Here is a 57671-nt window from a genome sequence, read left to right as displayed (position 1 = left end):
TGGAGCTAGATTTAACTAAAATTTGGCGTAAATTTTGGGTAAATTTCACTTTTACCCAAAATTTAACCTTAATGAAATTTAACCAATCCTTTACTTACGATTTACAAAAACTCAGTAAAATCAGGCTTTAATTTAAAATCAAGGTAATTTATGTATAGAAATCGAAGCAGAATAAATCCTAAAATTTTCATTTTTTTAATACTAACTTTGGCGATAGCTTATGGAGTTTTTCATTTTTTAACCTCGCCTAAATTTGAACAAAATCCCCCTAAAATCGAAATTGCAGATGAAATTTACTGGAATTTAATCTCGCCTTTGAAGGTTAAAATTTCAGATGATACAGGCGTAAAATCAATAAAAGTAAGCCTAAATGACGGGGAAAATTTAACTCCGCTAAAAGATGAAGAGTATGGCATAAGCCAAAAAGAGCTAGAAATTGCAGTTGAATTTCCAAAAAATTTAATCCTAAATAAAGATAAAAAATACAAACTCCATATCGAAGCTGGCGATATTAGCGCGTGGAATTTCACCAAAGGCAACAAAACCGATAAAGTCGTAAATATAATCATCGACAACAAAAAACCTTTGATAAATTTGGTCGCAAATTCGTATAAAATCACCAAAGGCGGTTCGGCTGTGGTTGTTTTCAGTGCGACGGATGAAATGCTAGATGAGGTTTTTATCCGCACAAATTATGGCAAAATTTTCAAAGCTACGCCGTTTGTCAAAGAGGGCTATTACGCTTCGCTTGTAGCTTGGCCGGCAAACGAAGATGAATTTCGCGCAGAAATCGTAGCAACCGACAAGGCTGGAAATGTCAGCTCGTCGCAGATTCGCTACTTTTACAGCGATAAAAAATACAAGGTCTCGCAAATCAAACTTAGCGAAAATTTTCTTTCAGGCAAGGTCAGCGATCTAGCCAGCCAACATGCGCAAAATTTCAACTCCATGAGCGATTTGGATAAATTTAAATTTGTAAATGAGACTTTGCGGGAGCAAAACGCCAAGGATCTGCACGCATTTACGAGCAGGGTGCATGAGGATATGATAAGCGAGTTTTCGCTTCGTCCGTTTTATCCGCTTGCAAAGGGCGCTGCGGTAGCGAGTTTCGCCGATCACAGGCTGTTTTTCTTAAACAGCGAGCAAGTTAGCGAGAGCTGGCACATGGGGCTTGATCTTGCTAGCGTGGCAAATGCGGATATCAAAGAGAGTAATTACGGCGTGGTCGTGTTTTTGCAGGATAATGGAATTTATGGCCTAAATTTGGGCGTTTATTATGGATTTGGAGTTTATGGCGTGTATGCGCACTGCTCGAATTCAGCCCTTAGCGTGGGCGATCAGGTCAAACCAAACGATATCTTAGCTCAAACTGGCGCCACTGGCTTTGCCTTTGGCGATCATTTGCACTTTGGTATAGTGGTTCAGGGTGTGGAAGTAAGGCCGGAGGAGTGGATGGATCCGAAGTGGATCAAAGATAATGTGAGCGATGTGCTCGAAAGTGCGAAAAAAGTTATCGAAAAAGGAAAATAAATTTCAAATTTTTCGCTATAATGCAAAAATTAATGAAATGAGGGAAAAATGAGACAAAGAACAATAGCTAAAAAAGTCCATAGTGTCGGTATCGGATTGCATAAAGGTGAGCCAATCAGACTTACATTGGAGCCTTTGGAAGCAGGTAGCGGAATAGTATTTTATAGAAGCGACCTTGGAATTAGTTTTAAAGCAACGCCCGAAAATGTCGTAAATACCCAAATGGCCACTGTCGTTGGCAACGAAAAGGGCTATGTCTCTACGATAGAGCATTTAATGAGCGCGATTTCAAGCTATGGAATCGACAATATTCGCATTATCGTCGATGCGAACGAAATCCCTGTAATGGACGGAAGCTCGGCGAGTTTTTGTATGCTTTTGGACGAGGCTGGAATCAAAGAGCTAGATACGAATAAAAAAGTCATTATCATCAAACGCGATGTCGAGGTCAAAGAGGGCGATAAATTTGTTCGTTTAAGCCCAAGTGCAAGGCCTAAATTTGATTATACGATTAAATTTGCAAATCCGATTATCGGCACACAGCACCATGTCTTTGAATTTAGCAAAAAGGCTTATATTAAAGAAATTTCTAGGGCTAGAACTTTTGGATTTTTAAAAGATGTTCAAGCGCTTCGTTCTATGGGGCTAGCACTTGGTGGAAGCCTAGAAAATGCCGTCGTAATCGACGATAATAAAATTTTAAACCCAGAGGGTTTGCGCTATGAGAACGAATTTGTCCGCCATAAAATTTTAGACGCTATCGGCGATTTGGCACTTAGTGGAGCGCCTATTTTGGGCGATTACACATCATTTGCTGGAAGCCATGATTTAAATCACAAGCTCACCGAGGCTGTATTTAGCGACGCTAAAAATTATGAATTAGTCGAGCTAAACGCGCAAATCGTGAGAGAGTATCAAAAAGCTTTCGCGTAAGGTCAAATCATCAAAGAAATCAGCGTTTTAGTCGTAGCACTCACTTCGCCCGTGCTAGTCGGTATTTACGAGAAAAATGACAAAATTTTAGAATTTTCTAGCGCGCCAGGGCAAAAAGCCGATGAATTTTTGGTAGAAAAATTTTCTCAAATTTTAAAAGAGTATAAAATTTTAGAGCTTATCTATGCGAATACACCCGGCTCTTTTATGGGCATAAAAGTTAGCTTTGTAATGCTAAAAACACTTAGTATCGCCCTAAATTTGCCACTTTACGCGGTCAGTGGATTTGAGCTAAATGGATTTTTGCCGATCAGGGCAAACAAGGCATTTTCATACATTTACGAAAATGGCGAGATAAAAATGGCAAAATTAGAACCTGCTCCTATGAAATTACCGCAAAATTTATCAACTTTAAATAAAAGCAATGATATACTACCAAATTACATTATTGATGCAGTTTAGGAGAAAATTTGATTATAAAAATTCCCGCCACCAGCGCAAATTTGGGACCAGGCTTCGACGCACTAGGACTTAGTTTAGAGCTTTTTAACGAAGTAGAGATTTGCGAAAATAGCTTTCATTGTATTTCGCTCAACGGATATGGAAGCGAAAAGGCGTGGCTTAAAAAAAATAATGCGTTTTTAAACATTTTTCGCGAAATTTACACCAAACTAGGCGGAAATCCAAACCAAAATTTCAAAATTTCATTTCAAAACAATATCCCATTTTCGCGCGGTCTTGGAAGCTCGTCGGCTGTGATAGTCGGAGCAATCGCGGCAGCGTATTATATGCGCGGATTTAGCGTGGATAGGGGCAAAATTTTAAATCTCGCCCTAGAATACGAAAACCACCCTGACAATATCGCTCCGGCGACTTATGGCGGGTTTGTTTCGAGCATAACTTCTGGCAAAAATGTCTATTCGCAAAAATGCGAGATCGACGCTGATATCAAGGCTATCGTCGTTATCCCAGATACGCCAATGCCTACAAACGAATCTCGCGGGAAATTGCCTAAGAGCTTTACTATCAAAGATTGCGTGAGCAACCTTTCGCACGCTGCGTTTTTGACGGCGTGTTTTATGAAAAAAGATTATGATAGCCTAAGGCTAGCGTGCGTGGATAAAATGCACGAGGAGGTGCGTATGAGTGCGCTACCTGAGCTGTTTAGCGTGCGCGAAGTGGCTTACGCAAATGGCGCGATTATGAGTTCGCTCAGCGGTAGTGGCTCGACATTTTTAAATTTAGCCCATGCTAGCGACGCGCAAAAGATAAAAAATGCGCTGGCGGATAAATTTAAAAATTTCAAGGTAGAAATTTTAAATATAGATAATAACGGCTTTAATATTAGCTAAGAAAAAGTAAGATATAATTTTATGAATAAACCGATAAGAATGTGCGTTATTTGTAGAGGTAGATTTGCTAAGGCGGGGCTTAATGCCTTTGTGCAAAATTTCAAAAAAGAAAATTCAAAACGGCAATTTTATATTTGCAATCAATGTATAAATCAAAAAGAAAAAATTATTAAATATTTATCAAAATTTAGAAAATATGAAAATTTTGAGATTATTAAGGAGAGGGTTTTAAATGGCTGAGGGAGTTAAAATCAGTGACATCGCGGCTGAGCTTGGATACGCAAGCAAAGACATCATCGAAAAAGCGCAAGAAATGGGCTATACTAAGGTCAAAACCGCGTCAAATAAGGTAAGCAACGAAGAAGCAGCGGCTATATATGAGTATATTCAAACAGGAATTTTGCCAGAGTCTTTAAAGCCAAAATCCAGTGCTAAAAAAGCCCCTGCGAAACCAAAAAAGCAGAGCGAAACCAAAAAAGATGAGCCTAAAAAAACTCAGAGCAAAAAAACAGAGCCAAAGGCTGAAAATTCTCAAAGCAAAGAGCCAAAGTCTGAGCCAAAACCTGAGCCAAAAGAGGAAAAGCTGCACTCTCAACCAAAAAGCGAAACAAAAATCGAAGCAAAAGCCGAAGTTAAAACCGAGCCAAAATCCAAGCCCGAAGCGCAAACCCCTCAAATAAATAGTGGCGAGAGCCTAGCTAGCGAGAGTTTGCAAAAGCGCCGTGGTTTGGTGATAGTCAAAAAGAAAAAAGACACCGAGGCACCAAAGGTGGAAAAACCAAGCGAAAGTCGCGAAAAGGTAAGCGCTAGCTTGGAGGCGATTTTCTCAAACGCTGAGTTAAATTTGAAAAAGAAAAAGGCTGAAAAGAAAAAAATCGCCGTTTCTAAAAAAGAAGATACCCAAAAAATCGATTTGGTTAGCGACCACGAACTAGCCGACATAGTCATCGATGATGATGAAGATATGGTAGTTTTGCCGGATCTCACCGTTAAGCCTATCCAAGTCGAAAACAAAACAAAAACCAAAAATCAACCAAATATCTACAAAGGTTCGCAAACGCAGTTTTACGGGAACGATACGGGTATTAGCCGTGGAAGTCGCAAAAAACATAAAAAAGTCGTCAAAAAAGATGATGAGCAGAGCGTAACTTCTGTAAATATCCCAAAAGAAATTCGTGTTTATGAATTTGCCGAAAAAATCAAAAAACAGCCTAGTGAAATCATTTCAAAGCTATTTTTGCTTGGTATGATGACGACCAAAAACGACTTTTTGGACGAAGATGCGATTGAGATTTTGGCAGAAGAATTTGGCATTGAGGTAAATATCGTAAATGAAGCCGAAGAATTCGACTATGTCAAGGCTTACGAAGATGAGGTTGTAGAAGAAAATTTGACCACAAGAGCGCCAGTAATTACCATTATGGGGCATGTCGATCACGGAAAGACTAGTTTGCTTGATTTCATTAGAAATTCACGCGTCGTAAGTGGCGAAGCAGGCGGTATCACGCAACATGTGGGTGCGTATATGGTCGAGAAAAACGGACGAAATATTACATTTATCGATACCCCGGGACACGAAGCATTTACATCTATGCGTGCGCGCGGTGCAGAAGTTACCGACATTGTTATCATCGTGGTTGCGGCAGATGATGGCGTAAAACCACAAACAAAAGAAGCCGTAAATCACGCCAAAGCTGCCGGTGTGCCGATAATCATCGCTATCAATAAAATGGATAAAGAAAACGCAAATCCTGATTTGGTAAAAACAGGACTTGCGGAACTTGATATAATGCCGACCGAGTGGGGCGGAAGCTATGAATTTGTGCCGATTTCGGCAAAGACTGGCATGGGAATTGAAGATTTACTTGAAATCGTCTTGCTTCAAGCCGATTTGCTTGAATTAAAAGCCGACAAAACTCGCCAAGCAAAAGCAACCATTATAGAAAGTTCGCTTCAAAAGGGTCGTGGTCCTGTCGCTACCGTCATCGTGCAAAACGGCACACTAAAAGTCGGCGACACGGTAGTTGCGGGTGTGGCGTATGGAAAGGTTAGAGCTCTAAATGATGATAAAGGCAAAAAGCTAAGCTCGATTGCTCCGGGTGAGTGTGGTGTTATCATCGGTCTTAGCGAAGTCCCGGAAGCCGGTGAAACGCTAATTGGCGTTGGAAGCGATAAAGAAGCAAGAGAGTATGCGAGCCGAATTTACGAGCACCAACGCCAAAAAGAGCTATCAAAATCTACAAAAGTTACAATCGACGAACTAAGCGCAAAAATCGCAGAAGGCGAGTTAAAATCGCTTCCGGTTATCGTAAAAGCCGATGTGGTGGGCTCTCTTGAAGCCATTAAGGCAAGTTTAGAAAAACTTCGCAACGACGAAGTTAAGGTAAATATCATACACTCAGGCGTTGGCGGTATCACGCAAAATGATGTTGGTCTAGCAAGTGCGAGTGAAAACTGCGTGATTTTGGGCTTTAATATTCGCCCGACAGGCGAAGTCAAAGAAAAAGCCAAAGAGCGTGGTGTCGAGATAAAAACTTACAATGTCATTTATAACTTGCTTGACGATGTCAAGGCGATTTTAGGGGGATTAATGAGCCCGATTATCAGAGAAGAAGACCTTGGTCAGGCTGAAATTCGCCAAGTCATCAATGTGCCAAAAATCGGACAGATTGCAGGTTGTATGGTTACAGAAGGTTCTATCCAAAGGGGAGCTAAAATCCGCGTTATCCGCGACGGAGTGGTGGTTTTCGAAGGAAATATCAGCTCACTAAAACGCTTTAAAGATGACGCAAAAGAGGTCGCCAAGGGCTTCGAGTGTGGTGTCGGTATCGACGGATACAACGATATGCGCGTTGGGGATTTCATCGAAAGCTTCAAAGAAAAAGAAGAACAAGCCACGCTATAAAGGTGATTTATGAACGCTCACGAAGTTAGACGACTACGAACCGCAAGTGTCCTAAAAGAGCTGATTCCACAGGCTTTATCGCAGCTTGATGATGAGTTTTTGCACGGGCTTTGCGTAACCGATGTCGAGTGCAAAAGAGGACGCTATGATGCCTTTGTATATCTCGATAAAATGGGCTTAGACGAAAGGGAGCAAGAGCTAATCTTGGCAAAACTAAAAAAAGTAAGCCGTTTTATCCAAAACCACTGCATGGAAGCAGAAGGCTGGTTTCGCTCACCTGCGCTTCACTTCAAATTCGACGATAGGCTCGAATACCAAAACAAAATGGACGATTTGTTTGAAAAAATTAGTAAGGATTTAAATAAAAATGGTTGATTTAAACGCCCTTGCCAGCGAGTGTGGGCTGGAATTTTACGATTGCGAAACAGCTAGCGAAAACGGCAAAACGATTTATAGAGTTTTTGTGACTAAAACCGGTGGTGTGAGCTTAGAAGACTGCGAAAAACTAAGTCGCATTTTATCGCCGATTTTCGATGTCGAACCGCCTGTTTCGGGCGAGTATTTTTTAGAAGTATCAAGTCCTGGGTTAGAGCGCAAACTAAGCAAAATAGAGCATTTTAGCAAAAGCGTGGGTGAGTTAGTCAAAATAACCACGAGCGAAAAAGATAAAATTTGTGGAAAAATTCTTAAATTTGAAGATGAAAATTTATACTTAGACACCGACGACGGCGAAATTTGCATTAAATTTAGCGATATAAAAAAGGCGAAAACTTATATCGAGTGGTAAATTTGCCAAATTTTAAAATCAAAATTTAAGGTATTAAATGAAAAAAATTTTGTATCTTTTGGTTATTGTATTTTTTTTCTTTTTAAGCGATGAAAAACAAAGAGTTATTTTTTGTTTTCTAGGCGATAGTGGTGCATGTCATAATGTCGGTTATTATAACCAAACAGGTGATAAAAATACAGAAAAAAATTTAGAAAAAGCCAAAAAATACTACGAAAAAGCTTGTAAAAAAGATGTCCCGCAAAGTTGCCATAATTTAGGTTTATTAGCATTTACTGATAAAAATTTTCAAATAGCAAGAGAATATTATGGCAAAGCTTGTGATTTAGATTTTACTGATAGCTGTAACAATTTAGGAATATTAGAATTAATGGAAAAAAATATTGATTTATCCATTAAATATTTTGAAAAAGGTTGCAAATTTGACCAAAATTCAAGTTGCAATTATCTAGGCTCAATTTATTCTAATGAGAAAAAAGATTATCCAAAAGCTAATTTTTATTATAAAAAAGCTTGTGATTTAAATAATAGCAATGCTTGTAATTCGATTGGTTTTCACTACGAAAACGGATTTGGTTTAGAAATAAATTTAAAAGAAGCGCATAAATTTTACACAAAAGCGTGTGAAAATCTTAAAAATAATTATGGTTGTGGAAGTTTAGGATATTTATATTTGGTCGGAAATATGGCGAGTGATGTCCAAAATTCGCCCGAATTTTATGAAAAAAGTTGCAAATTTAACGACGGCGAAAATTGTGCAAATTTAGAAAATTTTCTTAAAAACTATGATTTTATTGATAGAGATTATAACAAAGCAAAAGAGCTTTTAGAGTATTCTTGCGATGAAAAAGTCGCGCAAAGTTGCGGTGTTTTGGGAACTATGTATGAATTTGGAAAAGGCGCTTCGCAAGATATTTTTGTGGCAAAGGAAAATTATAAAAAAGCGTGCGATTTGGGTTATAAGCTTGGTTGTGATGAGCTAAAAAGACTGGAAAATGACTAACGAATTTTATATGCGCTTGGCTCTGAAAGAAGCGTGGAAATATCAAATTTTAACCTTTCCAAATCCTGCTGTGGGGTGCGTGGTAGCCGATACGCACGGCAAAATTTTAAGTATAAATTCTCATAAAAAAGCTGGACTACTTCACGCCGAAGCAAACGCCGTTTTTGTGGCACTTTGTGAGATAAGCGATGAATTTTTAAATAAATTTTTGCAAATTTACGAAAACAAATTTGGCGTGGATTTGAGCGAAATTTGCAAAAATCCGCAAAATCTAATCTACGGCAATTTTTTCGAAAATTTCGGTGCAGTATCCGCAAAATCACGCTTTGCAAATCAAATTTTAGAGTTTAAAAATCTAAATGCAAATTTCGTTTATGAATTTATCACGCAAAATCACGGCAATTTGCTTAAAAACGCAACCGCTTTTGTTACGCTCGAACCCTGCGCCCATATCGGCAAAACGCCATCATGCGCCCTTTTGCTTAAAAATTTAGGCTTTAAAAAAGTCGTAATCGGTGTGGCGGATTTAAACGAAAAAGCTAGTGGCGGTGGCGAAATCTTAGCGCAAAGTGGCGTAGAAGTGGAATTTGGCGTTTTAAAAGACGAGTGCGGCGCGCTTTTAAAGCCGTTTTTGCAGTGGCAAAATGGCGGAAATTTTAGCTTTTTTAAACTCGCATTTTCTGCAAACGGCGTGATTACGGGCGAAATTTCAAACGCCAAATCTCGCACATTTTCGCACTATTTAAGAAGCGTTTGCGATAGCTTGATGATCGGCGGCGCTACCGTGCGCACAGATTGCCCGAAGCTCGATACTAGGCTGATTGCGAACGGAAAAAATCCAGATATTTTTATCTATTCTAGGCAAAGCGAGTTTGACAAAACTATCCCGCTTTTTAGCGTTGCGGGTCGCAAAGTAGCTATCACAAATGATTTGCAAACTGCCTTAAATTCAGGCTTAGTGATGATAGAAGGCGGGCAAAATTTGCTAAATGATATCGCAAAAAGTGTAAATTTATTTCTATTTTTCCGCTCAAATTCGCTCAAAACTGGCGAAAATTTCAGAAGCAATTTGAAATTTAAGCCACTTTTCACAGCCAAATTCGGTAGCGACGAATACGGCTGGTACGAGTTAGAAAAATAAAGATTATTTTACTACTTATTTTCAAAATATCTCTATTTTAGGGATTTTGAAGGCAAAATTTTCGTGTGCTGAAATTTGCCTTTTAGTGCTTTTTGTGCTAAAATCGCCCGTTTAATTTTTCAAAAAAAGGTCTTAAAATGCGTAAGCGAATTTTTATTTCGATTCCGCTTGTAATCGCCCTTAGCGGGTGCGCTGAGTTTTATAACAATCTAGGTAAAATCGGAGGCACAGCGGGGGGGGCTGCAATCGGGGCTGTGGTAGGCAAAGAAGTAGGTGGCGATAAGGGTCTAGTAATAGGCGCTGCTGTGGGCGCTGGAATAGGGTTTTTGATAGGTAAATTTATAGATGAAAGAAGAGCCGCTCAAAGACAAATCGCCAAGGAACACAACGCCGAAATTTCATTTGATGATATCAAAACCGCTGGCGAAAAGGGCGATAGAGTCACAATCGCTGATAATAATCAATTTGGCGTAGGCAAATCAAGCCTAAATTCTGATGCGAAAATTTTATATACAAAATTAGCCAAAACATATCAAAATTCTCAATCAAAAAGAAAAATTCTAATCGTAGGTCATACCGATGATAGTGGCGCAAGCAAAAATAATCAAAAGCTTTCAGAAGCCAGGGCTAAAACGGTCGGTCAAATTTTTGCAAAAAATGGAACGAACATTAAAGATATCTACTACTGGGGAGCTGGCGAGTCGCAACCAATCGCTGATAATAACACAAACGAAGGCAGGATGAAAAATCGCAGAGTAGAGATTATCGAGCTAGATAAAGAAGAAGATATCATAAAATACACTCAAAATATCGCCGTAAATCCTGCGTATTTCACAAAAATCGCTCACTCAAATGCGGTTATAGCAAAATCAGAAAAACAGACACAATCTAGCACTAAAAAAGCTGTTTCGCAAACTTCTAAAACCAAAAACGAAACTTCAAATGATAAAAAACCTGTGAAAATCGCTCAAAAATCTAAGCAGGAGCCGAAAACAAATACGCCACAAGTGCAAGAAAACGCGCAAGAAGATAGTTTTGAAATTTTGACCAAAAACCCGCAAGCTAGCAAAAGTGTAAAAGCTGGCGATGTTTTGGTGGATTTCGACGGTAGAGCGATTAGAGGTGATAGTTTTGCTCTTGGCAAAGAATACGGTGGAGAAAAATCAACATTTTCTATCATTACAAAAGCTTATGCAAGCACTGGTTTGCAAAACTGCTACTTTGATGTATATCACGAAGAAGGTGGCGTGAAGCACCTTTCAAACGGCAAAGCACTGCCAAAAACAACTGAATTTAGAAAATCTTTAAATGGCGGAAGTTGGCAGGGTATGGTAAATAATAATCTCGTTGGAATTGCCCCAATTAGCGTTTTAAGGGACGGTGGTAGAGCGACGGCAAATCCAAAAGTGCTGATTTTTAAAGATTATGTAAATTCAAGCAATGCAAAATCTGATTATAAAATCGGCTCGCTTGTAAATACCTATGAGGGCGAAAACGGGTTACTTTATCGTGTGTTTTCGACAGATAAAAAATCACCGATAAAGTGTATGGATATAGTCTTTGACAATGAAAATTCGTCAAATGCCAAGGGATATTTGTATTACACTGCTTCAAACGGAGCGATTTTAGAAAAAGATTTTGAAATCAAACCATTAAGGAAATAAAATGCAAGGACTTATAGATACGCTTATATTGTATAGAGTGTGGGTTTTGGCTGCGATATCGACGATTGTGTTGATTTTGCTAGTGATTAAATTTTGGGATAAGATTAAATTTTGGTGGCTATGTTCGTGGATGAGTTTTCCGCTTATCGGTGGTATTGCCAAGCTATCTAAATCAAAAACTATAAAAGATAAATGGTATGATAGCGAAAGAGTATTATGCTCTAAATTTTATAGATATTACATTTCGTTTGATAAAGACGGCAAAATGTATGATAACTCTGTTTCATACTTAAATAAAATCGATGAGATTGGTAGAAAACCACTTCCTATTTTTATGCTTATAATTATATTTGCATTGGTGATTTTAGAAGCACTTGGATTTGCCTATGTTTTGGCTGGTTATACCATACCTGGCGCTAGCGAATCGCTTCAACAAAAAGGCGCACTTGGAATCGCCTTTATCATTTCGATTATTTTGGTTATGCTTACACATTTTAGTGGCGATGAAATGTATAAAAATTCACTTGCTAAAAAGGTGCGGGAATTTTTTGTTGTTGAAAAAAATGATTACAAAAATAATACCGATAGTTCATTAAAATTAATTCCAAATTCAAAGGTAAATTTACAAGAAAATCACCTTGACGACAACGAGCCTAGATGTCTTCAAATTTTAAATAGATTAAAACATACAAATGCGCAAGTTACTAGGACTTGGTATATTAGTATCATTACGGCTGTGCTTATAGTTTTTATCGCTATTGGAGCGACTTATGTTCGTGGTCAGGTTTTAGAAAAACAGCTAAATCAAGAGATTTCAAATGTCGTTACAAATGTCTATGAAAGTGCGCCAAGCGAGTTGGCTGAAATTCAGACAGAAGCTGATAACAAAGCACTTCAAGAACAACAAGAAGCCGATAGAAAAGGTGGCTGGGCGACATTTATCGTTTTGGCTGTGCTTTTTGTGTTTATTCAAATTTTAGGCATTATAATCGGCTTTAAATGGGGTTTTGCAGGAAAACAGAGCAAGGAAGCTTATCTTTATAGCCACGGATTTGCAAGCAGGGATGAATTTGAAAGCTTTTATAATCTCAAAAAAGATAGAATTGCAAGTGTCGCAAACGAAAAATTATCTATTTTGCAATCAAAAATGTCAAATTTAATCCACTCTCACGCTATTAGTGGCGACGAGCTAGATATGGTAGATGAAAAATATAGAACTTTTGATAACTATATAAAAGAGCATAAAGAAAAAGATAGACAAAGAAGAATAGATAAAGAAGTCGGTAAAGTCAAAGAAGCAATGGAAATCAAAAAAGGCAAAGAAAAAGCTGAACAAGATAACAAAAATGATGAAATTTATGAAAGAAGTGAAAAAGTAGAGAAAATTCCAGCTCCAAAACAAAACGAAATTTCTAGTGAAAATTCGCCTAGCCTGCCACCGCAAAAATCCAAGAAAGAGATTTTGAAAGAATTTAAAGAGTTGCTTGATGAAGGGCTTATATCGCAAGAAAAATATGACGAAAAAGTAAAGGAAATTTTAGGATGAAAACGATTTTATTTTTATGTGCATTTTGTGTTTCTATGTTTGCAGTGCCAAACTGCTATGAGATAAATAAAATAGAAAAACCAAATACCACTCCAAAAGAAGCGGTTTTTGTTTTGATAGATGAAACCACACCATTTGGCGATTCGCTAAAAGAGCAAATTTTAAATAATGCCCTGAAATTTGCTGAATTTGGAAATCACATTTTTGTGGCAAAATACTCTGCATTTTTAGACGGCAGATATAACGAAGTTTTGTTTGAATTCACGCTAGATACGCCACTTGATGAAAAGGCAAGATATGAGTTAAATAAAAATAGCCTTGCTAAATTTGATAAATGTCTAAAAGATCAACTTGGCTATGTGCGAAAAAATATGGCACAAAAAATCAACGACGCCTTTTTAAAAGATGGCGAAAGTGTCGCTAAATCCGATATTTTTTATGCTTTGCAAGATTTTAGTAAAAATTCAATCGCCACTTTTGAAGCCGAGACAAAAGTCGTGCTTTTAGCTTCTGATATGTTAGAAAATTCTTCAATCGCAACCTTTTACGCCAAAGGCGCTCCAAGACAAATCAATCCAAAAAAAGAGCTTGAAATTTTAAGCAAAAATGAACTTTTTGGAGATTTTGGAGAGGCTAAAATTTATGTGGTCGGTGCAGGTTTAACCGAAACAAAAAAAGGCTCAAAAAGTGGCTATGTAACGCCACAAATTCTAAATTCATTGCGTGAATTTTGGAGCGATTATTTTAGTTCATCAAATGCAAATTTGGTAGAAATGGGAACACCTGCTTTAAAACGAAGCGTAAAGTAAGTATGCGCTTATAACTCTTTGTAAAAAGGAAATTTTTAAAATTTCCTTTTTGCTTTTGACAAAATTCTAAAACTTGCTTATAATTCAAGCCGCTTTTACGGCTAAATTTAACAACGATAAATCCAAAAAAGGAAATAAAATGAATGATATTGAAAAAACTCTTTGGTATTTTTTGTTTTGCGAATACCTAAATCCAAGCAAACTAAAAGAGCTAAGTAAAGAACAAGAAGATAAAAATAGAATAGTTTTTGAGACAAATTTCGAAAATCTATACTCACAAATCGATAAATATAAAGAAGAATTTATTAAGCTTCGAAACAAAGCAAAAAAAGAGTGCGAGAAAAACAAAGAAGAAAAAACAAGGGCGGATTATGAGCTTTCTATTAAAATTTATGGCGGATTTTTTTATATCGGGCAGATTTCTAAACAAATCGAAAAGGTCGTTGGCTCGCACGAAAAAAACGCCGAAAATTCCTATACAGAAAGCCCGATTGACGAGGAGATAGCAGCATCGTATCAGATTAAACTAAGCACAAATTTAAACCAAAGCAATATTTTTGATGTGGCAAAATTTGAGCAAATTTCAAAAGATAATATTTTTATCTCAAATACTCCGGCGGTAATGAAAAGATTTATCCAAACAAAGGGCTTGCCAAACGACACTTCCAAAAAGCTCGAAAAGGCTTTGGAAGATTTAAAATCTGTGGTTTTGGGGATTGGGCAAGAGGGCGAGCTTAGGGATTATCTCTCACAAATCGATAAGATGATTATGAGCGAAATTCGCTCCGAACTTACCGAGGATATGATAAGCGATTTTTTTGGCAACCAAAAACAAATCAGGGTTGAGATAAAATTTGCTAGAAAAAGCGAAAAAATGGATTTTATCAATAGCTTGCTAGCTAGCGATATCGAGCGTGTTTTGCGAAGTGGCAAATATTCTAAGCTTTTAAGCGATTTTTTAAGCACTGAATTTAAGGGCGAGAGGATTGATCTGCAAGATAGCAAAAACGATAGCTTTTTGCGCGATACACTCTCTTTGTCAAATTTCCCATACGGGGCGTTTGCGAGCGAATATACGCTGATGTTTTCTCAGCAGTTTGCCGTAAATCAAATCCTAAAACGATTTAATGAGCGTTATGGATTTTACTCTGTCAATGGACCTCCTGGCACTGGCAAAACGACGCTTTTAAAGGATATCATCGCGGCGCTTATAGTGCAAAGGGCTGAGGTTTTAGCATCGCTTGGGGCGGATGAAATTTTGATAGAATCAGATAAGGCAGATAAATATGGTCCGCTTTTTTATAGCTTAAATCCGAAGCTTACTGGATATGAGATTGTTGTGGCTTCCAGCAATAACGGCGCAGTGGAAAATATCAGCAAGGAAATCCCTGTGAAAGGAAGTATTGATAAAAAATATTTGCCAAAAGCAATGGAGGTTGATTATTTTTCGCATACGGCTAGCGCGCTTTTAAGAAAAACAGCAAATGAGGAAGAAACAGAGGCTTGGGGGCTAATGTGCGCTACTCTTGGGAAATCGAGTAATATTTATAATTTCACTCAAAATTTTATATGGGGCAAAGATACAAAACTCATACAAGAAGATGATGAGATAAAGAATTTGAAATTAGAAAGAACAAAGGTATGGAAAGAATACGAAAATGGTAACAAAAGCGATAAGGGACTTTACGTAAAATATATGGAACTTAAAAAATCAATTGAAAACCATGAAGAAAAAATATACCTAAAAAACAAAAAAGAATTTGAAAAAGTCAAGGCTGAATTTAAAGATGCAAAAAACCGATATGCTGGTATCTTGCAAAAATTTAATAAATTGGTGAATTTTATAGAGAATTATCCAAATAAGAAGAAAGCATTGCAAAATAAAATTTCCGAGTATGAACAAATAGACTTTGCTAGCGAATTTGCAAAATTTGACGAAACGATAAGTGGCTTTGATAGTAAAATTTCGGATTTAAACGCAGAGTATAGCCAAGTAGAAAATTCTAAAAATTTCATATCTCAAACAAAGCCAGAAAAGCCATTTTTGTTTTTTATTCACCAGATTTTTAATACTGCTGCCTACAAAGAATATAAGCGCAAAGATGATGAATTTAGCACTAAAATTTATGAAATTCAAAACAGATCTAATGAAATTTTGCAAGAAAAAAGAGCTTTGGCAAATAAAAAATCCGAGCAAGAAAAAGCGAAATTAAACCTAAAAGATAAAGAAAATGAGCTAAATTCTGTAAAAAATGAGTTGGAAAATTTAAACAAAGAATTACAAAATAGCCAAAATGAAATCGCTTTGAAATTCGGCGAAATTTTTAAAACTGATGAAAATGAGCGCGAGAAATCATCGCCGTTTATGAAAAGTGATAATGGCGCAAAAACCGAGCTTTTTGAGGCTAGGGTAGAGCTGTTTTTCAAGGCGTTAAAGCTTCATAAAATGGCGATTTTAGCCAATGCGTCAAAATTTAATACTAATTTTCTTAAATTTGCATTTTTAAATAAAAATATGGATTTGCAAAGAAGCGAAAAGGTTGAAATTTTTAAATCTCTGTTTTTTGCCGTGCCTGTGGTAAGCTCGACTTTTGCGGCGTTTGGGCGATGTTTTAGGGATTTTGAGTGCGAGGATATCGGGTATTTGCTAATCGACGAGGCAGGGCAGGCTGCGCTATCAAACGCCGTAGGCGCGCTCTGGCGCTCTCGCCATGCTGTCGTAGTAGGCGATCCGCTTCAATTAGAGCCTGTGGTTACACTGCCTGCGAATTTGAATAAAATTTTGCTGAAAAGTTTTGGTATAGATGATAGCCTAAATCTAGCTACCGCCTCTGTGCAAGGGCGGGCTGATTTCCATGAGAAATTTGGCACTTATATTAATGGTCTTTGGGTTGGTTCGCCACTTCGCGTGCATAATCGCTGCGATAATCCTATGTTTGAAATCGCAAATGAGATAGCCTATGAGGGGCTGATGATTTGGGGACGAAATAAAAATAAGGGTAAAAATCCAAATTTAAAGAGCGTTTGGGTCGATGTCAAAAGCACAAATTTTGTGGAAAATTTTAGCGAGCAAGAGGGCAGGAAAGCCCTTGAAATCGTGGAAAAAATCCTCAAAGCTGGCAAAATAGACCCTAAGGGCGAAAACGATAAAGATATCACGCATAATGATATCAAGATAATCTCGCCATTTCGTGGCGTAGTAAAAGCTATGAAGGCAATAGCGCCAAAGTTAAAGGACAATATCGGCACAATCCACACAATGCAAGGCAAGGAAGCAAAGGTGATAATCTTTGTCCTTGGTGGTGCGAGCGGGGGTGCTAGGGCGTGGGCGGCAAGCAAGCCAAATCTGCTAAATGTCGCCCTAACACGCGCCAAAAATTATATTTATATCATTGGCAATAGGGATAACTGGAAAGATTTAGAGTATTTTAAAGACGCAGCAGATAAGCTAGAAATCCGTATAATAAATGAAATTTAGGCTTCAAATTTAGCCTAAATTTTAAATTTAAAGCTTACTTATAGTTTTTTCATAATCATCATCAATCAAAACGATTTTCTCGCCGTTTTTGGCAAAGCCGTTTATGAAATTTTGATTATCCGCTTTTAAATTTTCTTTTGTGCAGGTCATATCATCAAGCCTATTTTCTATATCGCGGCTATGTTTTTTGATTTTATCAAAATTTTCATCGATAAATTTATCGCTCATCGCTAGGGCTATAAAACGAATTTGGCGCAAATATTTTTCGCTAAAATCGCTCCGCCAAGAAAACGGCACATAACAACCTTCGATAATCAAATTTTGCCCGTTTTCAATCGCAGTTTTGATTATTTCACACACGATTTGCCACAGATAGGGCGTTAGTGCTTCATCGTCATTTGGGGTAAGATTTGTATTTCTTGAGCGAATTAGCCCCATTTTTAGGTGATCTATTGAAAAATACGGAAATTTATACTTTTCTAACAATCTTTGTGCCAAAAGTGTTTTTCCCGTATGCGAAGCACCCGTTATGAGTATAACCATTTTTTGCCTTAAACAAGAGCGATTTTTTTGGTTTCAAATTCGCCCGAGAAAAAATTTAGATAATAAAGCGTATCTTTTTTAACTTCCAAATTTGCTAAGTATCGAAGTGCTAAATTTGCCGCAAAACTCGCTGCAAACATCACAATCGGCGCAGCAATTCCAGCTGGCGTGGCGCCCAAATTTGGGAAAAATTTGAAATTCGCCTCGCTTACGAAGCAGACCTGCACCTGAAAGCTATCGACTGAGCTAAACACCCATGGCGTGGCAGTTTGCTTGGCAAACTCGTCGATTTGCGCGCGGGTGGCGAGATTGTCAGTCGCATCTAAAATCAGGTCAAATTTATCCGCGCAACTAGCAAAAAATTCATCAGCTTTCATTTTGTGCGTATTCACACGCACTCCATCGTATCGAGCCTGCACGCGCTCTTTGAAAATATCAGCCTTGTATCGTCCCTCATCGCTTAGCGAAAATAAAATTTGCCTGTGGATATTATGAAGCGACACTGTGTCGAAATCGACAATGTCAATCCGCCCGATTCCGCTGGCTCCTAGCGCATACGCAAAAGAGCTTCCAAGCCCGCCAGAGCCGATGATTAGGACGGATTTTTGCGCTAGGGAGCTTTGGGTCTCCTCGCCCCAAAGCTGGATTTGTCTATGGAAAAATTTCACGCAAAGCCTTTGTTTTTCAAATTTGCTTTAAAGCCCCAAAATTCCGTAGCTTCGCGCACGATTACTGGGTCTATTTCGCACATTAGCGCGCCCTCTTCGTCACGCAATTCGTTGATAATCTCGCCGTAAGGATTCGCTAGGAAACTGCCGCCATAAAATTTAAAGTCCATATCGCCGAATTTCGCCTCGCCTATGCGGTTTGTGCGCACGATATACGCCGAGTGCGTGAAGGCTCGCATTTTAAGCAGTTCTGCCCAGCGCAAATTTGACTCAAATGTCGAAGCTGTGGGGATTAGCACGCAATCTACGCTTTCGTGGTCGAAGCGCTGCCACACCATATCAAAATGCGCTTCAAACCCAAAACAAACGCCAAATTTCACACCCTCGACCTCGAAAATCAGTGGCTCAAATTTGCCGTTTTCGTGAATTTTGGCATTTAGGAAAAACTCGTCCTCGTTCCAGTGCGAGTAGTTTATTAGCATAGTTTGATCGTAAAATTTCACGCCAGAGGGGCTAAAATGCGCGCAGGATTTGATCCATGCGATTTCGCCAGCCTCGCCACCGCTTTGGCGAATTATGGGCGCAATGATGTGTAAATCGTATTTTTTGGCTAAATTTTGCATTAGCTCCATTTTGTGTTCGCTTTGTTTTTGCGTGATTGAGCTTGGCATGTGTTTTAGCTCGGTAAAAAACGAATTGAGCGTGTATTCGCCCAAAACCACGATTTTTGCGCCATTGTCGTGGGCTATTTTCATATAATAATCAATGCGATTTTCGCTCATCGAAAGCGTGGCGAGTTGCAGAGCGCAGATTTTAATCATTTTGCGCACCTTCGTTTATTTGCGTGATTTCAAGCTTGGCGTTTTCTAAAATTTCCTTCGCCTCTTTTAGCAGGCAAATTCCGCTTTTATACAGCTCCACAGAGCGATCTAGCGTGATGTCTTTGTCGTTTAAGCTCTCTAATAGCTCGCCTATTTTTTTCATTTTTTCTTCGAAATTATCTTGCATCTAAAACCCTTTTAATGATATAGTCAAATTTTTCCACCTCGACCAAAAATGCGTCGTGTCCGTAATCGCTGTCGATTTGCGTGTAAAACACGCGCTCTTTCGCGCCAAGATCAATCATACATTTATACATTTCCTCCATTAAATTTGGCGGAAACAAAATATCGCCAGAAAACGAAATCAAAAATAGTTTCGCGCGAATTTGCGCCATGGCGTTTTTTAGCGAGCCATAATGCCTCGTGCAGTCGAAAAGATTCATCATTTTTGCGATATAAAGGTAGCATAGCGGATCGAAGCGATGAGAGAAATTTACCCCATTGTAGTCTAGGTAGCGATCTACTTGAAACCTGCCGTCAAGCTCGTAAAGTCCGTCAGTTTCTACATAATTTCTCCCAAATTTTTCGTTCATCGAAGCAGGGCTTAAAAAGCTAATATGCCCAGCCATGCGACCTACCGCCATGCCGTTTAAGCCATTTTTTGCGATTTCATCTTTGTCATAATACCCGCCTTTGAAATTTGGATCGCTTTTAATCGCGCTGATTGCGATTTTATTAAATGCTATCGCCCAAGGCTGCGTCGCATAAGTGGTAGCTAGTGCGAAAATATTTTCGGCGAAATTTGGGTATTCGATTGCGTAGCACAGAGCCTGCATACCGCCTAAACTCCCGCCGATTACGGCTTTTACGCGCGAAATCCCAAGCTCGCTTAGCAATCTAACCTGCGCCTTTACGACATCTGAGATTACAAGCACAGGAAAGCGTGTGCGATATTCCATGCCGGTGCTATCGTCGATATCTAACGGGCAGGTCGAGCCAAAGGGCGATGAGAGGATATTTATGCAGATGACGAAAAATTTACTCGTATCCACTGCCTTGCCATCGCCGATTAGGCTGTCCCACCAGCCAGCCTTGCTTTCATTTTCGTATCTGCCAGCAGCGTGTGCGCTACCAGTTAGAGCGTGTGTGATGACAATGACATTTGATTTATCGGAATTTAGCTCGCCGTAAGTTTCGTAAGCTAGGTGAAATTTAGAAAAAACACGACCGCTCTCTAAATAGAGCGGTTCGTCAAAATAGTGGGTTTTGGTTTGGATTTTCACTGATTAACTCGGTAGTTTGGCGCTTCTTGCGTGATGATGACATCATGGACATGGCTCTCTTTAAGTCCTGCGCTTGTGATTTCGACAAATTCGGCTTTTTCTTGCAAGGTAGGGATATCCTTGCTTCCGCAATACCCCATAGCGCTTCTTAGACCGCCTACTAGTTGGAAGATTACATCTTTTAGCATACCAGCATAAGGGACGCGTCCTTCGATTCCTTCTGGGACGAGTTTTTCTTTGGCGGTGCCTTCTTGGAAATATCTATCAGAGCTTCCTTTTTGCATAGCGCCGATTGAGCCCATACCGCGGTATGTCTTATACTGGCGACCTTGGAAGGTGATTAGCTCGCCAGGGGTTTCGTAGCACCCAGCTAGCACGCTTCCCATCATTACTGAGCTAGCGCCCGCTGCTAGGGCTTTGGCGATTTCGCCTGAGTATTTGATACCGCCGTCTGCGATGATTGGAACGCCAAATTTAGCCGCTTCGTTTGCACAATCTACAATTGCGGTAAATTGTGGCACGCCCACACCTGCGACGATTCTAGTGGTGCAGATTGAGCCCGGTCCGATACCGACTTTTATCGCGTCTGCGCCAGCTTCGGCGATATCTTTGATAGCCTCTGGGTTCGCGACATTTCCTACTACGACATCGACATTTAGCTGTTTTTTAAGCTCTTTTAGGGTGTTTATGATACCTTTGGTATGTCCGTGAGCAGAATCCATTACAATCGCATCTACGCCTGCTTCGACAAGGGCTTTTGCGCGATCAATCTGACCTACGCCAATGGCGGCTGCTACGCGAAGTCTGCCATAAGCGTCTTTGTTTGCAAGAGGGTATTCGATGCGTTTTTTGATATCTTTAATGGTAACTAATCCCTCCAAATGGTTGTTTTCATCAACAATCGGGAGTTTTTCTACCTTGGTGCTGCGGAAAACTTTTTCAGCGTCATCTAGCGTCGAGCCCTTTTTGAGCGTGATTAGTGGCATTTTAGTCATTTTATCGCCAACGCGCGCTGAGGTATCGCTTTCAAATCTCAAATCGCGGTTAGTTAAAATTCCGATTAATTTATGCTCGTCATCGACGACTGGAATTCCGCTAATGTGGTATTCAGCCATCAAATTTAGCGCATCTTGCACGCTGGCTGTGGCTTTGATAAAAATCGGATCGATGATGACGCCACTTTCGCTTTTTTTCACTCTTTTAACCATTTTGGCTTGGCTTTCGATATCCATGTTTTTGTGGATTACGCCAATCCCACCAAGTCTAGCCATCATGATAGCTGTGCGATACTCGGTAACCGTATCCATAGCAGCACTCACAAGTGGCGTATTTAGAGTGATATTTTTGGTAAATTTTGTCTTTAAATCTACATCTTTTGGTAAAATTTCAGAGTATTGTGGCACCAACAAAACATCTTCAAATGTCAAAGCTTTTTTCAAAATTTTCATCTTAACCCCTTACGATTGTTTCTAAATTTAACCCGCCATCAAGCACCGTTTGTTCGTCATAAGCGCGTCCTATTAGTTGTGCGCTGATATTTAAATTTTGTGAATTTCTAGCCACTGGCACGGAAATTGCTGGAAGTCCTGCTAAATTTACGCCGATTGTGTAAATATCGCTAAGATAAGCTTTTAGCGGGTCGTTTAACTCGCCAAATTTATACGCCACATCAGGCGCAATCGGCATAAAAATCAAATCAGCCTCTTTTAAAATTTCCTCATATTCAGCCTTGATAAAGGCTCTGGCTTTTTGCGCTTTTATGTAGTAAGCGTCGTAGTAACCGCTACTTAGCACAAATGTTCCTAGAAGCATTCTGCGTTTGACCTCGTCGCCAAATCCCTCACCACGGGTGTTTGCGTAAAGTTCGTTTAAATTTGACGCCTTTGCGCGGTTTCCGTATCGCACGCCGTCATATCTGCTTAAATTTGCGCTAGCTTCGGCTGTGGCGATGATATAGTAAGTCGCAATGTCGTATTTGGAATTTAGCAAATTTTTATAAATTATCTTGTGTCCGAAGCTTTTTAGCTTCTCGATTGCCAAATTTAGCGCAGTTTTAATCTCGTCGCTAGCCTCATTTAGGTAGTTTTCGATGACTGCGATTGTAAGTTTGCGCTCGCTATTTAATTTATCAGCCGTGCTGATAAACTCGCCAGCGTAGCTCGTGCTATCCATAGTGTCGTGTCCTGCGATGATATCGTATAAAATCGCCGCGTCCTCGACATTTCCTGTAATCGGTCCGATTTGATCTAGGCTAGATGAATACGCTCCAAGCCCGTAACGGCTCACCCTGCCATAGCTTGGCTTAAATCCCACGCAACCACAAAAGGCTGCTGGCTGGCGGATAGAGCCACCAGTATCGCTTCCAAGGGCTGCGATTGCAAGTCCAGCTCCCACAGCAGCTGCACTTCCGCCACTGCTTCCGCCTGGGACGCGAGTGTGATCGAGCGGATTTAGAGTTTTGCCATAATACGAGCTCTCTGTCGTGCTTCCCATGGCGAATTCGTCCATATTGGTGCGACCAAATGGAGCTAAATTTGCCTCTTTTAGTTTTTTGATTACGGTTGCGTCATAAGGCGCAATGTAGCCTTGCAGGATTTTAGAACCTGCCGTTACGCTCCAACCTTTGACTTGAATATTATCTTTAATCGCGATTGGCACACCTGCACCACTTTCGTTTAATTCCTCGCCACTGAGTTGTTCGACATACGCGCCAAGGTTTTTATTGGCTATGATTTGGCTTTTTAAATCTGCGCGAAGTGCCAAAATTTCGCTAGGGCTCAGTTTCAAAGCCTCTTTTAAACTTATCATTTTTTATCCTTAAATTTTATTACAAATTTTATTCCCACGCCTATGCAGACAAAGATTAGCGCGATTGTGAGAACTACTATACTAAAATGTTGAGGCGAACTAAGCATTTAGCACCTTTGCACATCTTGGGCATAGGCAATCTTGCTCTTTTGCGCTAAATTTCCAGCACCTTGGGCATTTAAATTTATCAGATTTTACAAGGCGGAAAATTTCATCACCTATGCGAAATTCTGCCAAAGCATTGTCGCTGTTGCCATCTAGCGAGGTTACATCGCTTACCATAAACCAATCACTCACGCCCAAAATATCGTAAGATAAAATTTCATTTGAGCTAGTTTGCAAAGCGAGTTCTAGGGTCGATTTGATGATTTTGTCTTTTTTGAGGGCGTCGATGATTTCGAAAAATTTCTCTCTTGATTGCTCTAAAATTTCATCATATTCGACAAAATCGCTAAATTCAATCGGCGCATAAACTAAATCAAAAGCGTCTTCTTTGCCGTTTTTAACGATACTTGGTGCGTATTGCATTACTTCATCGATTGTGTAAGTTAGCGTAGGCGCAATCAGAGGCAGTAGCGCTCTGGTGATTAGCACTAGCGCACTTTGCGCACTGCGGCGTCTTGGCTCGTCGATATGATCGCAGTAAAGGCGGTCTTTGATGATATCAAGGTAAATTCCGCTTAAATCTGCGCTTAGGAAATTTAGAAGTTGGTTAAATCCTTTTGAGAAATCATACTCTCTAAAACTCTCTTCGACCGCGCCAAAAGTCCTTACTGCGCGGGTTAAAATCCATTTATCAAGGGTTGTGAAATTTGAGGTTTCAAGCTCTTCTAAATCGCTAACATTTGCTAGCAAAAAGCGAATTGTATTGCGAATTTTGCGGTATTGCTCGCTGACTTGTTTTAAGATATTTTCGCTGATTTTCAAATCTGTGGAGTAATCGCTCAGTGCAACCCATAATCTCATAATCTCCACGCCGTATTCTTTGGCGACTTTTTGTGGAAGGACGATATTGCCCACGGATTTGCTCATTTTTTGACCCTTCTCATCGACTGTAAAGCCGTGAGTTAGGACGCTTTTATACGGAGCGAACTCATTTACAGCGCAACTTAGCAAAAGTGAGCTTTGAAACCAGCCTCTGTGCTGGTCTGAGCCCTCTAAATACATATCGGCTGGAAATGCCCCTGCGTCGTATTCGCCGCTTTTTAGCACAGCGTTCCAAGTCGATCCACTATCGAACCAAACATCTAAAATATCGGTAACTTTCTCTAAATTTGCTGGGTTGTAGCCAGAGTCTTGTGGTAAAAGATCGCAAATTTCGCTATCCCACCACGCATCAGCGCCTTTGGCTTTGAAAATTTCGTATAAATGATCCATTATTTTTTCGTCGAAAATCGGCTCTTTCGTGCCACGATCGCGGAAAAACGCAATCGGCACACCCCAATCTCTCTGCCTTGAAATACACCAATCAGGGCGGTTTTCAATCATCGCTGTGAGGCGATTTTCGCCAGTGGCTGGGTAGAATTTGATTTTTTTGATTTCGCTAAGCGCGATCTGGCGCAGTGTTTTTCCACCGCTAAATTCTTTATCCATAGCGATGAACCATTGCTTTGTAGCGCGGTAAATTACTGGTTTGTGCGTGCGCCAGCAGTGTGGGTATGAGTGGGTAAATTTGCCGACTTTTACCACTGCATCGCCAAGAATTTCGACGATTTTTTCATTTGCTTTGAAAATGTGCATGCCGACCATTTCATCTACGACGCCAGCCCTAAATAGCCCCTTCGCGCGCAGTGTTTCATCAAAACACCCTGCCTCATCGACTGGCATTAGCACCTCTATGCCGTATTTTAAGCCTACAAAATAATCGTCCTCGCCGTGTCCTGGGGCGGTATGAACTAGGCCTGTTCCGCCGTCCATTAAGACATGTTCGCCTAGGATAAATTTTGAGCTTCTATCATTTAGTGGGTTGATTGCGTATAAATTTTCTAGCTCTTTTGAGCTAAATTCTTTTAAAATTTCGCCATTTGTGATACCTGCGCCGATTAAATTTTCTAAAAGCGGTTTTGCAAGTATGAAATTTTCGGCTGTTAGGACATAGGTTTCGTTTGGATTTAGGCTGATTGCGCCGTTTGCTGGAAGTGTCCAAGGCGTAGTCGTCCAAATCACGGCTTTTGCGCCTTTTGCGCCGATTTTGGCGTTTGCTTCATCGCTTAAATCGAAAGCCACATAAATCGAATAATCCTCTTTGTCCTTATACTCGACCTCCGCCTCAGCTAGCGCGCTTTTTGCCGCCCAGCTCCAAAACACAGGCTTACTGCGCTCGATTAAAATGCCCTTTTTAGCGATATTGCAAAGGGTTTTGTAAATTTCAGCTTCGAAGTTAAATTTCAGTGTCAAATATGGATTTTCCCAATCCCCAATTACGCCAAGGCTTTTAAATTCATCTCTTTGGATATCGATAAATTCTTTCGCGTGTGCGCGACAAAGCTCGCGGATTTCGTGCTTGGTAGCTGATTTTTTCGCGTCGCCCATTTTGATTTCTACTTGTTGTTCGATTGGCAAGCCGTGGCAGTCCCAGCCCGGGACATAGCGGATATTTTCACCGAAAAAATAGTGGGTTTTAGTGATAATGTCTTTTAAAAATTTATTTAGCGCATGGCCGATATGCAGGTGTCCGTTGGCATAAGGTGGGCCGTCGTGGATATTAAAGCTAGCGCCTGCGTTTTTGCGTTTGGCTTTCATTTTTTCATAAATTGCTCGCTCGTTATACCAGCTAGAAAATCGCGCTGGTTCGTTCGCTGGGAGTGAGCCTCGCATAGGGAAGTCCGTAGTAGGGAGAAAAAGTGTTTCTTTGTAATCCATAAAAAACCTTTAATTGTGTTTTAAAAAATTTGGTAAGTGTAGCAAAAAGGCTTTTAAAAAGGACTGAAAATGCAAGAATTTTTTATGCTATAATGGCAAAAATTTAAAGGTCGAAATTTATGAAAAATGTGATTTTAATCATCGGCGAAGCTATCCGCTACAATCCGCCATTTTTTAGCTATATTTTGCGCGAATACGAGCAGGTTTTCGGCGTGATTGATGATATTAAATTTATAAATGAAAACGATAAAAATTTGCCATTTTTGATAGAAAAAATGCTCGGCAAATACGATTATATCACGATTTTTGCGACAAAAGTGGCTTATGCAATCGCAGGGAAAATCCTCTCCACGCTCACGCTTGATACTTTGGAGCTTAAAGATTGTGGCACGCTAGCCCCCTCAGCAGCTAAATTTGTGGTAAAGGATAGTTTTTTGCTAGATATTAAGGGTTGCCTTGTAAATGTGCTAAAAGCAGACCCCTTGCAAAAACTGCCCCAAATTTTGCAAGATCCCCTAAATGAGGGCGAGGGGTTTTATCTATTTGACACAGACTATGCGAGCGCAAAAGCTAGACTTGAAAGCCTAGCGTTAAGCTATAAAATTTCATTTATCATCAGCGAATACAGCTCGTTTTTGCTCTTTGTGCGCGCTAGCGAGCAAAAATTTGGCGCGCTGGATAAATTTTTAGACAGCGTGAGCAAATACTATGCAAACTCATTTATCGCACCTAAAAATTTCATCTCTCACGCCGTGGAGAAATTGCGAGAAATCGGGGCGAAAATCACATTTGCAGAGAGTTGCACGGCTGGACTTTTGGCAGCTAAATTTGGCGAAATAGCTGGTGTGAGTGATATTTTTGATGGCTCGGTGGTAAGCTATGCAAACGAGATAAAGCGTGCGTGGCTAGATGTGAGCGATGAGGTTTTGCAAGATTACGGCGCAGTGAGTGAGCAATGCGTCGCAGGTATGCTTAGCGGGGCATTGGAGAGTTCGGGGGCGAATTTTGCCCTAGCCATTAGCGGGATAGCTGGACCTGGTGGCGGAAGCGATGAAAAGCCCGTAGGAACGGTCTTTATCGGGGCAAAAGAGCTTGGTGGGCGACAGATAATCGGCAAATTTCATCTAAACGGAGATCGCAACTATATCCGCGAAGAGGCCGCAAATATCGCAGTTTGCTTGCTTTTGAAATTAAGAAGTGATTTATTTTTAAACTAAGGAGAGAGTATGAAAAAATGTGGAATTTTGCTTGCTTGCGCGCTTATTTTTAGTGCGTGTAGCGACAGTGACAAATCTAGCCAAAACGGCCTAGATATCGAGAAAGAGATCGAAAAAAAATCTCAAAAAATGGTTGAGAAAAATGAGCCAAAAACGCAGATAAATTTGGATAAAAATTTATCAGTAAGTGCGAGCGCCCCTAAACCTGCGCCAGGAAGCGCTGCTTCAAGCGAGCCTGCGCCAGAGGCAAATTTGAGCCAAAACGCTAAACCAAAGGTTCAAATCGAGCTAGTGCCAAAGCCTGAGGGTAAAATTTCAAAAGATATCAACGAAACGATTGATGAATTTGCCGCAACGGCTAAAATTTTGGGCGAAAATTTGGAAAGATTAAGCAAGGAAGCACCGAAAATTTTAAACGAATTTGCCGAAAAAAATGCGGATAAATTAGAAGATTTAGCCAAAAAAGGCGAGAAGATCGTGCGCGATTTAAACGGCTCACTAGGCGGGATCGAAAAGGATTTAATGGATTTAGCAAAGGATGCAAATTCGAGTTTCGGACAGATTTTAAATATCTTTGGCGATATGATTAATAATGGCAAAAAAATTGAAAAACATTATGAAAATTCGCAGGGAGAGGATTTAAAAATTTAAGTCAAATTTGCGTAAAATACAGCGCAAATTTTAACCATTTTAGGAGGCAAAATGTATAAATTAAAGCACCTGCTTAGCACGCAAGATTTGAGCGCGCAGGATATTTATGATTTCATCGCTTTGGCGAAGGATTTCAAGGCTCTAAACCGCTTGGATATCAAAAAATCAGACTCTTTGCGTGGAAAAACCGTGATTAATGCTTTTTTCGAAAACTCCACTAGAACGCGCATTTCCTTTGAAATCGCCGCCAAACGCCTTGGCGCGGACGCCATAAATTTCAGCGCAGGTTCAAGTAGCACCAAAAAAGGCGAAACTCTAATCGATACGATAAAAAATATGCAAGCCATGCGCAGTGATATTTTTGTCGTGCGCCACGCAAGTAGCGGTGCTGCGAAATTTATCGCCTCTAACTGCGACGCCTCGATTGTAAATGCAGGAGACGGACTAAACGAGCACCCAACACAAGCGCTTTTGGACTTGCTCACAATCCACGAAGCCAAAGGCAAATTTGATGGGCTTGAAGTGGCTATCATCGGTGATATTTTTCGTTCTCGTGTGGCTAGATCTGATGCGTGGGCGATGAAAAAACTAGGTATAAATGTCAGACTCTTTGGTCCTCCGATGATGCTAAGAGACTGCGAGGCGTTTGGGTGCAGGATTTGCAAAAGTGTCGAGGAAGCGATCGAGGGCGCAGATGTGATAATAATGCTAAGAATTCAATTAGAGCGCCAAGACGGCGAGCCAAGCTTTCCAAGCGTGCGAGAATATAGCAAATTTTTTGGACTAACTGCTAAGCGCATGCAAGTAGCCAAAGAGGGTGTGATTATCATGCACCCAGGCCCGATAAATCGTGGCGTGGAGATTAACTCAGATGTCGCGGACGATCCGCGATTTACCTGCATTCTCGATCAGGTCGAAAACGGTGCAGCCATGCGTATGGCGGTGCTTCACACAATAAATTTAAATAGGAGCTTGTAATGAAAATTTTAATCAAAAATGGCACCGTTATTAACCACGACAGAAGCGAAAAGATAAATGTTTTAATAGAAAATGACCAAATTTCAGCACTTACAAAAGACGAGCCAAGCGCAGATAAAATCATCGACGCGACTGGCAAGCTCGTCATGCCGGGGCTAATTGATATGCATGTGCATTTTAGAGATCCCGGTTTTGAGTATAAAGATGATGTCATCACTGGTAGCGAAACAGCCGTAGCAGGGGGCGTAACGACCGCTATGCCTATGGCAAATACAAATCCAGTAAATGATAATTCTGCAATCACAAAGGCAATGATTAAAAAAGCGCGCGATAGGGGGCTAATCGACCTGCTTCCAATCGGAGCGATTTCGCAGGATTGCAAGGGGGCGAAAATCGTCGAAATGGGCGATATGATCGAGGCTGGGTGCGTGGCATTTAGCGATGATGGACTTCCTGTTACAGATAGCTCAGTCATGCGACAAGCCCTCGAATACTCGGCGCATTTTGGCTCTTTTGTCATAAATCACAGCGAGGATTGCTCGCTTTGTCATGGCGGAGTGATGAACGAGGGCAGGGTAAGCGCGCTACTAGGGCTAAAAGGCATGGCAAGTGAAAAAGAGGAGATTATGGTTTCGCGCGATATTTTGCTTGCTAAAAAAACGGGCGGACACCTGCATGTGGCGCATGTCAGCTCAGCTTGGTCGCTAAAACTCATCGATCAAGCCAAAAAAGAGGGCATAAATGTAACCTGTGAGGTTACACCACACCATTTCACTTATGATGAGAGCGAACTTATGGGATATGATACGAATTTTAAAATGTCTCCGCCACTTCGCACAAATGCCGATGTAGAGGCTATGAGAGAGGGCTTAAAAAGCGGGCTAATCGATGTCATCGCCACAGATCACGCACCGCATAGTTGGGACGATAAATTTGTCGAATTTGACAAGGCTCCGTTTGGGATTTTAGGGCTTCAAACGCTCGTGCCTTTGACGCTAAAATTAGTCGATGAGGGCGTGATTGATTATGAAAAAATGGTAGCTCTCACCTCGTATAATCCAGCCAAAATTTTAAAACTCTCTGGCAAAGGCGAAATCGCCGTTGGCAAACTAGCCGATATCGCTATAATCGACCCTGAGCTAAGATACACTTACGACGCGAAACTCAATAAGTCAAAATCACAAAATTCGCCACTTTTTGGCAAAGAGCTAAAAGGTGCGTGCGTGCTAACGATAAAAAGCGGAAAAGTGGTCTTTGACTTCCCAAATGTGGTAGCCTAAATTTCAAATTTAACCCAAATTTGGGTTAAATTTGACCTTTTTTAAATTTTAAATTTTAAAAATTCTAATATAATTCTTTTAAAAATTCAAAGGTAAATTTATGCAAAATATCTACATTATCGGCGATGTGCATGGTTGCTATGAGAGTTTAATGGCGCTGATTGCGCGTTTGCCAGCGAAATTTGATAGCAAAATTTGCTTCGTGGGCGATTTGTGCGATAGGGGGCCTCAGAGCGCCAAGGTTATCGAGTTTGTGCGCTCGCACGGCTATGACTGCGTGCGCGGAAACCACGAGCGCAGATTTTTGCTAGCAAAATCCAGTGCGCAAAGGTGCGTGAGAGACCGTGAAATCGTAATCGGCGCAAGCGATGATATCAACTGGATTGCCAAAAGTGGCGGTAGCGATACGATGAAATCGTATTTTGCGCCCGAATTTAGCGCGCTTTTAAACGAGCATTTAGAGTATTTGCAAAACTTGCCCGTGTTTTTGCAATACGACATTTTCGACGAAAATTCCCGCTCTCTCGTGGTCTCGCACTCGGCTGTGGGAAATATGTGGAAGTTTCGCGATTTCGTGGCGGTAAAGGACGATTTCGAGGCGCATGTGTTAAGCGGGCGCGACGATTACACCGATAATGCGGGCATTTTCAATGTCTATGGCCACACGCCACAAGATGAGCCATTTATCAATGATTACAGCGCGAATATCGATTTGGGCTGTGTTTTTAAAAAGCGCGGTTACAAAAACGCCCGCCTTTGCGCTATGGAATTCCCCTCCAAGCGACTTTTTATCCAAGATTGCATTGATTTTTAAAATTTTAATTTTTAAAATTTGCTTTTTAAATTTCCGCTTCGCAACTCCCAAACACTGCCCCGAAATTTTAAACTCGTAGATTGCTTCGAATTTGCTACGCAAATTCTCGCAATGACAAATCAAGCGTAAATTTTGCTCACCATTGTCATTGCGAGGAGCAAAGCGACGAAGCAATCTACGAGTAAAAATTACCAAAACGCGAATTTCGTGTCATTGCGAGCGAGTATAACGAGCGAAGCAATCCAGGGAATTTAAATTTCAACCCAAATTTTGCATTGAACGATTTTGTGAATTTAACCTGCGCTGTGCTTTTCTTGTAAGGGGGAAGGGGGCTTGAATTACTTCGCTTCGCTTCGCTCGCAAGAAATGCCGGCTGTCGCCGTCGCTACGCTCATTTTGCGAGGTCGCGCCCCTTCCCCCTTACAAACCCCCAACCCCCGACGACGCTTTATAAGGTGGCTAAATTTAAAGCTTCGCTTTAAATTTAGCTGATTTTATTTTTACGGAAATGCTTCGCATTTCTTTACAAAATTTCGGGGCAGTGTTTGGGAGTTGCGAAGCGGAAATTTAAGAATTCAAAGAATTTAAAAAGCCCCTTGCGAAAATTCACAAGGGGCGAGGCGAAATTTACGCCAAATTTAGCGAAATTTTACTCTTTTTCCAAAAAAGTTTTGTAGATAATTCCGCCGATTGCGCCACCGATGATTGGCGCTACCCAAAACAGCCATAACTCGCTAAGCGCCCAGCCACCTTGGAAAAGTGCCACGCCAGTTGAACGGGCTGGATTTACTGAGGTGTTTGTAACTGGGATTGAGATTAGGTGGATTAGTGTGAGGGCTAGTCCGATCGCAATCGGTGCGAAGCCTTGCGGTGCGCGCTTGTCAGTTGCTCCCATGATGACGATTAGGAAAAACGCAGTTAGCAGGGTTTCTGCGATTAGCGCGCTTAGCATTGAATATCCGTTTGGTGAGTGCTCGCCGTATCCGTTGGTCGCAAATCCTGCGCTGATGTCAAATCCGGCCTTTCCGCTTGCGATTAGATATAGCGCACCGCCTGCTGCTATCGCGCCTAGCACTTGCGCGATGACATAGCCTGCTAACTCGCTAGCTTTAAATCTGCCGCCACATAGCAAGCCCACTGAAACTGCTGGGTTAAAATGTCCGCCACTAATGTGTCCAAATGCGTAAGCACCGCTTAGCACGGTCAAACCAAAGGCGATTGAAACGCCGACAAATCCGATATTGTATGCAGCGAAAATTGCGCTTCCGCAACCGCCAAATACTAGCCAAAATGTGCCAAGAAACTCAGCCAAAAGCTTTTTCATAAGCTCTCCTTTGAAAAAATTTGCAAAAGCGCGTATTTTACTGCATTTTGGTAAATCAAGGATAATTTTTGGCTAAATTTAATGGCTGGTTAAATTTAAGAGCGTAAAATTTGGAGAAATTCAAGGAGCAAACATGGTTTTATGCGTGGAAGTGGCAGGTTATATCAGCGAGAATTGCTATTTTTTTATCGACGAGGCGAGTGGGGCAGGGTTTGTAATCGACCCTGGGGCGCAAGCGGACAAGCTTTTGGGGATTATAAAAGAGAGAAATTTCAAAATCGAAAAAATCCTGCTCACGCATGGACATTTCGATCATATTGGTGCAGCTAGCGAGCTCTCTCGGGCTTTGGGTGCGCCGATACTCGCGCACGAAAATGCGGGCGTGTATCTGGGCGAGCCAAGGTGCAATCTATCGAATTTCACGGGCGAAGAGATAATCATAGAGGATTTCACGCCCCTAAAAGATGGCGAAAGGGTCGCGCTAGCTAACGGGGCGTGCGAGCTAGCTGTGATTTATACGCCAGGGCATACGAGCGATAGCGTGGTCTTTTACAGTAAGGGGCAAAATTTGGCGTTTTGTGGGGATTTGATTTTTCGTTTTGGCGTGGGTAGAACTGACTTGCCCGGTGGCGATTACGCTGAGCTTCGAGCTAGTATCGAGGGCAAAATATTTACTCTGTCAGATGAGGTGATTTTATACTCGGGACATGGAGAGCCCACGAGCGTCGGGGCAGAAAGGGCGAGGTTTTAGCGAAATTTTCGTTGATTTTACAAGTAAAGAAATGCGAAGCATTTCGTGGCAATCGCCAAAAGCAAAATAGCAAATTTGCAAAATCACAAATTTAAAAACAGAATTTCGTATAGTGGATAAACGATACTGACCGAATTCGAATTTGCAAAATAATTTTATAAAAAGGATTAAATTTGGAAAAACGAGATTATGATAAAGAGCCAATAATTATTAAAAGCAAAAGACAAATTTTTACTTACATTATTTTATTTATTTTTTTGTTTTTTATAAATATTTATGGCTTTTTTAAAGCAAATTTATCATTTAGTCAAATTACACATAACACCTTTTTTATATCATCTACTGTTGCTTGGATAGTATTGTTTGTAATGTTTTGCAAATCAATTTTATCTTATAAAAATGGAAAAACAATTTACAAATTTATGAATAATGAAATTTCATATCTAGCTTATGACCAAGAATTTATTAAAAATAGTAACGACATATCAAAAATCAATCATATTTTATTTACTTTCCATATTTTTGGAAAAGATTGTTACAGAGATAAAACAATTCCACAGCTATTATTTAAAACAGATATTTTAGAGTTGTGTTTTTATTTATTAGGATTTATTTTAACGATTATATACAATATTTTATTTGTGTTTCCACAAAAAATTATTTTTGGAAATTTCTGTAAAAATTTTATTATTTATTTTTTTGACGGAAGTTTTTTGTGTATTTTTATAAATAATCGTAACGAATATGATGAAATATTAAAATATTTTGAATTAAAAAAATTAAAAATTGATAAAAAACTTAAATTTATTCAAACAAATCACGAAGAAGATATGTTTGCTAAATTAAAAAATTTTAAATTTTAAAATTTCGGTGCAGTGTTTAGCCAAAAATTTTACCGCAAATCGCACATATCCACAGGACGAAATTTAGGCTTAGAGTAAGCATTACAGCGGTGCTGGCGGTATCTTTGGCAGCCCCTGCAAGCGGGTGAAAATCGGGGCTTGCTAAATCAACCACGCGCTCGATTGATGAGTTTATGCACTCGATCGCCAGCGTAAAAACCGCGCCAAAAACCAAAGCCAAATTCCAAACCAAGCCAAAATTCCAAAAAAATAGCGAAACCAAAAGTGGCGCAAAAACAAAAATTTCTAGCCGAAAACTCCGCTCGCTACGCCAAATTTCAGCTAGCCCTGCCAAAGCATAACCCCAGTTTGCGAAAAATTTGTATTTTGGCTGATTTCTCATTTTTTTCCTTTTAAATTTTAGTTAAATTTAGGCATAATCATAGCCAAATTTTGATAATTAAAGGGTAAAAATGAAGCTAATGAGCTGGAATGTAAATGGGCTTAGAGCCGTGCTTGGCAAGGGCGCATTTGCGTGGCTGGACGATGAAAAGCCCGATTTTTTGGGCTTGCAAGAGATAAAAGCGAGCGCAGAAAATATCCCAAAAGAGCTTTATGAGCTGGGATTTTCGCAGATCGATACAAACTCAGCTACGCGCGCCGGGTATTCTGGCGTGGCAAGCCTAGCTAAATTTGCTAGTAAGGTTAGCAAATGCAACTTCGCTAGCGACGATGAGGGGCGGGTTTTGGAGCATAGATTTGGCGATGTGGTGCTACTAAATATCTACTTTCCAAACGGCCAAAAGGACGATGAGCGTCTAGCTTATAAGATGAAATTTTACGCCGATTTTTTGCGCTATATCGACGAGTTGGTCGCGCAGGGGCTTGGCGTGATATTTTGTGGCGATGTCAATACCGCTCACAGAGAAATTGATTTAGCAAATCCAAAGTCAAATTCGAAAATTTCTGGCTTTTTGCCTATCGAGCGGGCGTGGATCGATGAGGTGATAAATCACGGATTTATCGATACTTTCCGCGAAATTCATGGCGATGAGGCTGGGGCGTATTCGTGGTGGAGCTACCGCTTCAATGCACGCGCTAAAAATGTCGGCTGGCGGATTGATTATTTTTTTATCTCGCAAAATTTGCGTTCGCGCCTCAAAGACGCCTTTATCCGCGCTGATATCACAGGTAGCGACCACTGCCCAATCGGCATTGAGATTGATTTGTAAAATTTAAATTTAAGGGGAAAAAATGTTAAGCGATATCGAAATTACACACAATGCGAAGCTTAAAAAAATCACAAAAATCGGTAAAAAACTAGGTCTGAAAAAAGATGAAATCGAGCCTTATGGATTTTATAAGGCAAAAATTCCAGGGCGCGAGTATAGCACGCACGGCGAAAAAGGCGCGCAGGGCGCAAAGTTGATTTTAGTTACTGCCATTAGTCCAACTCCTTATGGCGAGGGCAAAACCACGACCTCGATCGGGCTAGCCGACGCGATAAAATCACTAGGCAAAAGCGTGGCTTTGGCACTTCGTGAGCCCTCTTTGGGTCCAGTATTTGGCATAAAAGGTGGCGCAGCAGGTGGTGGATACTCGCAACTAGCACCCATGGAGGAGCTAAATTTGCATTTTACTGGCGATTTTCACGCCATTACTAGCGCAAACAACCTAATCAGCGCGATTATTGATAATTCGATTTATCAAGGAAATCCGCTAAAAATCAAAACCGTGCTTTGGAAGCGTTGCATGGATATGAACGATCGCGCACTGCGTCAAATCACCGTGGGACAAGGCGGCAAATTTGACGGTGTAGAGCGCAAAGACGGCTTTAATATCACCGCTGCTAGCGAGATTATGGCGATTTTGTGCTTGTCGAAAAATTTGGCAGATTTGAAGGAAAATATCGCAAATATCATGGTGGCTTACGATGAAGATGACAAGCCGATTTTCGTGCGGGATTTGGGTTGCGAGCAGGCTGTGAGCGTGCTTTTAAAAGAGGCGATTAAGCCAAATTTATTCCAAAGTATCGAGCATACGCCCACTTTCGTGCATGGGGGACCGTTTGCCAATATCGCTCATGGGTGCAACTCGATAATCGCTACAAAAACGGCGATGAGCCTAGCTGATTTTGTCGTGACAGAGGCTGGATTTGGCTCCGAGCTTGGCGCGCAAAAATTCATCGATATCAAATGTCCGCGCGCAGGTATCGCCCCTGATGCGGTGGTTTTGGTGGCTACGATTCGCTCGCTCAAATACAATGGCGGCGCAGCCAAAGACGAAATCACTAAGTCAAATTTAGAAGCGCTTATGGTGGGAATCGAAAATTTAGGCGGGCATATTGAAATTTTGCAAAATTTCGGTCTAAATCCGATTGTCGCATTGAATAAATTTAGCTTCGATAGCGATGAGGAGATTGAGTTTGTGCGCAACTACTGCACCGCGCGCAGTGTCAAAATGGCGCTTTGCGAGAATTTCGCCAAAGGTTCAGCTGGGGCTGTTGATTTGGCAAAACTCGTCCTTGCCGAGTGCAAAATCCTAAAAAATATCAACCACACTTACGATAAAACCGATGATATAAAAACAAAAATTGAAAAAATCGCCACCAAAATTTACGGCGCAAAAGAGGTTGTTTTCGAAGATCTAGCACTTGGGGCGTTGGAGCAAATTCGCGCGCTTGGGCTTGAAAATTATGATGTGTGTATCGCCAAGACGCAGTATAGTTTCAGCGACGATGAAAAGGCGCTGGGTCGCGCGTGTGGGTTTAGTCTGCGGGTCAAAGACTTGCAGATTCGCACGGGGGCTAAGTTTATCGTGGCTGTGGCTGGCAAAATCATGCTAATGCCGGGACTTTCCAAACACCCTAGCGCGCTGGATATGAAAATCAGCGATGATGGCGTAATTAGCGGGTTATCATAACCCGCTAGCGAAGGCTTTTTAAACACTGCCCCGAAATTTAAAATTTAGAGTTTGCAACTTTGCTGTCATTTCGAGTGCATACCGCGCGCGCCAATCTACGACTTTAAAATTCCTTACGCTAAATTTGCTCTCATTTCGAGCGCGCGGTGGTGTGCGAAGCAGGGCAGGTCAGGACGAGGCGCAGGGCAGAAAAGCAAAATCAGAGCTACAAGCTCACATACTAAAATCAAATTTCGCGCTTAAAAAACTCAGCCTAATCGCAGAGCAGAGTAAGAAGTGTGAGTGAGGACTTTAATATGAAAAAATTTATTAAAATATTTGCTGTATTGTTTCTTATATTTTTTGGCGACTTAATAATTATTTCGGTGGTTTTCCATTATTACGGATACAAAAAAGCAAAAATAAATATTTATGAAAAATCGCAAATAAATAGTTACTATATGGGCGAAGCAAAAATAAATGAGGAATTTAATCCTATAAGATTTCCTTTGCTTGGATCAAATGCTGTTTGGTTAGAATTAAATGATTATGACATAAATTTTGAAAATTTAGTTGTATCAAAAAATGTTGATTATATAGATTATAAAGAGATAAATGATTTAAACCAAACAACAAACGGGAAATATTTTAGAATTTATTTGGCAGATGAAAATTCTCAAAACTGCTTTTTATCGGCAAAATCAGTTAAGCCAAAATTTCAAAATTTGTTTAATAAAAATTGTGTGGCTAGAAAAGAAATTTATGTAAGCGAACTTTCGAAAATTGAGTTTAAACAATGTTACAATTTTGGTTATCAAAAAAATAATATATGCGTAGAACAGCCAAACATACAAACAAATTTTATTGAAAATTTTTTTAATATAAAATACTATTACACTGGCTTTTTCAAAGACAGAAATTCTAATAAAATTTTAGCAAATAGTGTTTATATTTATCAAAATTTTCACTCTTGGCTAGGAGAAATAGTCATAAAAGTATTTGGCGAAGAACAGCGTTCTAGCTCAGTTTTTTGCAATTCAAATAATACTACTGATTTTAATCAATGCAATCAAGAACTAATAAATATTTTTTTTAAAAAGGTGTATTTGCAATGACAGCAAATTTAGCGGTAGAAATTTTTTACTCGTAGATTGCCACGCGCGCGGTGCGCGCTCGCAATGACAAATCATGCGCCAAAAACACCTTTTTTACAATACGAAATTTCGGGGCAGGGTTTGGGGGTTGCGCCAGCGAAATGGGGAAATTTTAAAATTTCAAATTCGCCAAATTTAAAATTTATCAAAATTTATTTCTAAATTAAAATTTACCTATTCTTCGGTTTTGTAAATTTTATTTGAAAATCTGCGGTGTTTGATTTGCAAATAGAGCACAAAAACGATAAACAAAACCGCCGTTGCGATGATATAGTAGCGGTTTTTAAAGATTATTGCGCCGTTTATGAGCCCAGAAAACAGCGCCAAAACCACAGCCGTGAGAAATGGGAAGCGCACGGCGTCCTTTTCTTTGATTGCGATTATCACAAGCGCAATGGCAAAAAGCGCGGTATTTAGCAAAATAGCTAAAATTTTAATCTCGGCAAACAAATTTGGATTTGTCCTCGAAATGCCGTAAAGTGCGAGCGCGCCGAGGGCAAAAAGGATTAGAATTATTAGGATTAGTTTTTTCATTTGATAAGTCCTTTTTTGAGTTTGCGAATCAAAAAGCGCGATGGCATTAGCTCGTTTGCGATCGAGCGTGGCACGCAAAGCGGGCGCGAAAGCGCATAATCGCATATAAGCTCTGCGCCCAAAACTGCGGTGCTTAGCCCGTGTGCGCCGTGCGCTGTGTTAAGATATAAATTTGGGATAAATTTGGCGCGTCTGGCGGATTTTTTGTTTTTGCTCCATGGCAAATCCTTGAAATCTCGCGCCAGACTTTCTGGCTCGCACACTGGGCCAATTAGCGGAAATCTATCGCCACTATATCCCCTGTATCCGACCTTAGAGCCGATGATTTTGGCTTTTTTGCTCAAAAACTCGCCAACGCTTTCTAGATTTTTGACATCGTCGATTGCCCTTGCTTCGTCGTGGTAGCACTTCCTATCGTAAGTCGCGCCGATGAGTTGCTTTTTGCCCACGGCTGGGCAGATGTAGCCAGAGGCACTGAGTGGAAATTTGGTTTTGATTAGCGGGCGAATTAGCGTGGTTTGTCCGCGCACGGAGCTGATTTGCACGCTAGGATCTAGGTTAAATTTGGCATCTTGTGATACTGCGCCGCGACCGAAAAACTCCTCGCTCTCGCTTCCTGCGCAAAGGACTAAAATATCGCAAAATAGGCTTGCGCGGTCTTTTAAAATCACTTCGAATTTCTCATTTTGCTTTTTGAAATTTAGCATTTCGTGGTTAAATTTGACGCCGAGTTTTTTGGCGAAATGTTTGCAGAGCTTGTGCGGGTGGGCTAGGACGGCGTTTTTTATCATTATGCTTGGATATGGTTTTGAGTGGGCTTTAAATTCGTAAATTTCAGGGTTTCCTGCGCTTTGATACCTTGCTAAAAGCTCGCTATCATAGGCAAAATCCTGCGCCCCAAGCAGGCTAGCTAGCTTTTTGGGAGCGTGTTTGGCATAAAAGCTAAGAGCCAAATCAAATGCGTGTATGTGCATTTCTCCAAGCTTCACGCTCTCTTTGGTGATTAGCGGGGCGCACACACCTGTGAAATTCCCGCTGCCATTTAGCCCAGCTTCGCTTCTTTTATCTATCACGCTGACGCTAAAACCTGCCTTTTTAAGCTTAAAAGCCGTGCAAAGCCCAGCAATTCCTGCTCCCACGACAATCGCTGTGGGGGTTTGCGCCTGCGGTGCGGTGTTTTCGTCGTATGAATTAGGGTCGTATAGGCAGTGCGTGGCGGATAAATCGGCGAAATTTGAAAACTCGATTGGCAAAATTTCTGGGTGCTTTCTGGCAAAATAAAAATTCTCTACTTCATCATCTTCGCGCAAAAATTTCGCCCTAATCATGTGGCGTTTGGTGTCGAATCCGTCTGTTTTCTCGACGAAAAACCCTGCCTCGCGCAGTGATTTTGCCACCCAGCCAGCGCTTGTGTATGTCGCTAAAATCGCGCCCTTTTTGCAAAGTGGCGTAAGGGCAGCAAAAATCTCTTTGCTCCAAATGGTTTCGTTTTTCGCAGGTGAAAATCCGTCTAAAAACCACGCATCGGCCTTGAAATCAAGTTCGTTGATTAGCTCGCTAGCCTCGCCAATGCAAAGATCAAGCGTGATTTTTTTGGAAAAATTTATGCGGTGGATTCCCTTGGTAAGAGGCGGTAGTTTTTTGATTAAAATTTTGGCTAAATTTTGAAGTTCGCCAAATTTCGCCCAAATTTGGGCTAATTCGTCCTTGCTAAGCGGATTTTTTTCGATTGAGACAAAGTGTAGGCGTTTGTTAAATTTAAGCGCCTTTTTTGCGCAGAGCAAAAAGTTGCGCCCCACGCCAAATCCTAGCTCGCCCACGATGATAGGCGCATTGCTCGCAAACACCGAATCTAGCGCGCTTATAAAGACATATTCACTCTCGCCAAGAGGATTTTTGAAATTAAAATAAAAATCCTCGTAAATTTCACTAAATGGTGCATCGTTGATAAATTTCATCACTTATTCTTTTGAAAATACGCATCTACGCCGTTTGCGATACCTTGGGCTATGCGGTCTTGGTATGCAGAGGTGCCTAGGTTTTTGCCCTCGCTTGGGTGTGAGATATAGCCCATTTCTACGAGCACAGCTGGCATTGTAGCCCCCACTAGCACCCAAAACGGCCCCTCTCTGACACCGCCGTCTTTGCTTTTGTAACTTTTTCGGACGGAATTTAACATATAGCTTTGGATATCGATTGCAAGCTTGTTTGATGCGATTATCTTTTCTCTATTTAAGAAATTTAAAAATGTCTCTTGCGAAAAGGCGTTCATATCCTCCATGTCGCCTTGGTTTTCAAATGCTGCGACATTTTTGCTACGCTCTGATTTGGCTGGGCTTAAAAAAAATGTCTCTACGCCACTGAAATTTGGCGCTTGTTTGGCGTTTGGCGCGGCGTTTGCATGCACTGAGATAAACATATCGGCATTTTTTTTGTTAGCAAAAGCTGTGCGGGATTTGAGGTTGATAAATACATCATTGCTTCTGGTATAAAGCACCTTGTAACCGCGTTTTTGAAGCAGTGCGCCAAGCTTTTTGGAGGTTGCAAGAACAATAGTTTTTTCCTTTAAACCATTTCCGATAGCGCCACTATCTTTGCCACCATGGCCTGGGTCTATGACGATTAGTTTGCCTTTTGTAGATTTGTAAATTTTATTTGTGGCACTTGCTTCGCTTTTGGCTGAATTTACCTGAGTAGCTTTTGTGCTAGTTTGCGCTGGCATAGCGATTTTAGCCCCCGCTTTGGCGATGATTAACTCATTGCCAAAAATTTCAATCTTTGGGTTAAATTTTTGGTTGTGATTTAGCACGACACGGGCGATTTTGTCGTTATACTGCGAAGTGCGAACTTCATCTACGAAACTGCCCGTTAATCTCGTGGCGTGCGAGCTGTTTTTGGCATTAAAGTCCAAAACATAGCGATAAACTTTATCTTTGTTAATTACGAAATTTTTATACTCGCTATGGTCTAAATTTCTGTTAAATTTAACCCTGACGCTGTTTTCATCGCTACTTATTGATTGCAAAATCAAAGGTTTTGATTTGTCGATTTTCGTGCTATTTGGCGTGATTTTACCTGAGTTTAAAAACTCCAAATCAGCCTTGCTTAAAGTTTTTTTAGCGTCCGTGATAGATGGCTTGTAATCGGCCTTGGCGCCTAGTTTTTCTAGCTCGGATTTATACACAGAGTAGTTTGAATACCCCAGCACCTCGCTACTATAAGTTAGCCGTTTTAGGACGCTGATTTTGGTTTTTTTATCTTTATTTGAAGTGGCGGAATAAATTTTTTTAAGCTCGCTGTGAAGCTCTTTTTTCGCGGTTTTGCTAGCACTGACATAGTTTTTGTCAAAATTCGCAAAAACGCTACTAGCGTTCGCGCCAAATGCGAAACTTACGCTAAAAACAATAGCGCATAAAATTTTAACTATCTTCGCCATTTACGAGTTTTTCCATTAATTCTTTTACAGAAATGATTTCATTTAGCTTCCAGCCGTTCGCGCCTGTGAAAAACAGCCCGCTCTCTTGTCTGCCAAGATAAGCATCGCTTAGGCGATCTGCTATGCAGTATCCTACGAGTTTGGCTCCTTTGCCACGCTCACAAGGTGCCACACAGTTGCTAACGCATGAAATTTTCGGTGCGCTTCCAGCGACAATCATATCTTGCAAATTTGTATGAATTCCGCGCGCAGGGTAGCCTACTGGGGATTTTAGAAGTTTGATATCTTCTTTTGTGGCTTTTAGTAAGACTTCTTTAAATTTCTCGTGGGCGTCGCACTCAAATGTGCCGATAAATCTAGTGCCCATTTGAACGCCGTTTGCGCCTAGGCTTTTGGCGCGATCTATGTCAGATTTATCCCAAATTCCGCCTGCTGCAAATAGCGGGAATTCGCCCCAGCTATCGATTTCGGCTCTTACTTGTGGGATTAATTTTTCTAGCTGATACTCTGGGTCAGTGCATTGCTCGTAGGTAAAGCCCTGATGACCGCCACTTAGTGGGCCTTCTAGCACGACACCATCAGGTAGGCGGTTGTATCTACCGCTCCAACGCTTGGCTATGATTTTTAGAGCCTTGGCAGATGAAACGATAGGCATAAGCGCGACATCTGGGAAATCAGCGGTAAATTCAGGCAAATTCGTAGGAAGTCCAGCCCCGCTGATGATGATATTTATCCCAGCTTCGCAAGAATCCTTTACAATGCGCTCATAATCATTAGCCGCGCACATGATATTCATCGCTAGTGGTGCGTCGCCACAGATTTTGCGAGCGTTTTTTACGATTTGAGTAAGAGCTTTTTTGTTATAAAAATTTAGCGAAGAAAATGGTCTATCGTGGATACACTTTTCCGAAAATTTCAGGTCATCATAATATCCAGTCCCTACCGAGCTAATCACGCCCAAACCGCCATTTAAGCTGACATTTCCAGCTAGCTTGTCCCAGCTAATCCCTAGCCCCATTCCGCCTTGGATAATAGGGTGTTTGATCTCGTATTTGCCGATTTTAACGCTCATTATCTTACCTTTAATTTAGCAAATTTTTTCTTTCCTACTTGTAAGGTGTATTCGCCAGCACTTAGTTGGAGTTGCTCGTCTGAAATTTTGGTCTGATCGACGCTGACGGCGTTTGATTTGATTAGGCGTCTTGCGTCCGAACTAGAAGTGGCTAGCTTGCAAATAAGTAGAGCCTTTACAATCCATGCTGGCGCTGAAACGCTAAATTCAGGGATTTCTGCTGGAAGCTCGTTTCCGCCATGAACTCTATCGAATTCCTCTTTTGCCTCTAATGCGACATCCTCGTCGTAAAATCTCGTAACGATTTCTGTGGCAAGCTCCTCTTTTACGGCTTTTGGATGCACAGCTTCGTCTGCTACGAATTGTTTGATTAGTGCGATATCTTCGTTGCTTTTTTGCGATAGTAGATTATACCAATCCCACATCAAATCATCGCTGATACTCATTACCTTGCCATACATATCGTTTGGAGCGTCTGTTACGCCGATATAATTGCCTAGGCTCTTGCTCATTTTATTTACCCCGTCAGTGCCTACAAGAAGTGGCATCATAACGACGGCTTGTTCTTTGCCTACATTATAAACTCTTTGGAGTTGGCGACCCATAAGAAGGTTAAATTTTTGATCAGTGCCGCCAAATTCGATATCGCATTTCATACATACGCTATCATAACCCTGCAAAAGCGGGTATAAAAATTCGCTAATGCTAATTGGCATTTCGGCCTTGTAGCGTTTCTCGAAATCGTCTCTTTCTAGCATTCTGGCTACATTAAATGTGCTTGATAGCTCGATTACACCGCTAGCACCTAAGCGATTTGTCCATTCGGAGTTGAACATTACCTTTGTTTTTTCTGGGTCTAAAATTTTAAAAACTTGCTCTTCGTAGGTTTTGGCATTTTGCATTACGACATGGTGAGGAAGTTTTTTTCTAGTTTCGCTTTTGCCTGTTGGATCGCCGATTTGAGCTGTGAAATCACCGATCAAAAACTGCACGATTGCGCCGTGTTGTTGCAAAAATGCGAGTTTGTTTAGCACGACAGTGTGTCCTAGGTGCAGATCTGGCGCAGTCGGATCCATGCCGATTTTTACCAAAAATGTTTCGCCACTCTCGTAAAATTTAGTAATCAAAGCCTCGATTTGCTCTTCGCCTATTATCTCGCTTACTCCGCGTTTGAAATTTGCCATTATATCTTTAATGTCAGCCATTTATTCTCCCTTTTATTAGTTTTTATACACATCATCTAATGATATAAAATCAGCGATTTTATATCTATTTTTTAATCTGTCTTTGATATAAGTGTGGTCTAAATTTTCGTTTAATTCTATAATGATTTCGAAAAAATCAGACACAGCTTCGTTGTTTTCGTTCAAATTTATCGAAACTAAATCGACGCTTAGTTTAGCCAAATATGTTAAAAACTCAGCCAGTGAGCCCCGTTTGTTTTCGATATTTAGTATGATTTTATACCTGTGTGGCGCGTTTCGCGTCCATTTGACAAAAATCATCTCATCGCTTTTCATTAAATTTGCCGCTCTTTCGCAAAGCTTGTGATGAACCGTGACATTATGTCCGTTGCGAAATCCGATGATATCGTCCCCGCGCTTAGGATTACAGCAGTAATCAAACTCTACTTCGTTGATTTTGTAGTTTGAATACACCACGATATTGTCGAATTTTTGCTTTTCGACGCTGTATTTATCGCGGAATTTCATATTGAAAAGCTTCTCTTTGAGCGGGTATTTTTTCAGCGCATTTACGACATCTTTCAAAAATACCGAATCGTAGCTTGCTTTGCCGACTTTTTTGATTAAATTTTCTTTTTCTACCCAGTTTATTACGCTCTCTTCGGTCGTGGCGAAAATCGCACTTAAAATTTTAATCGCTACTTCTTGATTTACATCGCGAATTTTTTGTTTGCAAAATGCCTTGATTGTGGCTCTTGCCTTGCCTGTTTTGACAGAATTTAGCCAGCTACAACGATAGTGTGGGTTGTTTCCTGTGATGATATGGACGATATCGCCGTTTTGAAGCTCGGTTAAAAGTGGCACTTTTATACGATTGACAAAGGCTTCGACGGCTTTGAGACCGACTTGTGAGTGTATTTCATAAGCGTAATCAAGCGCAGTTGCCCCGCGTGGGAGCGTGAAAATTCCACCCTTTGGCGAATACACTGCGATATCCTCGATATATAGGCTATCTTTGGCATATTCGTATAAATCATCGGCGTTTGAATCGTCAGCTTCTTGCAAGCCAATATCGCTAATCCAATCAAGCTTAGGATTTAGCGAGCCAGAGTATTTGTATTTCCAGTGCGCAGCCACGCCAAGCTCGGCTGTGTTGTGCATCTCTGTGGTGCGGATTTGGACCTCGACTATCATGCTGTCGTTAAAAACGGTAGTGTGAATCGTCTGGTAGCCGTTTTGTTTAGGTAGGGCGATATAGTCTTTAAAGCGCGAAATTAAGGGGTTAAATTTGGTATGGATTACGCCAAGTGCTAGGTAGCAATCCATCGGCTTTTGCACGATTATGCGGATAGCTAGCAAATCCAAAACCTCTTCAATCGAAATGCCCTTTCTTTGCATTTTTAGGTAAATTGAATAGTAATGCTTCATACGCTTTTGAATTTCAAAGCTGTTTTCGCTAAATCCGTTTGTAAGCAGATACTCGCTAATCGTTTCGCTAAATTTGCTTAAATTTATTTGGAGCTGTTGTTTGTGCTCTTCGACATAGTTTGCGATTGTGGCGTATTCTTTTGGCATTACATATTTAAAGCTCAAATCTTCTAAGATATTTTTAATCGATGAAATTCCAAGCCTGTGCGCGATTGGCGCATAAACTAAAAGCGTCTCTTCGCCTATGCGTTTTTGCTTATCTGGGCGGAGTGCTTCTAGGGTTAGCATATTATGGAGCCTATCGCAGAGTTTGACCACCAAAACGCGCTGATCTTCGATAGAGATCATTAGCATTTTGCGAAATGTCAGAGCTGTGGTGCGAAGCTTGGCATTTTTATCGCCAGAAGGGGCTAGTTTATCCTCGCGGATATTTACGATTTTTGTCATACCCTCTACGATTTTTGCGACATCTTCGCCAAATCTATCCCCGACTTGCTCGGTGCTAAAATCCGTATCCTCGACCACATCGTGCAAAAGCGCAGAAATGACCATAGCGTCATCACCGCCCATAAATGCGACAAAACACGCTACCAAAATCGGGTGGATTGCGTATGGCTCGCCACTTTTGCGAAACTGACCCTCATGCTGCGTAACACATAAATTTATCGCATCTACAAGTAGCGGGGTCGGCTCTTTTAGGCTATAAAGTAGCCGTTTGGCGTCCTCGATCTCTTTTGTTTCGACAATATCTTCGATAAGGCTTTCTAAATAGCCGTCACTAATCCTTGTCAATGATTCCATCTAGGGTAATCTTACCTTCTGCTAATTCTAAAATCGCAATATCTGCAAATTTCATATTGCGAGTATCTATATTTTCTACAAGTGGAGTTGCACCAGCTGCAAGTTCTTCTGTGCGTTTAGTAGTCATTAGTGATAGCTTGTAGCGATCGCCTCCTGTGACTTTCAACGCTTTTGCTATGATTTGTTCTGTTCTCATTAATTCTCCTTTTTTAGTTTTTTACGATTGAACATTGGCTTAAATCGCCGTTATTGATGATTTTGTGTAAATTTCCGCTCTCAAACATATTGCATACGATGATTGGAAGCTTATTGTCTTTGGCTAGGGCGATTGCAGTATCGTCCATGACCTTGATATTATCGTGCAAGGCTTGATCGTAGGTAATGGTATTTAAAAGCACTGCATCATCGAATTTATGTGGATCTTTGTCATAAATTCCATTTACCTTTGTCGCTTTGATAATCGCGTCTGCGCTGATTTCGACCGCGCGCAAGGTGCCAGCTGTATCTGTGGTAAAAAATGGATTTCCAGTGCCTGCTGCAAAGATTACGACCCGTTTTTTCTCCAAATGTCTTTTGGCTCTGCCGATGATGAAGGTTTCGCAGATCGCTTCCATTTTTATCGCGCTTTGCACGCGCACATCTATGCCGTTGTATTCGAGTGCCTCGCGCATAGCGATTGCGTTGATTACGGTTGCTAGCATGCCCATGTGATCGCCACTTGTGCGTTTGATGATACCGCCAGCTGCCGCGCTTACGCCTCTGATTATGTTTCCGCCACCGATTACGATACCTACCTCGATACCGTTATCGACGAGCTGTTTAATCTCTCTGGCTATAAATTTTAAAATTTCACTATCTATTCCAAAACCATCTTTTCCAGCCAGTGCCTCGCCTGAAAATTTAACGAGCACACGATTAAATTTTGCCATTTTAATGCTCCTTGAAAAAATTTGATTATGTTATCTAAAACTCGTTTAAAAATAGCTTTTTACGCCGTTTTAAATAATGCCAAAAATTTATTCACCCATAGCTTTTTAGGCGTGATTATCTCGCTAGGACTTGCGTTTATGGCGTGATATACACTGGCTCCGCTTAGCGTGGCGTAATAGCGGATTATCAGGCGTTGCAGATGCGGTTCGTAGCTAGGAATAAACCAGCCGTTGTTTGAAATCGCCACGACAAATTTTGGATTATCGCTATAAAACTCGCCCCTTGTCGCCTCGTAGCAAATCGCGCTTTTTACGGGGATTTCTTTGATTGTATAAAAACTAAAATTTGGCGCAATCGAAAAATCGCTAGCCCCGCCTAAAAATGTGTTATTTATAAAATCTCTAATCGGCGCGGGCAGTGGCACTTGCTCGCCAAAAGGCACCAAAATGTGTTTGTCAAATCTGCGCAAATTTCCGTTTTCAAAAACATACGCACTGTTGTAAAATTTGGAGTTTTCATAGGCTTCGCCACCAGCTACAATCGAAATTTTATGCGATTTTTCTAGTAAAATTTCCTTTAAAGCTTCCTCGCGGTTTAGATAGAGTGCAAATGCGCTCTCTGGCAATACTATCGCCTCGTAGCCACTTTCTATCGCATCGTCGATTTTGGCTAAATTTTCTCTAATTGCGTCTAAAATTTTCTCCTCGTCCCAGATGTCAAACTGCGAAATTTGCGAGTTTTCAAGCTTGATTTTAAGTGGCAAAAATTCAGCTTCTTTCTCTTTAAATTCTAGCGCGCAAATTAAACAAGCGCAAAAAAGCAAAATTTTGGCTTTGTGCCTGAATTTTATCAAAATGCAAATTCCAGCCAAAATCGCGCAAAATGCGAAAATTTCGGCTCTAAAAATGCCGTGTGAAAACAAAAGTTCGAAATTTAGCCAATCAAAGCCAAATGGGTGGATAAATTTCAGCCCTACTAAACAGAGCGCGCGCAGTATTGGCTCATCAAAAATGGCAAAAATACGAAAAATCGCTCCCGCAATCAGACAAATTCCTAAAATTTCAACTGGGATTAAAAACGAAAGTTCAAAATAAATCAGGCTAAAACTAATCCAATAAAACCAAATCGCGCCGATAAAAAACCCAAACCAAAACCAAATTTGCTTTTTGCTTTTTAAAAGGACAAATAGCGCAAAAATCGCGATTAGTGGCGAGAAAAATTCAGCCAAAAGTGGTAAAATTCCACCTAAATTTTGGCTTAAAATTTCAACAAATATAAAATTTGAAACTCCAAGCGCAAGAAAAAAGCCGTTATTTATTTTATTTAATGTAAAATACTCTCTTTTTAAATTTTTTACAAAGGAAAACGATGGAACAAGGAAGTCTTTTTGGAACATTATTACCTCTAATTGTCTTTGTTGGGATTTTTTACTTTTTGCTAATCAGACCGCAACAAAAACAAGCAAAAGAGCATAAAGCTATGGTTGATGCGCTCGCTAAGGGCGATAAAATCGTCACAAGTGGCGGACTAAAATGCACAGTCGTAAAAACAAGTGAGGATTTTATCACAGTTAAGCTTAATGATGATGTTATCGTCGAACTAGACAAACTTTATATCGCAAGAAGGTTAGATGCGTAGTAAGATTACATATCGTTTGATTGCCTTTTTAGTAGCGGCAATTTTTAGTTTGATTTTTGCTATGCCTTCGATTTTGCAGAGCGAAAAGGGCGATAAAATCAACCTCGGACTTGATTTGCAGGGCGGTCTTCACATGCTGCTCGAAGTCCAAAGCGACGAGGCGATAACTTCGAAAATCAAATCAATCGCAGCTAGCGTAAATTACGCTGCTAAGCGCGATGATTTGCTAATGGACGGCTTGAAGCTTGATAGCGATTTTTTCGAATTTGAAATTTTAGACCCCGATGAAGCGCCTAAATTTGACGCTTTGCTTCACTCTGCTGCTAGTGGGCTTGAAATCGCCAAAACTGGCGAGAAATACCGCGTGAGCCTAACGCCAGAAGAGATCGCTAGCACCAAAGAATACGCGATTGCTCAGGCTGTGGATACTATACGCAACCGCTTGGATCAATTCGGCCTTGCTGAGCCAACGGTCGCCAAACAGGGCGAGAGCTATATCCTAGTCGAGCTTCCTGGAATTAAGAGCTCAGAAGAAGAGCAACGAGCCAAAGATTTAATCGCCAAAGCAGCGCATTTGCAACTCATGGCGCTTGATGAAATTCGTCAAGACAGAGCCTTAACAATGAGCGAAGAAGAGGCCAAAAGCTACGGTGATGTAATCTACCCTGACGCGAAAAATCCAGAATATAAATACCTAATCAATGAAATTCCTGTTTTAGACGGCGCTATGCTAGTCGATGCTAGGGTTGCTTTTGATCAAAACACAAATCAGCCAATCATAAATTTCACTCTAAATTCACAAGGTGCGCAAATTTTCGGCGATTTTACAGGCGAAAATGTCGGCAGACGCCTTGCAATCGTGCTTGACGGCAAGGTCTATTCAGCTCCACGCATTAACGAGCGAATTGGTGGCGGAAGCGGACAAATCAGTGGCGGATTTAGCGTGCAAGAAGCTCACGATGTGGCGATTGCGCTTCGCTCTGGTGCGCTTTTGGCCCCTGTTAGTGTGAGCGAATCGCGCAGTATCGGACCAAGCCTAGGACAAGATAGCATAGATCAAAGTGTGAAAGCCCTAACTTTCGCAGCTATTGTAATTTTGATTTTTATGGTTTTATACTATGGCATGGCTGGCGTGTTTGCAGATATCGCGCTAGTTGTAAATATTTTATTTTTGATAGCGTTTATGGCGCTGTTTGGGGCGACACTGACCCTGCCTGGTATGGCTGGTATCGTGCTGACCGTGGGTATGGCGGTCGATGCCAATGTCATCATAAATGAGCGTATAAGGGAAGTGCTAAAAACGGGAGCTTCCATTAGCCAAAGTATCACCAAAGGCTACGAAAACGCTATGAGCGCGATTGTAGATGCAAATATTACTACGCTGATAACTTCGGCTGCCTTGTATGCGTATGGCACAGGCCCTGTTAAGGGCTTTGCGGTAACTATGAGTATAGGTATCATCGCGTCGATGATTACAGCGATTTTAGGCACTCATGGTATGTTTGAGGTGGTAATGGGCAAAATGGAAAAGAGCAAAAATACGAAATTTTGGCTAGGTTATAAAGTCAGAAAGGCGCAAAATGCAGGTATTTGATAGTGATAAAATTTATGATTTTATGAAATTTAGACATATCGCATTTGTGATATCTGCGATTTTGATAATTGGCTCGATTGGGCTATTTTTGATTAAGGGCTTTAACTATGGTATAGATTTTAGCGGTGGAACGCTAATCCAGGTCAAATACGACCAAAAAGCCCCGCTTGATGAAATTCGCACTCGTTTTGAAGCGGCAAATTTGGGAAATATAAATGTAACTGAGTTTGGAAGCGATGAGGAAGTTACCATTAGATATTCTGGCAGTAGCGATTCACTGGGCGATAATCCAGCCTTAGCAGCGCAAGAAATTTTAAAAGGAAGTGGAAATTTCGAGGTTCGCAAGGTTGATGTCGTAGGTCCAAAGGTCGGTAGCGAGCTTCGCACAAAGGGAATTATGGCTGTTTGTGTTTCGTTTGCACTTATTTTAGTCTATATTACTTTTCGTTTTGAGTGGAGATTTGCGATTGCGGCGGTGATTTCGGATTTGCATGATGTTATCATTGCATGTGGTGCGCTGATACTATTTAAAATCGATTTTAACCTTGAAATTTTAGCCGCACTTCTTACGATTATGGGTTATTCGCTAAACGATACTATCGTCGTTTTCGATAGGATTAGAGAGGGTGTGCGCACTAGCAAATCCATTAAGCTAACCGAGGTTATCAACGAATCAATCTCAGCTACGCTTTCAAGGACATTTTTGACATCATTTACGACCTTGCTTGTAATTGTGATTTTGTTCGTTTGGGGTGGGGCTATGATACATGGATTTAGCCTTGTTATGCTTGTTGGCGTCGTGGCTGGAACATTTAGCTCGGTTTTCATCGCTGCACCGCTTTTGATTTTATTCGGATTCGATGTGGAAAAATACCGCGCGTTTTTGGCTGATAAACAACGACGCGCCAAAGAAAAAGAAAAAATGCGCGCAATGTATGAAAAAGGCACTGTATAAGGATAGAAAATGAACTGGGGAAGAGTAACATACATATTTTTTGCTTTGATGAGTGCGACTACAATCGCTGGATTTATCTACGAAAGACACGAGCTTTTGCTCTTTATCGCTGCTAGTATTAATGCGGTTTCTACGCTACTTAAAGTCGGTGTGCGCAATATGCTCTCAGCCGAGCTTTTCGCAAGCTCGCTTGTGGCTGATTTGCACCTAATTCCAGCGTTTGTGCTTATGATAGTTCATCCAGGTGATCTTTCGGTTATAACCGCGCTTTGTATCGGCGCGCTGATTGCTGTGATTTTCTCATTAGTGCTAATCACCGTAGAATCAGCCAAATCAAAAGATGAATTTTAGGAGTAATAATGGCTTATAATAGCAAAGAAATAGAGTTAAAATGGCAAAAAATTTGGAACGATGAGGGCGAAGCAGAGCCAAAGGACGATTATAGCTTACCTAAAAAATATATTCTTTCGATGTTTCCATACCCAAGTGGCCGTATCCACATGGGACATGTGCGAAACTACGCTATCGGCGACGCGCTTTCACGCTACTACCGCTTGCAAGGATACAATGTGCTCCAACCAATCGGCTTTGATAGCTTTGGTATGCCAGCAGAAAATGCAGCGATTAAACACAAAATTCACCCGAAAAAATGGACTTACGAAAATATTGATTATATGAAAAATGAGCTAGACAGGCTTGGTTTTAGCTTTTCAAAGCGCAGATTGCTAGCTACTTCTGATCCGCTTTATACAAAATGGGAGCAGGAATTTTTCATCAAAATGTATGAAAAAGGGCTGATTTATCGCAAAAGCTCACTGCTAAACTGGTGCGAACACGACGGCACCGTGCTTGCAAACGAGCAGGTCGAAGACGGCAAATGCTGGCGCTGCGGCAATGAAGTAGTGCAAAAGCAAATGCAAGGATACTACCTAAAAATCACTGATTATGCGCAGGAACTGCTTGATTGCTTGAAGGATTTGGAGGGAAAATGGCCAAATCAAGTCCTAACCATGCAAGAAAACTGGATTGGGCGAAGTGAGGGTTTGAAATTCCGCTTTAAATTTGACGATGAAAGCCGCCAGATGCTAGACGGAATCGACGGATTTGATGTATTTACGACTCGCCCTGATACGATTTATGGTATGAGCTACTCGGCTCTTGCGCCTGAACACGCGGTTATTGCGAAGCTTTTGGAGAAAAATTTACTTCCAAAAGATGTAGAGCAAAAGGTTCGCGCGATCTTAAACCAAAGCCCAAGAGAGCGACAAATCGCCGATAAAGACGGAGCGTATCTAGGCGTAAATGTCCTACACCCGCTAACTGGCAAAAAAATCCCAGTGTGGATAGCAAATTTTGTCTTGGCTGATTATGGTGATGGCGCGGTTATGGCTGTGCCAGCAGGCGATGAGAGGGATTTTGAGTTTGCGAGTAAATTTGGACTTGAAATTATAAATATTTTCGAAAACGAAACCCTGCCACATGTCGAAAAAACAGGAATTTACGCAAATTCTGAAATTTTAAATGGCCTAAAATACAAAGAGGCAAATGAGAAAATTCTGCAAATTTTTGAAGAGCGAAATTTAGGCTCTCGCGTGGTAAATTTCAAACTCCGCGACTGGGGCGTTTCACGCCAGCGTTACTGGGGTGCGCCGATTCCTATGATTCACTGCGAAAAATGCGGTTTAGTTGGCGAAAAAATCGAAAATTTGCCAGTTGCGTTGCCTGATGATGTAGAGATCACAGGCCTTGGCAATCCGCTTGATAAACACCCTACTTGGAAGCACTGCACCTGCCCGAAATGTGGCGGAAAGGCCGTTCGCGAGACCGATACGCTTGATACATTTTTCGAGAGTAGCTGGTATTTCGCGCGATATGCAAGCGATGAGAAAACTTGGACAAGCAAGGCATTTGACGAGCAGAGCGTGAATTACTGGATGAGCGTAGATCAATACATCGGCGGTATCGAGCATGCGATTTTGCACCTACTTTACGCTAGATTTTTCCAAAAAGCATTGCGTGATTTGGGATATTTGCGCGATAGCGAGCCGTTTGCTAGACTTTTGACACAAGGTATGGTGTTAAAAGATGGCGCAAAAATGAGCAAATCTAAGGGCAACACCGTCGATCCTGATGATATCATCGCTACTTATGGGGCTGATACTGCGCGACTTTTCATACTTTTTGCAGCACCTCCTGCAAAAGAGTTAGAGTGGAACGATAGCGCAGTAGAGGGTGCTTATAAGTTTTTAAACCGCCTTTACGAGCGTTCGGCTAATGCGTATAAAACAGATAAAATTCCTAGCATTAACCACGCAAATTTAAGCAAAGATGAAAAATATGCGAGATTAAAAGTCTATGAAGCGCTAAAAAAATCGCATGATGTCTATACGGAAAATTTCGCCTTTAATACCCTAATCGCGGCGTGTATGGAGGCTCTAAATGCCCTAAACGCGCAGGATAACGCTGATATTTACACTGAGGGGTATTTTATTATCCTAAATTTACTTCAACCAATCGTCCCTCATATTGCAAGCGAGCTAAGTCAGACACTTTTTGGGCGCAAAAATTTCACAAAAATTGAGCTTTTGCCTGAGGTTTTTGTGAGCGATACTATCACGCTTGCAGTTACCGTAAATGGCAAAAAACGCGCCGAAATCGACGCCAATGCGGACGCGAGCGAGGCGGAAATTTTAGCACTTGCCAAAGAAAATGTCGCAAAATGGTTAGAGGATAAAACGCTAATAAAAGAAATTTATGTCAAAAACAAACTTGTAAATTTGGTCGTAAAGTAGGAAAAAATGAGAAATTTGATTAAAAATTTAGCCGTTTTTGCGTTTGTGGTTTTGGTTGTTGGTTGCGGATATCAGCCAGTATCTAAAATCACTTCGCAGATTATGTCAAAAAGCGTGTATGTCGATGTGCTGATGAGCAAGACAGATCCTCAAAACACAGTGGCTATCAAAGACGCTGTCAAAAGCGGTATCGTAGCGCGCCTAGGCTCAAATTTAGCCGACAAATCTAGCGCGCAAACCTACATCGTAGCCAGCATAAAAAGGCTAACTTTCACAGCCCTTACCTACGATAGATACGGCTATATTACGAGTTATCGCGCAAATTTGACGCTAAATTTCAAAACAAAGCTTAAAAATGGCGAAATTTTTAGCAAAGACTGCGTAGGAGACCATGATTTTTCGGTCTCACGCTTAGTCAAAAACAAACACGACACAATCTCAGTCATCAGCGACAAAGAGCGCTATGACGCTATCGAAAATGCCTCTACTCAGGCGTTTGATGAGTTTATTTCTGCGCTTGCGATCAAAGGCATACGGCTTGAACGCGCTAAAAATTAGCTCTATTTTTGACTTCTTAAACGCTCGTCCGATTTATTACAAAAAGATCGATTACGAGCGTTTTCCAGCTGCCTTTGAGGCAGTGCGTAGCGCACTTCCGTTAAAAAATATCACCCAAATCATCGGCACCAATGGCAAGGGAAGCACTGGCAGATTTTTATCTAGGATTATTATGAGTGCAAATGGCGCAAATGAGCGAAATTCGGGCCCTAAATTTAGCGTCGGACACTACACTAGCCCGCATATTATGAGATTAAATGAGCGCATTTATCGCGACGGGCGCGAGATTAGCGATGATGAATTGCAAGGCGCGCACGAGTTTTTGCAAGCAAATTTACCGGCAAAATTTAGAAATAATCTTTCGTATTTTGAATACCTGACTTTGGCGGCTGCGGTGCATTTTAGGGAGTGCGATTACTGCGTATTCGAGGCTGGTATGGGTGGCGAGTTTGACGCTACGAGCAGTTTTGATACCAAGCTTTCGCTTTTTACCCCTATTGGCACCGATCATATCGGCATGCTGGGCGTTAATTTGGAGCAAATTTCGCGCACGAAGCTTAATGCAATGGCGCAAAACGCGATTTTAAGCGATGAGATGAACAGCCTTAGCGTAAAAATCGCGCGTGAAATCGCAGCGCAAAAGGGGGTAAATTTAGCATTTGCAAGCGATTTTTTAAACGCAGATGAAAAGCGCGAAATCATCACATATATCAAAACTCACAATCTAGCAAATTTTCAATATTCAAATTTAAAATTGGCCGTGGCTGGGGCGAAATTTTGGGGCTTAAATTTTAAAATTGCTGAAATTTTGCCACTTGATTTGCCTGGGCGCGCCGAAGCAATCGCTTCAAATATCATTATCGATGTGGGGCACAACGAACTAGCCGCCGAAGCACTTGTCAAGGAATTTGCAGGCAAAAAATTTACGCTAATTTACAACGCATTTGCCGATAAGGATATCAAAAAGGTTCTTGCTACCCTTGCGCCGATTATCAAAAATGTCCAAATTCTGCCTTATGATGCCCCAGGTCGCGAGCTTGGCGGGGAGATGATTACGCAGGCTTTGGACGAGCTTGGTATCGCGCACTCTGAATTTAGGGGCGAAACCTATGAAAATGAGCTTTATTTGGTGTTTGGTTCGTTTCATTTAGTCGAGGAATTTTTGAAATTTTATAATAACGGGGCGAAATTTGGCAAAAACTAAAATCACCATTAGTGATAATTTCGGCTCGAAAACTATGCAATTTGGCGAGAATTTTCGCTTTCAACTTAAAATTTTAGTCGCATTTATCATTGTGTTTTTGCTCGTTTTGTTTTTTGCGCTTTTTCGCCTAAATAACGACAAAAAAAACCTAAAAACCACCAATGCTACGCTAATGGCGCAGATTGAAAAGCTAGAAAAACAAAACCAAAATTTGATAATTCAGGCAAATCAAATGCGCGAACAAACCAGCCTTGATATCGCAAACGAAGGCCCTGATGGCGATGAGAGCGACGCGCAAATCGCGCAGTATTTCAGCGAAAGACTAGCCCAGCGCAACAAATCAAACGCTAAAACAATCAGCGCAAACGACAACACCTATAAATTGATGTTTCAATACATACCAAACCGCTACCCGATAAAAAACCGCGGAATCACCGATAATTACGGCATGCGCACGCACCCGATAGCCGGTGTCAAACGCATGCACCACGGCATAGATTTGCGTGCCAGTGTCGGCACGCCGGTAATCGCCACAGCAGATGGATTTGTCGATTTTGCCGGCGAGAGTGGAAACGGATATGGCATACTCGTGCGAATTACGCACAATTACGGATTTTCGACAAGGTATGGTCATTTAAGTTCGGTTAGCGTGGCTCCTGGCATGTGGGTTAGCAAAGGCACGGTTATCGGCTACACGGGCAATACAGGGTATAGCACGGGGCCACATTTGCACTATGAGGTGCGGTTTTTGGGTATGACGCTAGATCCGCTAAATTTCATGCTGTGGGATAGCTCGAATCTAAATATCTGGTCGGTCGAGCCAAATGTATCGTGGTATGAGATAAATCGCGTCTTGCAAAGTGGGGCGCAAAAATAATGCAAGCTAGAATTTATGAGTATTTTTCGCAAATTTTAGCGCAAAATTCTGCGCAAATTTGTCCTCAAATTTTAATCACAGATGATGAAAAAGATAGCGCGCTTTGCGCTGAGGTGCTGAAATTTTTGGGTTTTAAAACCTTTGTTTTGCCTGATTTTAGGGCGCATTTTGGTGAGGATTTGCGAAGCTACTACGACGAGCTAATCGGCATTTCACGCTCGCTTGGCGCGTATTACAAATGTGAAGGGCGCAAAATTTTAATCTCGCCAGTTCGCACGATTTTAAACAAACTCCCCACAAAATCGCAACTAAAAGGGATAAAAATCGAATTCGCCCAAAAGCTAAATTTAGCTGAATTTAAAGATGAAATTTTGCGCCTTGGATACAGTGTGACGCAGGTCGTCGAAAGCGCAGGCGAGATTAGTTTTCGTGGCGAGATTATCGATATTTTCCCACTTGGGGGCGAGTGCGGGGTGAGGGTTTTGCTCGATGATGATGAAATCGAGAGCATTAGGCATTTTGACATTGATACGCAAAAATCCGAAAAAATTGAGCTAGAAAGCGTCGAGATTGAGCCGTTTTTGGCGAATTTAAACAAAGGCGAGTTTGAGAGCGCAAACGAA

General features: G+C 41.0%; 54 protein-coding genes (2 of these 54 cut by a window edge). 35 read left to right on the top strand and 19 right to left on the bottom strand.

Annotation, left to right across the window (positions count from 1 at the left end; all coding sequences use genetic code 11):
• From bamA to OFO12_RS07245, 14 genes are all read left to right on the top strand, one after another.
• Positions 1-19, top strand: the 3' portion of a protein-coding gene (gene bamA, locus OFO12_RS07310; RefSeq protein WP_270870022.1) for an outer membrane protein assembly factor BamA. It extends 2231 nt beyond the left edge of the window; the window shows 19 of its 2250 coding nt (coding positions 2232-2250); its start codon lies beyond the left edge, outside the window; it ends in the stop codon at positions 17-19.
• A gap of 131 nt (positions 20-150) precedes the next feature.
• Entirely contained in the window at positions 151-1530 is a 1380-nt protein-coding gene (locus OFO12_RS07305; protein ID WP_270870021.1) for a M23 family metallopeptidase, read from the top strand.
• 48 nt (positions 1531-1578) lie between these two features.
• Complete coding sequence (gene lpxC / locus OFO12_RS07300) at positions 1579-2463, top strand: UDP-3-O-acyl-N-acetylglucosamine deacetylase (protein ID WP_270870020.1); 885 nt, start codon at positions 1579-1581, stop codon at positions 2461-2463.
• A 51-nt stretch (positions 2464-2514) separates the two neighbouring features.
• The gene (locus tag OFO12_RS07295; RefSeq protein WP_270870019.1) at positions 2515-2925 is read left to right on the top strand and encodes a glycoprotease; all 411 of its coding nucleotides are present in this window, start codon (positions 2515-2517) and stop codon (positions 2923-2925) included.
• 8 nt (positions 2926-2933) lie between these two features.
• Positions 2934-3815 carry a homoserine kinase gene (gene thrB / locus OFO12_RS07290; protein WP_270862543.1) on the top strand — a complete coding sequence of 294 codons (882 nt, stop codon included), beginning with the start codon at positions 2934-2936 and terminating at the stop codon, positions 3813-3815.
• 232 nt (positions 3816-4047) lie between these two features.
• Positions 4048-6720 (top strand): translation initiation factor IF-2, encoded by a 2673-nt coding sequence (gene infB / locus OFO12_RS07285; RefSeq protein WP_270870018.1) that lies wholly within the window; start codon positions 4048-4050, stop codon positions 6718-6720.
• Between the two features lie 9 nt (positions 6721-6729).
• Positions 6730-7095, top strand: a complete 366-nt coding sequence (gene rbfA, locus OFO12_RS07280) for a 30S ribosome-binding factor RbfA (protein ID WP_270859239.1) — start codon at positions 6730-6732, stop codon at positions 7093-7095.
• The gene (rimP, locus tag OFO12_RS07275; RefSeq protein ID WP_270870017.1) at positions 7088-7507 is read left to right on the top strand and encodes a ribosome maturation factor RimP; all 420 of its coding nucleotides are present in this window, start codon (positions 7088-7090) and stop codon (positions 7505-7507) included. Before rbfA ends, rimP begins: the two co-directional genes overlap by 8 nt.
• Before the next feature lie 37 nt (positions 7508-7544).
• Entirely contained in the window at positions 7545-8510 is a 966-nt protein-coding gene (locus OFO12_RS07270; RefSeq protein WP_270870016.1) for an SEL1-like repeat protein, read from the top strand.
• Positions 8503-9651: a bifunctional diaminohydroxyphosphoribosylaminopyrimidine deaminase/5-amino-6-(5-phosphoribosylamino)uracil reductase RibD gene (gene ribD / locus OFO12_RS07265; protein WP_270870015.1), complete on the top strand. Its 1149-nt coding sequence runs from the start codon at positions 8503-8505 to the stop codon at positions 9649-9651. Before OFO12_RS07270 ends, ribD begins: the two co-directional genes overlap by 8 nt.
• A 137-nt stretch (positions 9652-9788) precedes the next feature.
• Positions 9789-11315 (top strand): OmpA family protein, encoded by a 1527-nt coding sequence (locus OFO12_RS07260; protein WP_270870014.1) that lies wholly within the window; start codon positions 9789-9791, stop codon positions 11313-11315.
• A gap of 1 nt (position 11316) precedes the next feature.
• Complete coding sequence (locus tag OFO12_RS07255; RefSeq protein WP_270870013.1) at positions 11317-12861, top strand: SHOCT domain-containing protein; 1545 nt, start codon at positions 11317-11319, stop codon at positions 12859-12861.
• The gene (locus OFO12_RS07250) at positions 12858-13670 is read left to right on the top strand and encodes a hypothetical protein (protein ID WP_270870012.1); all 813 of its coding nucleotides are present in this window, start codon (positions 12858-12860) and stop codon (positions 13668-13670) included. Before OFO12_RS07255 ends, OFO12_RS07250 begins: the two co-directional genes overlap by 4 nt.
• A 139-nt stretch (positions 13671-13809) precedes the next feature.
• On the top strand, positions 13810-17148 hold the full coding sequence (locus OFO12_RS07245) for a DEAD/DEAH box helicase (RefSeq protein ID WP_270870011.1): 3339 nt from the start codon (positions 13810-13812) through the stop codon (positions 17146-17148).
• Positions 17149-17175: 27 nt separating this feature from the next.
• Here OFO12_RS07245 and OFO12_RS07240 read toward each other — a convergent pair whose 3' ends face one another.
• The 8 genes from OFO12_RS07240 to ileS form a co-directional block, all read right to left on the bottom strand.
• On the bottom strand, positions 17176-17691 hold the full coding sequence (locus OFO12_RS07240) for a phosphotransferase-like protein (RefSeq protein WP_270870010.1): 516 nt from the start codon (positions 17689-17691) through the stop codon (positions 17176-17178).
• A gap of 8 nt (positions 17692-17699) precedes the next feature.
• A complete protein-coding gene (locus OFO12_RS07235; RefSeq protein ID WP_270870009.1) occupies positions 17700-18359 on the bottom strand; it encodes a HesA/MoeB/ThiF family protein in 660 nt (219 codons plus the stop codon).
• Positions 18356-19180, bottom strand: coding sequence for a carbon-nitrogen hydrolase family protein (locus OFO12_RS07230; RefSeq protein ID WP_270870008.1), 825 nt, complete (start codon positions 19178-19180; stop codon positions 18356-18358). Before OFO12_RS07230 ends, OFO12_RS07235 begins: the two co-directional genes overlap by 4 nt.
• A complete protein-coding gene (gene xseB, locus OFO12_RS07225; RefSeq protein WP_270859252.1) occupies positions 19173-19367 on the bottom strand; it encodes an exodeoxyribonuclease VII small subunit in 195 nt (64 codons plus the stop codon). Before xseB ends, OFO12_RS07230 begins: the two co-directional genes overlap by 8 nt.
• The gene (metX, locus tag OFO12_RS07220; protein ID WP_270870007.1) at positions 19357-20463 is read right to left on the bottom strand and encodes a homoserine O-acetyltransferase MetX; all 1107 of its coding nucleotides are present in this window, start codon (positions 20461-20463) and stop codon (positions 19357-19359) included. Before metX ends, xseB begins: the two co-directional genes overlap by 11 nt.
• A complete protein-coding gene (gene guaB, locus OFO12_RS07215) occupies positions 20460-21911 on the bottom strand; it encodes an IMP dehydrogenase (protein ID WP_270865324.1) in 1452 nt (483 codons plus the stop codon). Before guaB ends, metX begins: the two co-directional genes overlap by 4 nt.
• A 1-nt stretch (position 21912) precedes the next feature.
• Entirely contained in the window at positions 21913-23271 is a 1359-nt protein-coding gene (gene gatA / locus OFO12_RS07210) for an Asp-tRNA(Asn)/Glu-tRNA(Gln) amidotransferase subunit GatA (protein WP_270870006.1), read from the bottom strand.
• A gap of 99 nt (positions 23272-23370) precedes the next feature.
• Positions 23371-26133 (bottom strand): isoleucine--tRNA ligase, encoded by a 2763-nt coding sequence (gene ileS, locus OFO12_RS07205; RefSeq protein ID WP_270870005.1) that lies wholly within the window; start codon positions 26131-26133, stop codon positions 23371-23373.
• Between the two features lie 119 nt (positions 26134-26252).
• Between ileS and OFO12_RS07200 the strand changes: the two genes are divergently transcribed.
• From OFO12_RS07200 to OFO12_RS07180, 5 genes are all read left to right on the top strand, one after another.
• Positions 26253-27350, top strand: a complete 1098-nt coding sequence (locus tag OFO12_RS07200) for a CinA family protein (RefSeq protein WP_270865321.1) — start codon at positions 26253-26255, stop codon at positions 27348-27350.
• 9 nt (positions 27351-27359) lie between these two features.
• The gene (locus OFO12_RS07195; protein WP_270870004.1) at positions 27360-28001 is read left to right on the top strand and encodes a hypothetical protein; all 642 of its coding nucleotides are present in this window, start codon (positions 27360-27362) and stop codon (positions 27999-28001) included.
• Between the two features lie 51 nt (positions 28002-28052).
• Positions 28053-28979 (top strand): aspartate carbamoyltransferase catalytic subunit, encoded by a 927-nt coding sequence (locus OFO12_RS07190; protein WP_270870003.1) that lies wholly within the window; start codon positions 28053-28055, stop codon positions 28977-28979.
• Positions 28979-30259: a dihydroorotase gene (locus tag OFO12_RS07185; RefSeq protein WP_270870002.1), complete on the top strand. Its 1281-nt coding sequence runs from the start codon at positions 28979-28981 to the stop codon at positions 30257-30259. Before OFO12_RS07190 ends, OFO12_RS07185 begins: the two co-directional genes overlap by 1 nt.
• Positions 30260-30359: 100 nt before the next feature.
• The gene (locus OFO12_RS07180; protein ID WP_270870001.1) at positions 30360-31073 is read left to right on the top strand and encodes a metallophosphoesterase; all 714 of its coding nucleotides are present in this window, start codon (positions 30360-30362) and stop codon (positions 31071-31073) included.
• Between the two features lie 649 nt (positions 31074-31722).
• Here the strand turns inward: OFO12_RS07180 and aqpZ are convergent.
• A complete protein-coding gene (gene aqpZ, locus OFO12_RS07175) occupies positions 31723-32397 on the bottom strand; it encodes an aquaporin Z (RefSeq protein ID WP_270870000.1) in 675 nt (224 codons plus the stop codon).
• 133 nt (positions 32398-32530) lie between these two features.
• Between aqpZ and OFO12_RS07170 the strand changes: the two genes are divergently transcribed.
• On the top strand, positions 32531-33148 hold the full coding sequence (locus OFO12_RS07170) for an MBL fold metallo-hydrolase (RefSeq protein WP_270869999.1): 618 nt from the start codon (positions 32531-32533) through the stop codon (positions 33146-33148).
• 173 nt (positions 33149-33321) lie between these two features.
• Positions 33322-34011: a hypothetical protein gene (locus OFO12_RS07165; RefSeq protein ID WP_270869998.1), complete on the top strand. Its 690-nt coding sequence runs from the start codon at positions 33322-33324 to the stop codon at positions 34009-34011.
• A gap of 16 nt (positions 34012-34027) precedes the next feature.
• On the opposite strand, the gene OFO12_RS07160 is transcribed toward OFO12_RS07165, so the two are convergent.
• On the bottom strand, positions 34028-34393 hold the full coding sequence (locus OFO12_RS07160; protein ID WP_270869997.1) for a diacylglycerol kinase: 366 nt from the start codon (positions 34391-34393) through the stop codon (positions 34028-34030).
• A 70-nt stretch (positions 34394-34463) separates the two neighbouring features.
• On the opposite strand from OFO12_RS07160, the gene OFO12_RS07155 reads away from it, so the two are divergent.
• From OFO12_RS07155 to OFO12_RS07135, 5 genes are all read left to right on the top strand, one after another.
• Positions 34464-35222 carry an exodeoxyribonuclease III gene (locus OFO12_RS07155; RefSeq protein ID WP_270869996.1) on the top strand — a complete coding sequence of 253 codons (759 nt, stop codon included), beginning with the start codon at positions 34464-34466 and terminating at the stop codon, positions 35220-35222.
• Between the two features lie 22 nt (positions 35223-35244).
• On the top strand, positions 35245-36912 hold the full coding sequence (locus OFO12_RS07150; RefSeq protein WP_270869995.1) for a formate--tetrahydrofolate ligase: 1668 nt from the start codon (positions 35245-35247) through the stop codon (positions 36910-36912).
• Positions 36913-37036: 124 nt separating this feature from the next.
• Positions 37037-37198, top strand: coding sequence for a hypothetical protein (locus OFO12_RS07145; RefSeq protein ID WP_270869994.1), 162 nt, complete (start codon positions 37037-37039; stop codon positions 37196-37198).
• 10 nt (positions 37199-37208) lie between these two features.
• Positions 37209-38006, top strand: a complete 798-nt coding sequence (locus tag OFO12_RS07140; RefSeq protein WP_270869993.1) for a hypothetical protein — start codon at positions 37209-37211, stop codon at positions 38004-38006.
• A 63-nt stretch (positions 38007-38069) separates the two neighbouring features.
• On the top strand, positions 38070-38207 hold the full coding sequence (locus OFO12_RS07135; RefSeq protein WP_270869992.1) for a hypothetical protein: 138 nt from the start codon (positions 38070-38072) through the stop codon (positions 38205-38207).
• Between the two features lie 12 nt (positions 38208-38219).
• Here OFO12_RS07135 and OFO12_RS07130 read toward each other — a convergent pair whose 3' ends face one another.
• Genes OFO12_RS07130 through OFO12_RS07090 form a run of 9 tightly spaced genes read right to left on the bottom strand, consistent with a single transcriptional unit; the run spans position 38220 to position 48826 of the window.
• Positions 38220-38579, bottom strand: a complete 360-nt coding sequence (locus tag OFO12_RS07130) for a hypothetical protein (RefSeq protein ID WP_270869991.1) — start codon at positions 38577-38579, stop codon at positions 38220-38222.
• The gene (gene mnmC, locus OFO12_RS07125) at positions 38576-40537 is read right to left on the bottom strand and encodes an FAD-dependent 5-carboxymethylaminomethyl-2-thiouridine(34) oxidoreductase MnmC (RefSeq protein WP_270869990.1); all 1962 of its coding nucleotides are present in this window, start codon (positions 40535-40537) and stop codon (positions 38576-38578) included. Before mnmC ends, OFO12_RS07130 begins: the two co-directional genes overlap by 4 nt.
• Positions 40537-42015 (bottom strand): N-acetylmuramoyl-L-alanine amidase, encoded by a 1479-nt coding sequence (locus tag OFO12_RS07120; RefSeq protein WP_270869989.1) that lies wholly within the window; start codon positions 42013-42015, stop codon positions 40537-40539. Before OFO12_RS07120 ends, mnmC begins: the two co-directional genes overlap by 1 nt.
• Positions 41999-43087: a nitronate monooxygenase gene (locus OFO12_RS07115; RefSeq protein WP_270869988.1), complete on the bottom strand. Its 1089-nt coding sequence runs from the start codon at positions 43085-43087 to the stop codon at positions 41999-42001. The genes OFO12_RS07120 and OFO12_RS07115 overlap by 17 nt, the downstream gene beginning before the upstream one ends.
• A complete protein-coding gene (tyrS, locus tag OFO12_RS07110; protein ID WP_270859273.1) occupies positions 43087-44292 on the bottom strand; it encodes a tyrosine--tRNA ligase in 1206 nt (401 codons plus the stop codon). The genes OFO12_RS07115 and tyrS overlap by 1 nt, the downstream gene beginning before the upstream one ends.
• A gap of 15 nt (positions 44293-44307) precedes the next feature.
• Entirely contained in the window at positions 44308-46500 is a 2193-nt protein-coding gene (locus OFO12_RS07105; RefSeq protein ID WP_270859274.1) for a RelA/SpoT family protein, read from the bottom strand.
• The gene (locus tag OFO12_RS07100) at positions 46478-46696 is read right to left on the bottom strand and encodes a DNA-directed RNA polymerase subunit omega (protein ID WP_270859275.1); all 219 of its coding nucleotides are present in this window, start codon (positions 46694-46696) and stop codon (positions 46478-46480) included. Before OFO12_RS07100 ends, OFO12_RS07105 begins: the two co-directional genes overlap by 23 nt.
• 13 nt (positions 46697-46709) lie before the next feature.
• Complete coding sequence (gene pyrH, locus OFO12_RS07095) at positions 46710-47429, bottom strand: UMP kinase (RefSeq protein WP_270859276.1); 720 nt, start codon at positions 47427-47429, stop codon at positions 46710-46712.
• A gap of 59 nt (positions 47430-47488) precedes the next feature.
• The gene (locus tag OFO12_RS07090) at positions 47489-48826 is read right to left on the bottom strand and encodes an apolipoprotein N-acyltransferase (RefSeq protein WP_270869987.1); all 1338 of its coding nucleotides are present in this window, start codon (positions 48824-48826) and stop codon (positions 47489-47491) included.
• Here OFO12_RS07090 and yajC point away from each other — a divergent pair.
• The 9 genes in view from yajC to OFO12_RS07045 are tightly spaced (at most 9 nt apart) and all read left to right on the top strand, a layout consistent with a single transcriptional unit that may run on beyond the window.
• Positions 48799-49068, top strand: a complete 270-nt coding sequence (yajC, locus tag OFO12_RS07085; protein ID WP_270862572.1) for a preprotein translocase subunit YajC — start codon at positions 48799-48801, stop codon at positions 49066-49068. The genes OFO12_RS07090 and yajC overlap by 28 nt on opposite strands.
• Positions 49061-50662 (top strand): protein translocase subunit SecD, encoded by a 1602-nt coding sequence (gene secD / locus OFO12_RS07080; RefSeq protein WP_270869986.1) that lies wholly within the window; start codon positions 49061-49063, stop codon positions 50660-50662. The genes yajC and secD overlap by 8 nt, the downstream gene beginning before the upstream one ends.
• On the top strand, positions 50649-51617 hold the full coding sequence (gene secF / locus OFO12_RS07075) for a protein translocase subunit SecF (RefSeq protein ID WP_270866647.1): 969 nt from the start codon (positions 50649-50651) through the stop codon (positions 51615-51617). Before secD ends, secF begins: the two co-directional genes overlap by 14 nt.
• 9 nt (positions 51618-51626) lie before the next feature.
• Complete coding sequence (locus OFO12_RS07070; protein ID WP_270859281.1) at positions 51627-51968, top strand: DUF6394 family protein; 342 nt, start codon at positions 51627-51629, stop codon at positions 51966-51968.
• An 8-nt stretch (positions 51969-51976) separates the two neighbouring features.
• A complete protein-coding gene (leuS, locus tag OFO12_RS07065; protein ID WP_270869985.1) occupies positions 51977-54409 on the top strand; it encodes a leucine--tRNA ligase in 2433 nt (810 codons plus the stop codon).
• Between the two features lie 6 nt (positions 54410-54415).
• On the top strand, positions 54416-54967 hold the full coding sequence (gene lptE, locus OFO12_RS07060) for an LPS assembly lipoprotein LptE (RefSeq protein ID WP_270869984.1): 552 nt from the start codon (positions 54416-54418) through the stop codon (positions 54965-54967).
• Entirely contained in the window at positions 54948-56171 is a 1224-nt protein-coding gene (locus OFO12_RS07055) for a Mur ligase family protein (RefSeq protein WP_270869983.1), read from the top strand. Before lptE ends, OFO12_RS07055 begins: the two co-directional genes overlap by 20 nt.
• Positions 56158-57048 (top strand): M23 family metallopeptidase, encoded by an 891-nt coding sequence (locus OFO12_RS07050; RefSeq protein ID WP_270869982.1) that lies wholly within the window; start codon positions 56158-56160, stop codon positions 57046-57048. The genes OFO12_RS07055 and OFO12_RS07050 overlap by 14 nt, the downstream gene beginning before the upstream one ends.
• Positions 57048-57671, top strand: partial view of a DEAD/DEAH box helicase gene (locus OFO12_RS07045; RefSeq protein WP_270869981.1) — the 5' portion only. 2352 nt of this gene lie beyond the right edge of the window; only the first 624 of its 2976 coding nucleotides appear in the window; its start codon is at positions 57048-57050; the stop codon falls past the right edge of the window. The genes OFO12_RS07050 and OFO12_RS07045 overlap by 1 nt, the downstream gene beginning before the upstream one ends.

The sequence above is a fragment of the Campylobacter sp. JMF_04 NA10 genome (assembly GCF_027737655.1).
GTDB lineage: Bacteria > Campylobacterota > Campylobacteria > Campylobacterales > Campylobacteraceae > Campylobacter_B.
The sequence above is the reverse complement of the archived record's forward strand: the minus strand, read 5'-3'. Positions and strand labels throughout refer to the sequence as shown.

Coding starts and splice junctions, on each gene's coding strand:
- mnmC (WP_270869990.1), bottom strand. CDS start 40,537: ATGAAATTTATCAACGATGCACCATTTAGTGAAATTTACGAGGATTTT.
- OFO12_RS07160 (WP_270869997.1), bottom strand. CDS start 34,393: ATGAGAAATCAGCCAAAATACAAATTTTTCGCAAACTGGGGTTATGCT.
- secF (WP_270866647.1), top strand. CDS start 50,649: ATGCAGGTATTTGATAGTGATAAAATTTATGATTTTATGAAATTTAGA.
- OFO12_RS07195 (WP_270870004.1), top strand. CDS start 27,360: ATGAAAAAATGTGGAATTTTGCTTGCTTGCGCGCTTATTTTTAGTGCG.
- yajC (WP_270862572.1), top strand. CDS start 48,799: ATGGAACAAGGAAGTCTTTTTGGAACATTATTACCTCTAATTGTCTTT.
- lptE (WP_270869984.1), top strand. CDS start 54,416: ATGAGAAATTTGATTAAAAATTTAGCCGTTTTTGCGTTTGTGGTTTTG.
- aqpZ (WP_270870000.1), bottom strand. CDS start 32,397: ATGAAAAAGCTTTTGGCTGAGTTTCTTGGCACATTTTGGCTAGTATTT.
- OFO12_RS07260 (WP_270870014.1), top strand. CDS start 9,789: ATGCGTAAGCGAATTTTTATTTCGATTCCGCTTGTAATCGCCCTTAGC.
- tyrS (WP_270859273.1), bottom strand. CDS start 44,292: ATGGCTGACATTAAAGATATAATGGCAAATTTCAAACGCGGAGTAAGC.
- lpxC (WP_270870020.1), top strand. CDS start 1,579: ATGAGACAAAGAACAATAGCTAAAAAAGTCCATAGTGTCGGTATCGGA.
- OFO12_RS07270 (WP_270870016.1), top strand. CDS start 7,545: ATGAAAAAAATTTTGTATCTTTTGGTTATTGTATTTTTTTTCTTTTTA.
- guaB (WP_270865324.1), bottom strand. CDS start 21,911: ATGAAAATTTTGAAAAAAGCTTTGACATTTGAAGATGTTTTGTTGGTG.
- OFO12_RS07155 (WP_270869996.1), top strand. CDS start 34,464: ATGAAGCTAATGAGCTGGAATGTAAATGGGCTTAGAGCCGTGCTTGGC.
- OFO12_RS07105 (WP_270859274.1), bottom strand. CDS start 46,500: ATGGAATCATTGACAAGGATTAGTGACGGCTATTTAGAAAGCCTTATC.
- OFO12_RS07090 (WP_270869987.1), bottom strand. CDS start 48,826: ATGTTCCAAAAAGACTTCCTTGTTCCATCGTTTTCCTTTGTAAAAAAT.
- OFO12_RS07180 (WP_270870001.1), top strand. CDS start 30,360: ATGCAAAATATCTACATTATCGGCGATGTGCATGGTTGCTATGAGAGT.
- OFO12_RS07150 (WP_270869995.1), top strand. CDS start 35,245: ATGTTAAGCGATATCGAAATTACACACAATGCGAAGCTTAAAAAAATC.
- rbfA (WP_270859239.1), top strand. CDS start 6,730: ATGAACGCTCACGAAGTTAGACGACTACGAACCGCAAGTGTCCTAAAA.
- OFO12_RS07070 (WP_270859281.1), top strand. CDS start 51,627: ATGAACTGGGGAAGAGTAACATACATATTTTTTGCTTTGATGAGTGCG.
- infB (WP_270870018.1), top strand. CDS start 4,048: ATGGCTGAGGGAGTTAAAATCAGTGACATCGCGGCTGAGCTTGGATAC.
- OFO12_RS07120 (WP_270869989.1), bottom strand. CDS start 42,015: ATGGCGAAGATAGTTAAAATTTTATGCGCTATTGTTTTTAGCGTAAGT.
- gatA (WP_270870006.1), bottom strand. CDS start 23,271: ATGATAAGTTTAAAAGAGGCTTTGAAACTGAGCCCTAGCGAAATTTTG.
- ileS (WP_270870005.1), bottom strand. CDS start 26,133: ATGGATTACAAAGAAACACTTTTTCTCCCTACTACGGACTTCCCTATG.
- ribD (WP_270870015.1), top strand. CDS start 8,503: ATGACTAACGAATTTTATATGCGCTTGGCTCTGAAAGAAGCGTGGAAA.
- OFO12_RS07140 (WP_270869993.1), top strand. CDS start 37,209: ATGAAAAAATTTATTAAAATATTTGCTGTATTGTTTCTTATATTTTTT.
- OFO12_RS07190 (WP_270870003.1), top strand. CDS start 28,053: ATGTATAAATTAAAGCACCTGCTTAGCACGCAAGATTTGAGCGCGCAG.
- OFO12_RS07130 (WP_270869991.1), bottom strand. CDS start 38,579: ATGAAAAAACTAATCCTAATAATTCTAATCCTTTTTGCCCTCGGCGCG.
- OFO12_RS07115 (WP_270869988.1), bottom strand. CDS start 43,087: ATGAGCGTTAAAATCGGCAAATACGAGATCAAACACCCTATTATCCAA.
- OFO12_RS07230 (WP_270870008.1), bottom strand. CDS start 19,180: ATGATTAAAATCTGCGCTCTGCAACTCGCCACGCTTTCGATGAGCGAA.
- leuS (WP_270869985.1), top strand. CDS start 51,977: ATGGCTTATAATAGCAAAGAAATAGAGTTAAAATGGCAAAAAATTTGG.
- OFO12_RS07200 (WP_270865321.1), top strand. CDS start 26,253: ATGAAAAATGTGATTTTAATCATCGGCGAAGCTATCCGCTACAATCCG.
- OFO12_RS07170 (WP_270869999.1), top strand. CDS start 32,531: ATGGTTTTATGCGTGGAAGTGGCAGGTTATATCAGCGAGAATTGCTAT.
- secD (WP_270869986.1), top strand. CDS start 49,061: ATGCGTAGTAAGATTACATATCGTTTGATTGCCTTTTTAGTAGCGGCA.
- OFO12_RS07240 (WP_270870010.1), bottom strand. CDS start 17,691: ATGGTTATACTCATAACGGGTGCTTCGCATACGGGAAAAACACTTTTG.
- OFO12_RS07135 (WP_270869992.1), top strand. CDS start 38,070: ATGACAAATCATGCGCCAAAAACACCTTTTTTACAATACGAAATTTCG.
- OFO12_RS07255 (WP_270870013.1), top strand. CDS start 11,317: ATGCAAGGACTTATAGATACGCTTATATTGTATAGAGTGTGGGTTTTG.
- OFO12_RS07100 (WP_270859275.1), bottom strand. CDS start 46,696: ATGAGAACAGAACAAATCATAGCAAAAGCGTTGAAAGTCACAGGAGGC.
- OFO12_RS07245 (WP_270870011.1), top strand. CDS start 13,810: ATGAATGATATTGAAAAAACTCTTTGGTATTTTTTGTTTTGCGAATAC.
- OFO12_RS07305 (WP_270870021.1), top strand. CDS start 151: ATGTATAGAAATCGAAGCAGAATAAATCCTAAAATTTTCATTTTTTTA.
- xseB (WP_270859252.1), bottom strand. CDS start 19,367: ATGCAAGATAATTTCGAAGAAAAAATGAAAAAAATAGGCGAGCTATTA.
- rimP (WP_270870017.1), top strand. CDS start 7,088: ATGGTTGATTTAAACGCCCTTGCCAGCGAGTGTGGGCTGGAATTTTAC.
- pyrH (WP_270859276.1), bottom strand. CDS start 47,429: ATGGCAAAATTTAATCGTGTGCTCGTTAAATTTTCAGGCGAGGCACTG.
- OFO12_RS07185 (WP_270870002.1), top strand. CDS start 28,979: ATGAAAATTTTAATCAAAAATGGCACCGTTATTAACCACGACAGAAGC.
- OFO12_RS07250 (WP_270870012.1), top strand. CDS start 12,858: ATGAAAACGATTTTATTTTTATGTGCATTTTGTGTTTCTATGTTTGCA.